The 53,382-nt window shown below is 67.7% G+C and carries 49 protein-coding genes, 1 pseudogene and 1 riboswitch; of the genes and pseudogenes, 18 read left to right on the forward strand and 32 right to left on the reverse strand.

Features of this window, described 5'->3' with window-relative positions:
* Both ACOMG5_RS12305 and ACOMG5_RS12310 read right to left on the reverse strand, forming a co-directional pair.
* Positions 1-309: MFS transporter (locus tag ACOMG5_RS12305; RefSeq protein ID WP_420344099.1), on the reverse strand; the 309-nt coding region annotated here is incomplete at its 3' end.
* A gap of 70 nt (positions 310-379) precedes the next feature.
* Positions 380-1,042 carry an HAD-IA family hydrolase gene (locus ACOMG5_RS12310; protein ID WP_420344100.1) on the reverse strand — a complete coding sequence of 221 codons (663 nt, stop codon included), beginning with the start codon at positions 1,040-1,042 and terminating at the stop codon, positions 380-382.
* A 105-nt stretch (positions 1,043-1,147) separates the two neighbouring features.
* Here ACOMG5_RS12310 and glmU point away from each other — a divergent pair, with 105 nt between their 5' ends.
* From glmU to ACOMG5_RS12325, 3 genes are all read left to right on the forward strand, one after another.
* Positions 1,148-2,479, forward strand: coding sequence for a bifunctional UDP-N-acetylglucosamine diphosphorylase/glucosamine-1-phosphate N-acetyltransferase GlmU (gene glmU / locus ACOMG5_RS12315; protein WP_420344101.1), 1,332 nt, complete (start codon positions 1,148-1,150; stop codon positions 2,477-2,479).
* Positions 2,480-4,294, forward strand: a complete 1,815-nt coding sequence (gene glmS / locus ACOMG5_RS12320) for a glutamine--fructose-6-phosphate transaminase (isomerizing) (RefSeq protein WP_420344102.1) — start codon at positions 2,480-2,482, stop codon at positions 4,292-4,294. It abuts the gene before it with no gap.
* Positions 4,295-5,709: 1,415 nt separating this feature from the next.
* Positions 5,710-7,026 (forward strand): anaerobic C4-dicarboxylate transporter family protein, encoded by a 1,317-nt coding sequence (locus tag ACOMG5_RS12325; RefSeq protein ID WP_420344103.1) that lies wholly within the window; start codon positions 5,710-5,712, stop codon positions 7,024-7,026.
* A gap of 10 nt (positions 7,027-7,036) precedes the next feature.
* Here the strand turns inward: ACOMG5_RS12325 and ACOMG5_RS12330 are convergent, their stop codons facing one another.
* Complete coding sequence (locus ACOMG5_RS12330) at positions 7,037-8,359, reverse strand: glutamine synthetase family protein (RefSeq protein WP_420344104.1); 1,323 nt, start codon at positions 8,357-8,359, stop codon at positions 7,037-7,039.
* Positions 8,359-9,579 (reverse strand): allantoate amidohydrolase, encoded by a 1,221-nt coding sequence (locus tag ACOMG5_RS12335; RefSeq protein ID WP_420344105.1) that lies wholly within the window; start codon positions 9,577-9,579, stop codon positions 8,359-8,361. Before ACOMG5_RS12335 ends, ACOMG5_RS12330 begins: the two co-directional genes overlap by 1 nt.
* A 385-nt stretch (positions 9,580-9,964) precedes the next feature.
* Between ACOMG5_RS12335 and ACOMG5_RS12340 the strand changes: the two are divergent.
* Positions 9,965-10,051: pseudogene (locus ACOMG5_RS12340) on the forward strand (DeoR/GlpR transcriptional regulator); the annotation flags it as partial.
* 103 nt (positions 10,052-10,154) lie between these two features.
* Entirely contained in the window at positions 10,155-10,559 is a 405-nt protein-coding gene (locus ACOMG5_RS12345; protein WP_420344106.1) for a hypothetical protein, read from the forward strand.
* A gap of 126 nt (positions 10,560-10,685) precedes the next feature.
* Here ACOMG5_RS12345 and ACOMG5_RS12350 read toward each other — a convergent pair whose 3' ends face one another.
* Complete coding sequence (locus ACOMG5_RS12350) at positions 10,686-11,105, reverse strand: MarR family winged helix-turn-helix transcriptional regulator (RefSeq protein ID WP_420344107.1); 420 nt, start codon at positions 11,103-11,105, stop codon at positions 10,686-10,688.
* Positions 11,106-11,251: 146 nt separating this feature from the next.
* Positions 11,252-12,292: a substrate-binding domain-containing protein gene (locus ACOMG5_RS12355; protein ID WP_420344108.1), complete on the reverse strand. Its 1,041-nt coding sequence runs from the start codon at positions 12,290-12,292 to the stop codon at positions 11,252-11,254.
* A gap of 202 nt (positions 12,293-12,494) precedes the next feature.
* On the opposite strand from ACOMG5_RS12355, the gene ACOMG5_RS12360 reads away from it, so the two are divergent.
* Both ACOMG5_RS12360 and ACOMG5_RS12365 read left to right on the forward strand, forming a co-directional pair.
* Positions 12,495-13,946, forward strand: a complete 1,452-nt coding sequence (locus ACOMG5_RS12360) for an amidase (protein ID WP_420344109.1) — start codon at positions 12,495-12,497, stop codon at positions 13,944-13,946.
* Between the two features lie 3 nt (positions 13,947-13,949).
* Entirely contained in the window at positions 13,950-14,636 is a 687-nt protein-coding gene (locus ACOMG5_RS12365) for a cysteine hydrolase family protein (protein WP_420344110.1), read from the forward strand.
* Here ACOMG5_RS12365 and ACOMG5_RS12370 read toward each other — a convergent pair.
* The 12 genes from ACOMG5_RS12370 to ACOMG5_RS12425 all read right to left on the reverse strand — a co-directional run bounded on the left by ACOMG5_RS12370 (position 14,629) and on the right by ACOMG5_RS12425 (position 25,841).
* Positions 14,629-15,408, reverse strand: a complete 780-nt coding sequence (locus ACOMG5_RS12370) for an urease accessory protein UreD (RefSeq protein ID WP_420344111.1) — start codon at positions 15,406-15,408, stop codon at positions 14,629-14,631. The two genes, ACOMG5_RS12365 and ACOMG5_RS12370, sit on opposite strands and share 8 nt — an antisense overlap.
* Positions 15,405-16,010 carry an urease accessory protein UreG gene (gene ureG, locus ACOMG5_RS12375; protein ID WP_420344112.1) on the reverse strand — a complete coding sequence of 202 codons (606 nt, stop codon included), beginning with the start codon at positions 16,008-16,010 and terminating at the stop codon, positions 15,405-15,407. Before ureG ends, ACOMG5_RS12370 begins: the two co-directional genes overlap by 4 nt.
* The gene (ureC, locus tag ACOMG5_RS12380) at positions 16,007-17,710 is read right to left on the reverse strand and encodes an urease subunit alpha (protein ID WP_420344113.1); all 1,704 of its coding nucleotides are present in this window, start codon (positions 17,708-17,710) and stop codon (positions 16,007-16,009) included. Before ureC ends, ureG begins: the two co-directional genes overlap by 4 nt.
* A complete protein-coding gene (gene ureB, locus ACOMG5_RS12385) occupies positions 17,707-18,381 on the reverse strand; it encodes an urease subunit beta (protein ID WP_420344114.1) in 675 nt (224 codons plus the stop codon). Before ureB ends, ureC begins: the two co-directional genes overlap by 4 nt.
* Before the next feature lie 11 nt (positions 18,382-18,392).
* Positions 18,393-19,052: an urease accessory protein UreF gene (locus ACOMG5_RS12390; protein WP_420344115.1), complete on the reverse strand. Its 660-nt coding sequence runs from the start codon at positions 19,050-19,052 to the stop codon at positions 18,393-18,395.
* Entirely contained in the window at positions 19,049-19,507 is a 459-nt protein-coding gene (locus ACOMG5_RS12395; protein WP_420344116.1) for an urease accessory protein UreE, read from the reverse strand. The genes ACOMG5_RS12390 and ACOMG5_RS12395 overlap by 4 nt, the downstream gene beginning before the upstream one ends.
* Before the next feature lie 49 nt (positions 19,508-19,556).
* A complete protein-coding gene (locus ACOMG5_RS12400) occupies positions 19,557-21,071 on the reverse strand; it encodes an amidase (protein WP_420344117.1) in 1,515 nt (504 codons plus the stop codon).
* A gap of 179 nt (positions 21,072-21,250) precedes the next feature.
* On the reverse strand, positions 21,251-21,964 hold the full coding sequence (locus ACOMG5_RS12405; protein WP_420344118.1) for an ABC transporter ATP-binding protein: 714 nt from the start codon (positions 21,962-21,964) through the stop codon (positions 21,251-21,253).
* A complete protein-coding gene (locus ACOMG5_RS12410; protein WP_420344119.1) occupies positions 21,948-22,685 on the reverse strand; it encodes an ATP-binding cassette domain-containing protein in 738 nt (245 codons plus the stop codon). The genes ACOMG5_RS12405 and ACOMG5_RS12410 overlap by 17 nt, the downstream gene beginning before the upstream one ends.
* Positions 22,678-23,706 (reverse strand): ABC transporter permease subunit, encoded by a 1,029-nt coding sequence (locus tag ACOMG5_RS12415; RefSeq protein WP_420344120.1) that lies wholly within the window; start codon positions 23,704-23,706, stop codon positions 22,678-22,680. The genes ACOMG5_RS12410 and ACOMG5_RS12415 overlap by 8 nt, the downstream gene beginning before the upstream one ends.
* A gap of 12 nt (positions 23,707-23,718) precedes the next feature.
* Positions 23,719-24,585, reverse strand: coding sequence for a branched-chain amino acid ABC transporter permease (locus tag ACOMG5_RS12420; protein WP_420344121.1), 867 nt, complete (start codon positions 24,583-24,585; stop codon positions 23,719-23,721).
* A 20-nt stretch (positions 24,586-24,605) separates the two neighbouring features.
* Positions 24,606-25,841 carry a transporter substrate-binding protein gene (locus tag ACOMG5_RS12425; protein WP_420344122.1) on the reverse strand — a complete coding sequence of 412 codons (1,236 nt, stop codon included), beginning with the start codon at positions 25,839-25,841 and terminating at the stop codon, positions 24,606-24,608.
* 324 nt (positions 25,842-26,165) lie between these two features.
* Between ACOMG5_RS12425 and ACOMG5_RS12430 the strand changes: the two genes are divergently transcribed.
* The 3 genes from ACOMG5_RS12430 to ACOMG5_RS12440 all read left to right on the forward strand — a co-directional run bounded on the left by ACOMG5_RS12430 (position 26,166) and on the right by ACOMG5_RS12440 (position 29,768).
* Positions 26,166-27,893, forward strand: a complete 1,728-nt coding sequence (locus ACOMG5_RS12430; protein ID WP_420344123.1) for a nitrilase-related carbon-nitrogen hydrolase — start codon at positions 26,166-26,168, stop codon at positions 27,891-27,893.
* A 63-nt stretch (positions 27,894-27,956) separates the two neighbouring features.
* Positions 27,957-28,754 (forward strand): 23S rRNA (adenine(2030)-N(6))-methyltransferase RlmJ, encoded by a 798-nt coding sequence (gene rlmJ / locus ACOMG5_RS12435; RefSeq protein ID WP_420344124.1) that lies wholly within the window; start codon positions 27,957-27,959, stop codon positions 28,752-28,754.
* A 108-nt stretch (positions 28,755-28,862) separates the two neighbouring features.
* A riboswitch (cobalamin riboswitch) is annotated at positions 28,863-29,061 on the forward strand.
* Positions 29,062-29,090: 29 nt separating this feature from the next.
* On the forward strand, positions 29,091-29,768 hold the full coding sequence (locus tag ACOMG5_RS12440) for an energy-coupling factor ABC transporter permease (protein WP_420344125.1): 678 nt from the start codon (positions 29,091-29,093) through the stop codon (positions 29,766-29,768).
* Between the two features lie 88 nt (positions 29,769-29,856).
* Here the strand turns inward: ACOMG5_RS12440 and ACOMG5_RS12445 are convergent, their stop codons facing one another.
* From ACOMG5_RS12445 to ACOMG5_RS12470, 6 genes are all read right to left on the reverse strand, one after another.
* Entirely contained in the window at positions 29,857-30,882 is a 1,026-nt protein-coding gene (locus ACOMG5_RS12445; protein ID WP_420344126.1) for an ABC transporter ATP-binding protein, read from the reverse strand.
* Positions 30,879-31,880 (reverse strand): oligopeptide/dipeptide ABC transporter ATP-binding protein, encoded by a 1,002-nt coding sequence (locus ACOMG5_RS12450; RefSeq protein WP_420344127.1) that lies wholly within the window; start codon positions 31,878-31,880, stop codon positions 30,879-30,881. Before ACOMG5_RS12450 ends, ACOMG5_RS12445 begins: the two co-directional genes overlap by 4 nt.
* A gap of 1 nt (position 31,881) precedes the next feature.
* The gene (locus ACOMG5_RS12455; protein ID WP_420344128.1) at positions 31,882-32,766 is read right to left on the reverse strand and encodes an ABC transporter permease subunit; all 885 of its coding nucleotides are present in this window, start codon (positions 32,764-32,766) and stop codon (positions 31,882-31,884) included.
* A gap of 43 nt (positions 32,767-32,809) precedes the next feature.
* Positions 32,810-33,733 (reverse strand): oligopeptide ABC transporter permease OppB, encoded by a 924-nt coding sequence (gene oppB, locus ACOMG5_RS12460; protein WP_420344129.1) that lies wholly within the window; start codon positions 33,731-33,733, stop codon positions 32,810-32,812.
* 51 nt (positions 33,734-33,784) lie between these two features.
* Positions 33,785-35,386 (reverse strand): peptide ABC transporter substrate-binding protein, encoded by a 1,602-nt coding sequence (locus ACOMG5_RS12465; protein WP_420344130.1) that lies wholly within the window; start codon positions 35,384-35,386, stop codon positions 33,785-33,787.
* Positions 35,387-35,531: 145 nt separating this feature from the next.
* Positions 35,532-36,461 carry a helix-turn-helix domain-containing protein gene (locus ACOMG5_RS12470; protein ID WP_420344131.1) on the reverse strand — a complete coding sequence of 310 codons (930 nt, stop codon included), beginning with the start codon at positions 36,459-36,461 and terminating at the stop codon, positions 35,532-35,534.
* A 171-nt stretch (positions 36,462-36,632) separates the two neighbouring features.
* On the opposite strand from ACOMG5_RS12470, the gene ACOMG5_RS12475 reads away from it, so the two are divergent.
* From ACOMG5_RS12475 to ACOMG5_RS12500, 6 genes are read left to right on the forward strand one after another with little or no spacing between them, the layout of a single operon-like run.
* Positions 36,633-37,772 carry an amine dehydrogenase large subunit gene (locus ACOMG5_RS12475; RefSeq protein ID WP_420344132.1) on the forward strand — a complete coding sequence of 380 codons (1,140 nt, stop codon included), beginning with the start codon at positions 36,633-36,635 and terminating at the stop codon, positions 37,770-37,772.
* Positions 37,772-38,311 (forward strand): MauE/DoxX family redox-associated membrane protein, encoded by a 540-nt coding sequence (locus ACOMG5_RS12480; protein ID WP_420344133.1) that lies wholly within the window; start codon positions 37,772-37,774, stop codon positions 38,309-38,311. Before ACOMG5_RS12475 ends, ACOMG5_RS12480 begins: the two co-directional genes overlap by 1 nt.
* 10 nt (positions 38,312-38,321) lie before the next feature.
* Positions 38,322-38,915: a redoxin domain-containing protein gene (locus ACOMG5_RS12485; protein ID WP_420344134.1), complete on the forward strand. Its 594-nt coding sequence runs from the start codon at positions 38,322-38,324 to the stop codon at positions 38,913-38,915.
* A 15-nt stretch (positions 38,916-38,930) separates the two neighbouring features.
* A complete protein-coding gene (locus ACOMG5_RS12490; protein ID WP_420344135.1) occupies positions 38,931-39,440 on the forward strand; it encodes a methylamine dehydrogenase light chain in 510 nt (169 codons plus the stop codon).
* The gene (locus tag ACOMG5_RS12495; RefSeq protein WP_420344136.1) at positions 39,433-39,873 is read left to right on the forward strand and encodes a c-type cytochrome; all 441 of its coding nucleotides are present in this window, start codon (positions 39,433-39,435) and stop codon (positions 39,871-39,873) included. Before ACOMG5_RS12490 ends, ACOMG5_RS12495 begins: the two co-directional genes overlap by 8 nt.
* Positions 39,870-40,301: a c-type cytochrome gene (locus ACOMG5_RS12500; protein ID WP_420344137.1), complete on the forward strand. Its 432-nt coding sequence runs from the start codon at positions 39,870-39,872 to the stop codon at positions 40,299-40,301. The genes ACOMG5_RS12495 and ACOMG5_RS12500 overlap by 4 nt, the downstream gene beginning before the upstream one ends.
* Before the next feature lie 38 nt (positions 40,302-40,339).
* Here ACOMG5_RS12500 and ACOMG5_RS12505 read toward each other — a convergent pair whose 3' ends face one another.
* From ACOMG5_RS12505 to ACOMG5_RS12540, 8 genes are all read right to left on the reverse strand, one after another.
* Positions 40,340-44,335 (reverse strand): molybdopterin-dependent oxidoreductase, encoded by a 3,996-nt coding sequence (locus ACOMG5_RS12505; protein WP_420344138.1) that lies wholly within the window; start codon positions 44,333-44,335, stop codon positions 40,340-40,342.
* The gene (gene cobA, locus ACOMG5_RS12510; protein ID WP_420344139.1) at positions 44,332-45,093 is read right to left on the reverse strand and encodes a uroporphyrinogen-III C-methyltransferase; all 762 of its coding nucleotides are present in this window, start codon (positions 45,091-45,093) and stop codon (positions 44,332-44,334) included. The genes ACOMG5_RS12505 and cobA overlap by 4 nt, the downstream gene beginning before the upstream one ends.
* A 17-nt stretch (positions 45,094-45,110) precedes the next feature.
* Positions 45,111-45,446 carry a nitrite reductase small subunit NirD gene (gene nirD / locus ACOMG5_RS12515; protein ID WP_420344140.1) on the reverse strand — a complete coding sequence of 112 codons (336 nt, stop codon included), beginning with the start codon at positions 45,444-45,446 and terminating at the stop codon, positions 45,111-45,113.
* Positions 45,443-47,872, reverse strand: a complete 2,430-nt coding sequence (gene nirB, locus ACOMG5_RS12520; RefSeq protein ID WP_420344141.1) for a nitrite reductase large subunit NirB — start codon at positions 47,870-47,872, stop codon at positions 45,443-45,445. Before nirB ends, nirD begins: the two co-directional genes overlap by 4 nt.
* Before the next feature lie 4 nt (positions 47,873-47,876).
* A complete protein-coding gene (locus tag ACOMG5_RS12525; RefSeq protein ID WP_420344142.1) occupies positions 47,877-48,671 on the reverse strand; it encodes an ABC transporter ATP-binding protein in 795 nt (264 codons plus the stop codon).
* A gap of 11 nt (positions 48,672-48,682) precedes the next feature.
* Complete coding sequence (gene ntrB / locus ACOMG5_RS12530) at positions 48,683-49,585, reverse strand: nitrate ABC transporter permease (protein ID WP_420344143.1); 903 nt, start codon at positions 49,583-49,585, stop codon at positions 48,683-48,685.
* A gap of 11 nt (positions 49,586-49,596) precedes the next feature.
* On the reverse strand, positions 49,597-50,934 hold the full coding sequence (locus tag ACOMG5_RS12535) for a CmpA/NrtA family ABC transporter substrate-binding protein (RefSeq protein ID WP_420344144.1): 1,338 nt from the start codon (positions 50,932-50,934) through the stop codon (positions 49,597-49,599).
* Positions 50,935-51,038: 104 nt separating this feature from the next.
* Positions 51,039-51,350, reverse strand: coding sequence for a hypothetical protein (locus ACOMG5_RS12540; RefSeq protein WP_420344145.1), 312 nt, complete (start codon positions 51,348-51,350; stop codon positions 51,039-51,041).
* Between the two features lie 83 nt (positions 51,351-51,433).
* On the opposite strand from ACOMG5_RS12540, the gene ACOMG5_RS12545 reads away from it, so the two are divergent.
* Both ACOMG5_RS12545 and ACOMG5_RS12550 read left to right on the forward strand, forming a co-directional pair.
* Positions 51,434-52,021 (forward strand): ANTAR domain-containing response regulator, encoded by a 588-nt coding sequence (locus ACOMG5_RS12545; RefSeq protein WP_420344146.1) that lies wholly within the window; start codon positions 51,434-51,436, stop codon positions 52,019-52,021.
* Between the two features lie 22 nt (positions 52,022-52,043).
* The gene (locus ACOMG5_RS12550) at positions 52,044-53,276 is read left to right on the forward strand and encodes a CmpA/NrtA family ABC transporter substrate-binding protein (protein ID WP_420344147.1); all 1,233 of its coding nucleotides are present in this window, start codon (positions 52,044-52,046) and stop codon (positions 53,274-53,276) included.
* Positions 53,277-53,382 lie beyond the last annotated feature (106 nt).

Below are 53,382 nucleotides of genomic sequence, written 5' to 3' on the forward strand. Positions count from 1 at the left end.
ATAGGAGGAGCCGCAGACGCCGGCGATGATCCGGCCCACGAACAGCCAGGCGAGCGTGGGCGCCAGCGCATGCAGGACGTAATCCAGCCCGAGCCCGCCGATGGCGAGGAGAAGCAGCGGCCGCCGCCCGACCCGGTCCGACAGCGCGCCCATGAACGGCGCGCAGAGAAACTGCGCCAGGCTGAAGGCCGCGAAGAGCCAGCCGCCATAGCGCGCCGCATCGTCCAGCCCGACATGGCCCACGCTCTCGATCAGGCGCGGCATCACAGGCAGGATCAGCCCGACACCGGCGATATCGATGAAAACCACCAGAAGCGCAAAAATGATGGCGCGACGCGACTGCGGCGCGGGGGACGAAACGGAAGACATGGAAAACCCGTCAGACTGGAAGCAAGCGTTCGGCTAACTCTGGCAAGTCCGCGTAATAATCGAGCAACGCTTCCGGTTCAAGCCGCGCAATCGCCTGCCCCTCGGGCCCGAAGGTGACGAGGACGGAAGCGACACCGGCGGCGCGCGCAGTCTCGCGGTCGGTCGCGGTATCTCCAATCAGGATCGCGCGCGCGGCGTCGCCCCCGGCCCCGGCAACCGCGGCGCGGAACGGCGCCGGATCCGGCTTGCGCACGGGCAGCGTATCGGCGCCGATCAACGCATCGAACATCTCCATCAGCCCGAGCGCCTCCACCAGGCGCCGCGCATGCCATTCCGGCTTGTTCGTGCAGATCGCGGTGCGGAAGCCCGCCGCGCGCAGTGCCTCCACCGCCGGGACCGCCCCCGGATAGGGCCGCGAATGGCGGGCGATATCCTGCGCGTAATGATCGAGCAGCGGCCGGTAATCCGCATCGGCCAGCGCTTCGGGCAGCCCCGCCCGGCCATAGCCCAGCCGCAGCATCGCGCGCCCGCCATGGAAGGCCGTCGGCGCATCGGCCTGCGGGTCCAGCTGATCCGCGAGCCCGCGCGCGCGGAAGCAGGCATTCGCCGCCGCGATCAGATCGGCCGACGTATCGACCAGCGTGCCATCCAGATCGAAGACCACCGTGCGCATTTCCGTTCCCTTCGTAACACCGCGAAAGATAGTGTGATGGACGCAGGCTTGCGGCCAGATACGGCATCGGTAAAACGGCTGGGAGCAGAAGAAAAGGCATTCCCAATGGCCATTGCGCTGATCGTCCTTGCTGCGGGTCAAGGCACCCGCATGAACTCCGACCTGCCGAAGGTGCTGCACCGGCTCGGGGCGGCGCCGCTGGTGGCCCATGCGCTGGCCGCCGGGCGCGCGCTGGAGCCCGAGATCGTGATCGTCGTCGCGGGCCATGGCGCCGAGCAGGTGACGAAGGCGGTGCGCCAGATCGACCCGGAGGTGCAGGTGGTGCTGCAGGCCGAGCAGCTGGGCACGGGGCACGCGGTCGCGCAGGCGCTGCCCGCGCTCGAAGGCTTCGAGGGGCGCGCGATCGTGCTCTATGGCGATACGCCCTTCATCCGCCCCGAAACGCTGGAGCTGCTGGCGCAAAGCCCGGCGGATGTGACGGTGCTGGGCTTCGAGGCGGCGGATCCGGGCCGCTACGGGCGGCTGATCACCCATGGCGCGGCGCTGGAGCGGATTGTCGAATACAAGGATGCATCGGATGAAGAGCGCGCCATATCGCTTTGTAATTCCGGCGTTATATGCTGCGATGCCGGGGTTCTGACGGAGCTCGTCACCGGACTTGGCAATGACAACGCCGCGGGCGAATATTATCTGACCGATATCGTTGCCGCCGCCCGCGCGCAGGGCCTTGCCGCGGCTGTGGTAACCTGCCCCGAGGCGGAGACCCTGGGCATCAACACCCGCGCCGAGCTTGCGCGCGCCGAGACCCTGTTCCAGGCCCGGATGCGCGCTGAGGCGCAGGAAAACGGCGTCACCATGACCGATCCGGCGACGGTGTATTTCGCGCTCGATACCTATCTCGGGCGCGATGTGAGCCTTGGGCCGAATGTGGTCTTTGGCCCCGGGGTCACGGTGGAATCGGGCGCCAGAATCGAGGCTTTCTGCCATCTGGAAGGCTGCCATATCTCGCGCGGCGCGACGGTAGGCCCCTTTGCCCGGCTGCGCCCCGGCGCGGAGCTGGCCGAGGATGTGCATGTCGGCAATTTCGTCGAAGTGAAGAATTCGATCCTGGGTGAGGGCGTGAAGGTCGGACATCTGACCTATCTCGGCGATGCCGATGTGGGCGAAGGCACGAATATCGGCGCCGGAACCGTGACCTGCAATTATGACGGCGTGTTCAAGCACCGCACCACGATCGGCGCCAATGCCTTCATCGGCTCGGATACGATGCTGGTCGCGCCGGTCACGGTGGGCGACGGGGCGCTGACGGGCTCAGGCTCCACCATCACCGAGGACGTGCCTGCGGGGGCGATTGCGCTCGGGCGCGCCCGGCAGGTGATAAAGCCCGGAATGGCTGCCAAACTGTTTCAGATGTTGCGCGCGAAGAAAGGCCGATAAATGTGTGGGATCATTGGAATTCTTGGCCACCACGAGGTCGCGCCGATCTTGGTCGAAAGCCTGAAGCGGCTGGAATATCGCGGCTATGACTCGGCCGGGATCGCGACGGTGAACCAGGGCCGGCTGGAGCGGCGCCGCGCCGTCGGCAAGCTTGCGAACCTCTCCGACCTGCTCGTGCACGAGCCTCTGCCCGGCAAGGCGGGCATCGGCCATACCCGCTGGGCGACCCATGGCGCGGCCACGGTGGGCAATGCCCATCCGCATATGTCGGGCCATGTCGCGGTGGTACACAACGGCATCATCGAGAATTTCCGCGAGCTGCGCGAAGAGCTGGCCGCGGCCGGGCTGCTGGCGGAAACCCAGACCGATACCGAGACCGTGGCCCTGCTGACCCGGATGTACATGGACCGCGGCCTGGCCCCGCGCGAGGCCGCCGTGGCCACGCTGAAGAAGCTGGAGGGCGCCTTCGCGCTGCTGTGGATCTTCGAGGGTGAGGACGACCTGATGATCGCCGCGCGGCGCGGCTCGCCCCTGGCCATCGGCCATGGCACCGGCGAAATGTATGTGGGCTCGGATGCGATCGCGCTGGCGCCACTGACCGACCGGATCGTCTATCTCGAGGAGGGCGACTATGCCTTCGTGACGCGCGCGGGCGTGGAGATCCACGATGCCGATGGCCGCCGGGCGAACCGGGCCGAGGCGCGGATCGACCTGGGCGCCACGCGGGTGGAAAAGGCGGGCTACAAGCATTTCATGGCCAAGGAGATCGCCGAGCAGCCGGTGGTGCTGGGCGACGCGCTGGCCCATTACCTGCCGGGCGACCGCATCAACCTGCCCGAGGGGCTGGATTTTGCCGGGCTGGAGCGGCTGACGCTGGTGGCCTGCGGCACCGCCTTCTATGCCTGTTCGGTGGCCAAATACTGGTTCGAGCAGATTGCGGGCCTGCCCTGCGAGATCGACGTGGCCTCTGAGTTCCGCTACCGCGAGCCGCCGCTGCCCGCCAACAGCTATGCGCTGTTCGTCAGCCAGTCGGGCGAGACCGCCGATACGCTGGCCGCGCTGCGCTATTGCCAGGAGAAGGTCGCCAAGACCGTCGCGGTGGTGAATGTGGCGACCTCCTCGATCGCGCGGGAGAGCGATGTGGCCCTGCCGATCCTGGCCGGGATCGAGGTGGGCGTGGCCTCGACCAAGGCCTTCACCTGCCAGCTGCTGGTGCTGGCGGTGCTGGCGCTGAAGGCGGGCGTGGATCGCGGGCGGCTCTCGCCCGAGGATCTGGCTGGCCATGTAGCGGCGCTGCGCGCGCTGCCCGGGCTGATGAATGCGGCGATTTCCGCCTCCGGCCCGGTGGCGAAGCTCGCCGAGCGGCTGGCCGAAGCGCAGGATATCCTGTTCCTCGGCCGCGGGCCGATGTACCCTCTGGCGCTGGAAGGCGCGTTGAAGCTTAAAGAAATCAGCTATATACACGCCGAAGGTTATGCATCAGGTGAACTGAAGCACGGGCCGATCGCGCTGATAGATCGTTCGGTGCCGGTGATCGTCCTCGCACCGCATGACCGGCTGTTCGACAAGACCGTCTCGAACATGCAGGAGGTGATGGCGCGCCACGGAAAGGTGCTGCTGATTTCCGATGCGAAGGGGCTGGCGGTCGCCTCCGAAGGGGTGTGGGAGGCGCTGAGGATGCCCGAAGTCGCCGAGCCCTTCGCGCCGATCCTCTATGCGATCCCGGCGCAACTCCTCGCCTATCATACGGCGATCGCGAAAGGGACGGATGTGGACCAGCCGCGCAACCTCGCGAAATCGGTGACGGTGGAATAGCGCGCAGGCCTGCGGCTGGTTCGCGACAAAGGCGTCGATAAGGTTGCTGCTGCCGGGCCTCCTGCCCGGCGGCACGGCCTCATCGACGCCACACGCCGTGAGCTTCGGGCCCAGGCGGGAAAGATTGACCTATCCTGACGGATACCGCTTCGGGAAAGGCTGTTTTCCGTTCCATTTCTGGCGCTCCGGGCGCTCTGGAACCCGATCGGACCAGCGCCAACGGAGCGTCGTGCTCTGAAAATATCGGATTCGTATTGATTGCTTGCGCAAGCATGACACCGCACAACGACGCCCCGGAGGCGCAGGCACTCGGATGATCGGGCGTCAGCACATGCATCCGTCAATCGATGTCAGCCTCTGCCTCTGAGAGCCTGCGGAACGTGCTCCGAAACGCGCGGATGGCAGAAAGCGCCAGCGATTTTTACAGGCCACGCCCTGGCCCGGCTCCGGACGATACCGGCGTCGGCGAAAGCCAGCACGGTCCGGCGGCGGGTAGTGGCTTTGCAGGGCTGCGGCCCAATCGGGGACCGACACCGAACCGGTGATACGCCCGGTTTTTTCCTGCCGAATCCAACGGGTTTGGAGGTGGCATGCGACCGGCCCGCCCTGCCAGCACACCGGCATCCAGATCTACAGCCCGGTCCCGATGATGCGCCCGGACAGATCACTCCGGGCGCATCATGGTCTTGTCCAAGTCACCGGCCATTCGCGCCAGCCCGGCATTGATCACGGAGCGCAAAGATCGCTCCGGCCGGACATCCATTCCCGCATGGCAGTATCGGAGCTTGCCATAGCGGACGCGAGCCCGGGCCTCTGCGGACGTTGTCAGCGCTCGCGCTCCGCACCGTTTCGCCCCGGCAAGGTCTCGGGTGGCGACACATCTTCCCGCGAGCCCTCAGGCGCAGTCGCCCCTGCGCCACCCGCGTATCGCTCGAAAGGCCTCCGCAATGCCCGATACCAGAAAAGCGGAACGGCCTCGCACATCCGTGCGTGCGCGTTCGGATGCGTATTTCCCTTTAGCCCTCTGGGAACGCGCAGTGGGCCCCACCTGCCCGGGGCCTGCGCGCGGCGCGCCCACCCCAGACCACCTTCCTGCGCGCGCCTGTGCAGGGTACTCAGCGGCTGCATCCGCCCCGTCCGGAGGCGCACGAAGCCCCTCCACAGATCCTTCATCCGCAGCGGCCCGCTGCCAGCGGCAAAGCTGCCCGGCAGGCCCCACAGGCGCGCTCCTCCAGAAAGGCGAGCAGCTTCGCCCCTGAGCACGGGAAACGGGCACTGTGCCGGAAGCCCGCCCCGCCATCCGCCGCAGCGGGGCCTTCGCCCTTGTCGCATGCCTGCGATCGGGGCATGTTTTCCCGGCCTTTTACCGCACCGATTTCGACCGCCCGCCCGTTCGCCTCCGGAGTTTCCGCCTGATGATCCTCGCCGTACAGGCAGCCATCTTCCTCGCAGTCATCGCTGTCGGCGTTCATTTCAAGGGGGTCTCCATCGGCCTGTTCGGCGGCCTTGGCGTCCTGGTTTTCGTGCTCGCATTCGGCCTCGCCCCGGGCCCCGCGCCGGTATCGGCGATGCTGATCATCCTCACCGTGGTAACGGCGGGCGGCGCGATGCAGCTCGCGGGCGGGCTCGATTTCATGGTATCCCTCAGCGAGCGGCTGATCCGCCGCTCACCCTCCCGGGTAACCTATATCGCCCCGCTGGCGACCTATGTTCTCTGCGCCGGCGCGGGCACCGGCAATGTGTTCTGCTCGCTGCTGCCGGTCATCTACGAGGTGTCCTATACTGCGGGTGTCCGCCCCGAACGGCCGCTCGCGCTCTCGGCGACAGCGGGCCAGCTCGCGCTGGTCGCAAGCCCGGTTTCTGCGGCCACCATCGCCATGGTCGGGCTGCTCGCGCCATGGGGCTTCACGCTGGGCAATATTCTCACGATCGTGGTGCCCGCCTCGGTCCTGGCCATCCTCGTCGGCGCCTTCATCACCAACCGCCTGGGCCGGGAGCTGGAGGACGATCCGGAGTTCCGGCGGCGTTGCGCGGCCGGCGCCATCGCCCCGCAGCCCCTCGTCCGCATCGCGCCGCCCCCGCACCCGGCCGGGAAGCGCTCGGCGCTGATCTTCACTCTGGGGCTCGCGGTGATCATGTTCTCGGGCTTCACCGGCATCAAACCCGCCGTCACCCTCCGTGGCAACCCCGTCGCACTGGATATGGCGCAGTTCATCCAGATGGTCATGCTCGCGACCGCAGCCCTAATCGTGGCGCTGTGCAAGGTCCGCGCGGCGGATATCCCGCGAAGCCCGCTGTTCTGTCTCGGGCTCTCGGCGATCGTCACCCTGTTCGGCGTGGCCTGGATGGCGAGCACGCTGCTCAGCGCGCATGCAGATCTCCTCGCCGCGGCCTTCGACGGCTCCATCCACGACCGCGCGCTGATCCTCGGCGCGGCGCTCTTCGCCGTGGCCGCCGTGACCGCAAGCCAGTCCAGCGCCACGCTGTCGATCATTCCGCTGGGCCTCGCCGTGGGGATCCCGCCCGCCATTCTGGTTGCGCTCTGGCCTGCGGTGATCGGAGTGTTCTTCCTGCCGGTGAACGGCGCGCAATTCGCCTCGGTGGAGATCGACAAGACCGGCACCACCCGCCTCGGCGCCTTCATCATCAACCACTCTTTCCTGCCGCCGGTGCTGATCTGCACCGCCGTCTCCGTCGGCGCGGGACTTCTGATCGCGGTGCTCCTGTTCTGAAGGCCCGCGCCTAGCCCAGCTCCAGATAGCGGCGCAGTTCCCAGGGCGTCACCTCGCGCAGATAATCCGCCGCCTCGAACCGCCGCGAGCGCACGAAATGATCGACGAATACATCGCCGAACAGGGCGCGGGCGGTGTCGCTCGCCTCAAGCCTGTCCGCCGCCGCGATCAGGTCGCGCGGGAAGCCGAGCCCGGGCGGCGGCGCCAGGTCATAGGCGCAATCGGTGGTCTCGGGCGGCGGCTCGGCCGCGGTCTCCACGCCCCAGAGCCCGGCCGCGAGGCACAGCGCCATCGTCGCATGCGGGTTGGTATCGGCCGAGGGCACCCGGAATTCGAGCCGCGTCGCCTGCGGGTCATCGTTGATGATGCGCACCGCGCAGGTCCGGTTCTGCACGCCCCAGCTCGCCCAGGTCGGCGCCCAGGCACCGGGCACCATGCGCTTGTAGGCATTCACGGTATGCGCCGTGAGCACCACCATCTCGGGCATGAGCGCAATGAGCCCGCCCAGAAAATGCGGCGCCGTCTGCGACAGGCCCTGCGGCGCAGACGGGTCTGCAAACACCGGCGCGCCCTGGCGGTCGCGCAGCGAAATGTGGAAATGCCCCGATTGCCCCGAAAGCTCCGGATCGAGCTTCGACATGAACACCGCCGTCAGCGCGTTGCGGGCGAAATAGGCCTTGGCGAAATTACGAAACAGCGCCGCATCATCCGCCGCCCGCATCCCTTCGGCCACCGCCAGCGGCGCCTCGAAGCAGCCCGGGCCGAGCTCGCTGTGCAGGCTGTCGAGCCCGATCCCGAGCGTGGCCATCACCGCGCGCAGCCCGTCGAACAGGGCGCCATGCTGGGCTGCGGATTTCAGCGAATAGGTCCGGTTCGCCTTCGCGAAATGCTCGAGGTTACGCCAGTCCTTCGCGCGCAGGCTGTCCGCGGTCTCCTGCAGCAGGAAGAATTCGAATTCGAAAGCGGCATGCACCGCAAAGCCCATGTCGGCGGCGCGCCCGAGCTGCCTGCGCAGCTGGTTCCGGGGCGAATGAGCGCCGAACGCGCCGGTGAAATCCGCGATGCAGACCCCCGCCCCCGGCCCGAACGGCCATTGCCGCAGGGTCTCGGTATCGATGCTGGCGGGGCGGTCGATATAGGTCCTGTGGTCGTCCCAGGTGCGCTCGGCGCTGTCCCAGGCGTGGATCACGTCGCAAAAGCTGTACCCGGCCTTGGCCAGCTTCGCGGCCTTCGCCGCCGGGACCAGCTTGTGGCAGAAGATACCATCGAGATCGAAGATCCCGAGATGGACCTCCTGCATCCCGGCCTCGGAGAGGGCTGCGGCGAAATCCATCACGCCGCCTCCATCGCAAACCGGCGCAGAACCCCGCGCAGGACAGCAGCGCCGTTCAGCAAGTCCTCGGGCAGGGTCAGCTCGGCCTCATTGTGGCTCAGCCCGTCCACGCTCGGCACGAAAATCAGCGTGCTCGGCACCAGCGCCTGCAGCGCCAGCGCATCATGGCCGGTAATCGTGCGCATCGCGGTCGCGGGCAAACCAAGCGCTTGCGCGACCTCCAGCGTCACCGCGACGCCCTCCGGATCGAGCGCCGTGCCCGCGCGCGCCTCATCGCCCAAGACCTCCTGACCGATGCCCAACGCCGCCACCCCGGGCCCGATCGCGGCCAGAAACCGCGCCCCCACCGCATCCGCCACCGCCAGATCGGGGTTGCGGATCTCGAACCAGACGGTCACGCGGGAGGCGACCACATTCGGGCTGTCAGGCTCGGCCACGATCTTCGCCGCGGACCAGTGCAGCAGCACCTCCGCCGCCTCCGCCTCCAGCAGCCGGTGGAACTCGGTAATCGCCCAGGCCGCCGCCCGCAGCGCATCGCGCCGCCGCCCCATCGGCGTGGGCCCGGTATGCGCGGGCACCCCGGTGAAGCACAGGGTGATCTTGCGCGCGGCCCAGGAGGTGGTGACCGCCCCGATCCGCAAGCCCTTGTCCTCCAGCTCCGCGCCCTGCTCGACATGCAGCTCCAGATAGCGCAGCGGCCGCAGCGGGAAGGGCTCTGCGCCACGAAACCCGATATCCTCCAGACAAGCGCCGAGGCTGCGGCCCATGCGGTCCGCGAGGCCGAGCGCGAAATCGGGCGTGTATTTCCCGGTATAGACGGAGCTTCCGGTCAGGCTCGGCTGAAAGCAGGCGCCCTCCTCGTTGGTCCAGTTGACCACCGTAAGATTGTGCCGCAGCCCCCCCTCCGCCGCCAGCGCCGCCGCCGCATCGAGCCCCGCGAGCACGCCATAGGCGCCGTCGAACCGCCCGCCCGTCGGCTGGCTGTCGAGATGTGATCCGACAAGTACCGTCGTGTCCGCGGCGGGCGCCGTGGCGAAGGTGGCGAACATATTCCCGACCGGGTCGACATGCACCACAGCCCCGCGCTGCTCCGCCTCCTGCGCGAACAGGCGTCGCGCGGCGCCATCTTCGGCGCTGCCGGTCAGCCGCCGCACCCCGCCGCCCGGGCTTCCGCCGATGCCGGCAAAACGGTCGATCATATCCAGCAAAGCATCCGGCATCGGGCAGTCCTTCTGTAGCTCGGCAGGAGCTTAGCCACCCGGGGAGACAGGCACAGAGGGCAGATGCCGCAAGGCAAGAATTGGTGGATCACGAAGCAAGAGCCGCGCCGGGGCCGAAGCGCGCGGCTGCGCAGGGCCGGCCGCGGCAGCCTTCTCCCGTGCTCCGCCGGGGAAATGCCGGTCGCCCAGGCGGACATCACGAAGATGCATAAAAATCCATCGTCACGCCACAGCTTCAGAACCGTCGTTATTGCATTATTGAATATTTTACTATCAATATAGTATGTAACAATCCGAACTTCCGGATGCTGCGCTCAATGAGATCGACTTGGCGATACCCTAGCCCGACCCGCCCCTCCGCAGCAGGCTCCTGCGCCAGGACCACATCCTCGCCGCGCTCAATGAGACGCCTGCGCTACGCGCCTCCGAGCTCTCCCTGATTCTCGGCGTTTCGCACGAAACCATCCGCCGCGACCTAATCGAGCTCGACCGCAGGGGCCTTCTGCGCCGAACCCACGGCGGCGCCGCCCGCCCGTTCCGCAAGAAAGCCCCTCTCGCCGAGCGCCAGAAAATGCATGTGGCGGCGCGACCGCATCGCCGCGCTCATGGCCAGCCGGATCGCCCGCAATGAGGTGGTGATGATCGGCAGCGGCGCCACCGCCTGGCACACAGCCCGCCACATTGCCGCCACCTGCAGCGCCATCACCGCGATCACGAACGACCATACCCTCGCGGCGGCACTGTGCGAGAACAGTGCTATACAGATGATCTGCCTCGGCGGCCGCCCGCTCCCGGCTGAGCGCTATGTCTATCGTCCCCAGACGCTGGTGGAGCTGGGCAGCTATCGCGCCAATTGGGCTAGCATCGGCGCGAGCGGGATTGATGCCGCGGGCGCGCATGACATCGACGATCAGGCCGCCGGCGCCCACCGCGCAATGATCCGGCAGCCAGACCAGACTGCCTTGCTGGTCGATCACTAGAAGTGCGGCAGCCCCGCGCTCGCGCGGATCGCGCCCTGGGTGGAGATCGACGTCCTGATCAGCGACGCAGAGCCACCTGCCGCCATCGCGACCGCGCTGGCGGCTGCGCAGGAAGGCTGAGCGCGTTCAGCCCCCGAGTTCGGACAGGATCCGGCGCATCTGCTGCAACTGATCGCCGCTGAACGTCTCGGCAATGTGCTTTTCATGATCGCCCGACACCTCATGCAGCTGCCGGCACATGGCGACGCCCGCGCCCGCAAGCGCGACCCGCACCTTGCGGCGGTCCTTCTCATCGGGCACCCGGAACACGAGGTTCTCCCGCACCATCCGGTCAATGATCTTGGTCAGCGTGGCCGGTTCGACCAGAACCCGCTCGGCCAGATGCCCCATCGCCATCGGGCCATCCTGCTCCAGCGACTTCAACACACGGAATTGCTCGACCGCGATGCCGCCGGGCTGCAGCCGCTTCGCCAGATCTTCCTCGATCAGCCGGTTGGCGCGCGCAATGAGATAGCCAAGCTGCTCGGTAAACTTCTGATCCGCCATGACAATATCCGTGACATATCCGTATTACACGTTACGATAGTAGCAGTTTCAAAAAGGTAAAGCCACGGCAATCGAAAAGTCCTGAAAAACTGTGCCCCTGCATCAACAGGGGCAGGCATATCCTCCCGCCAGATCCTCGCCCGCGCTCAGGCGATGAAGGTATCGCGCACCTGAAACTGCACGCCATCCGCCTCGGCCAGACGGACCCGCGCATCGGCATCGCTGCGCCCGATCAGGCGGTAGGCGCTGTCGCGCGGCAGCCGGGCGCGTAAGAACCGCGCCATCAGATGCCCGTCCACGCGCCCGATCTGGCGCGCCAAAGCCGCCACCAGATAGATCGCATCGTAGCAATTCACGGCATTCGCGGTCATGCCGGGCCGGTCGCCGGAAAAGCAGCTTTCGTATTTCTCGGCCAGCGCGTCGCGGCCAAGGCCGCGGCTGCTATCGAAATAGGCCTGCGCGGCGAACAGGTTTTCGGAATATTCCTCAGACACCCCGAGCAGCTGGGTTTCATCGAAAGCCAGGTTCAGCCGCATCGTGCGGCGGCTCAGCCCGGCTTCGGCAAAGGCGCGGTTGAAGCAGACCGAATCCTCCCCCAGCATCGCCACCACCACCACATCCGGCCGCGTACGCTCGATCCTCTGCAGCGTCTCGGTATAGTCGCGCAGCCCGAACGGCAGGAAGGCCTCGCCCATCAGATCGCCACCGATCATCCGGATCGCATTCTCCGTGGTGCCATGGGCCACGCGCGGCCAGATGTAATTGTTGCCCACGAAGAAGAAGCGCCGCGCCCTGCGGTGGGTGCACATCCACTCGAGGCTTGGGATCAGCACCTCGCCATCGGTGATGCCGAGGGTGGCGGTGCCGGGGCCGCAAAAGCCGCCTTCGTAATGCGGGGTATAGATATAGGGCGCCAGCCCGCCGATCCCGCGCCGCACCGCCGGGCGCAGATCGCTCGATTGCAGGCCGATCACCGCATCCACATTCTCGTCGATCGCGAGGCGCTGCGCCGCATGGAAGGCGCTCCGCGCAGTCTCGCCGGAATCCACATGGACGATCTCGATCTCGCGGCCAAGCACCCCGCCACCGGCATTCAGCTCCGCCGCGGCAAGGATCGCCCCGCCCTGGCACCCGAGTGTCCAGAGCCCCGCCAGCCCGTCATGTGAGAGGATCAACCCGATTTTCATGGACCAAACTTTGCAAAAGTTGGGAACCCTCGCAAATCCTGTGCAGGTTCCCTACCGCTCCACAATTCAAATGCACATTCTTTGATCAGCTTTATCGGGCCAAAGACACAAATTCACCGTCCCTTACGTTCGGATCGTTATTTTATTGTCTGTTTCTTTTGTTTCCTTTTCTATTACCGTCAAGGAAACAAACGAGGATGCCATGAACGCGCCGACCAAACCCGTGAACCTGTCCACGCGAGCGCTCCCGGATCTGTCTTTGCTGGAAATCAGCGCCGTCATCGCGCGTGGCGCCGCGACGCCGCTGGAGGTGACGGAGGCGGTGCTCGCACGGGTCGATGCGCTCGATCCGAAGCTCTCGGCCTATATCGCGGTCTCGCGCGCGCATGCGCTCGAAGCCGCGGAAACCGCGACCCGGGAGCGCGCGCAGGGGCTGGACCGCGGCCCGCTGCATGGCGTCCCGCTCGCGCTGAAGGATCTGTGCGAGACCGATTTCGCCCCGACATCGGCCGGGCTCGCGCTGCTGCGCGGCCATGAGACCGGGCGCAACGCCACCGTCACCGCGCGCCTGCAGCAGGCCGGCGCGGTGATCCTCGGCAAGCTCGGCATGACCGAGGGCGCCTATTCGGGCCATCACCCCGATATGCCGGTGCCGAAGAACCCCTGGAACCCGGCCTGCTGGGCTGGCTCGTCCTCCTCGGGCTCGGGGGTTTCGGTGGCGGCGGGGCTGTGCTTCGGCGCGACGGGATCGGATACCGGCGGCTCGATCCGGTTCCCCTCCGCCAGCTGCGGTATCACCGGCATGAAGGGCACCTGGGGCCGGGTCAGCCGCCATGGCGTCTTCGCGCTCGCAGACAGCCTCGATCACGTCGGGCCGATGGCGCGCACCGCGGCGGATTGCGCTGCGATGCTCACGGCGATGGCGGGTGCGGATCCGGCCGATCCGACCGCGCTGACCGCGCCGGTGCCCGATTACCTCGCGGCCTGCGCCGGGCCCATCCGCGGCGTCCGGATCGGGCTGGACCGGGCAGCCGTGCTCGAGGCCGCCGCGCCCGAGACCGCCGCCGTCCTTTCCGATGCGCTCAGTGCTCTGGAGGCGCTCGGCGCGGAAATCGTGCCCATCGCCTTCCCCTGGCCGGGCGACTCCACCGAGCAATGGTCGGTGCTCTGCGCCATCGAAGTGGCGCTGGCCCATGCCGGGCGCTTCCCCGAACAGCGCGCGGGCTATGGGCCGCAGCTGACCTCGCTTCTCGATTTCGGCCTTGGCCTCGGCGCGAAGGATGTGGGCGCCGCGCTGCAATGGCGGCTGGTTTACAACGGGATGGTCGCGCGGGCGATGGCGGGGGTGGATATGGTGATCCTGCCGGTCACCGCAGCCCCCCTGCCGGAGATCGACAATCCTTACGGCGCCCCCTCCGCCGGCCCCTCGAACGAGAACCTCGGCGATCTGCTGAAATTCACGGCACCCGCCGATTTCACCGGCTATCCCGCGCTGACCCTGCCCGGCGGCTTCGATGGCCGCGGCGCGCCGATCGGCTTCCAGCTGATGGGCAAGGCGCTCTCGGAGCCGCTGCTTTTCCAGGTGGGCGCCGCCTTCCAGCGCATGACCGACTGGCACACCCGTCGCCCCGACCTCGCGCCCTTCCAGAGCTGAGCGATGCACCGGATCGACATCACCGCCGAGATCCGCGCCCGCGCCGCACACCGGCGCGGCGCACGGAGCTTCCTGAGCCGCCTGGACCCTGCGACCACCGCGCATGTGGTGATCGACCTGCAGAACGGCTTCCTGCGCGAGGGCGCGCTGCTGGAGGTCCCGCAGGCCCGCGCCGTGGTGCCCGCGGTCAATGCCATTTCGGCCGCGCTGCGGGCGGCGGGCGGAAAGGTCGCGTTCACCCGCTTCGCCTGGCTGCCCGGAGACCCATTGGCCTGGCGGCTGTTCTACGAGCGGTTTCTGGACCCGGCCGAAGCGGAGGAGCAGCAGCGCGTGTTCGCGCCCGGCGCGGCAGACCTGCAGCTCTGGCCGGAGCTCGACGTGGCCGAAGCGGATTTCATCACTGACAAGACCCGCTACAGCGCCTTTACCGAGGGCACTTCGGAGCTGCCGCGCTGGCTGCGCGAGCACGGGATCCGCACGCTGATCATCACCGGCACGCTCAGCAACTGCTGCTGCGAATCCACCGCGCGCGACGCGATGCAATATGGCTATGAGGTGATCTATGTGGCCGATGCCAATGCCACGCTCAGCGACGCCGAGCACAATGCGACGCTGGTGAACATGCTGACCCTGTTCGCCGATGTGGCTTCCGCGGAGGAGGTGATCGCGGCGCTCGGCAGAGCTAGCTGAGCCGCGCGCGCAGCGCATGGAAGGCGCGGTCGAGCGCGCCGCCGCTCGCGGCCGCGATCCGCACCATGGTGCCCGCGCCGCCGCGCAGCGCCCCCACCGCCGCATGGCAGCCGGGCAGATCGAGCGCCCCCTCCGGCAGCCCCGCCCCGCCAATCACCAGCGCAGAGCCGAAGGCCACCGGCGCCCCCGGCAGCGCGCGCAGGCGCAGAAGCTCGGCCTCGGACACCGCCTGCCGGTCCTGCAGCAGCACCCGGCCCTCCGGATCGCTCACCCGCAGCGCGCTCTGCCACAGCCCGCCCATATCGGGCGCATCGGGCCGCTGCCGGCAGAAGCCGTCGAACAGCACGGCCCGCCCCCCGAGCTCCAGGCACAGCTCGATGCGTTGCTCCATGCGGGCGCCCGGCATCAGCACCACCGGATCGGGCACATGGCGCAGCAACGCCCCCGCCGCCACCCGCAGCCGCCAATCGGCCCGCCCGGCACGGGGCGCGCGCGCATCGGCATGCACAAGAAGCGCGCCCGCGCTGATCAGATCCACCTGCGCGCCGGGCAAAAGCTCGATCCGGTGGCGCCAGTGATCGCCGGGCAGCAGCGCCGCCCCCGCGCATTGCGGCAGCACCGTCAGCGGCCCGAGCACGCCCGCCCGCCGGTAGCCGCGCGGCAAGGACCACGGCCACTCCACATGGCGCGACACGATCGCCGTGCCGCCATCGGGCGCGATCCCGAAGCCGAGCGCCACCTGCGGGCGCTCGGGCACTGCTGCGCGCGTCATTTGAACAGGACCTCGCGGCGCAGATGGGCCACCACGTCGGCCACGCCCTGCCCGGTGCGGCACACCGTCGGCAGCACCGGCGCGCCGCCCCGCACCCGCTCCGCCTCCTGCAGCATCACCGGGAAATCCACCCCCACATAGGGCGCGAGATCCACCTTGTTGATCACCAGAAGGTTCGATTGCAAGATCCCCGGCCCCTTCTTGCGCGGGATGTCGTCGCCCCCCGCCACGTCGATCACGAACATCCAGAAATCCACCAGATCGGGCGAGAAGGTGGAGGCCAGGTTATCCCCGCCCGATTCCAGCAAGATGAGATCGAGCCCCGGATAATCCGCCTCCAGCCGGTCCGCCGCGGCCATGTTGAGCGTCGGGTCTTCGCGGATCACTGTATGCGGGCAGGCCCCGGCCTGCACCGCGCGCACCCGGTCGGGCGGCAGCTGCCCGCCCCGGCGCAGCCGCTCGGCGTCCTCGTCCGTCACCAGATCGTTGGTGATCACCGCAGTGTCGATGCCCTGACGCGCAAGCTCGCCCAGCATCGCCTCGATCAGCGCCGTCTTGCCCGAACCCACCGGCCCGCCGATCCCTACCCGTGCCGCCGTCATCGCAGGAAATACCTCCGCGCGAGAGGAACATTGTCGGCCGGCTCCACCACCAGGGGCACGCCGTCCGCCGTGGCCGCGAAGGTCTGCGGATCCACCTGCACATCGGGCAGCGCCGCGTTGCGCAGCATGTCGCGCTTACTGAGGGCGCGCACCGAGCGGATCTGCACGAAAGCCTTCTGAACGCCGAGCTTCGCATGGGTGCCCGCCTCGATCGCGAGCCGCGACACGAAGGTCACGCCCAGGCGATGCTTCGCCGCCCCGAGCGCGCCCCACATCGGCCGGTGCACCAGCGGCTGCGCGCCCGCGAAGCTGCCGTTGCCATCGCCCATCGTCGCCCAGACGATGGTGCCGCCCTTGATCACCAGATCGGGCTTCGCGCCGAAAAAGGCGAAGGGCCAGAGCACGATATCGGCCATCTTGCCCGGCGCGATGGTGCCCACCTCATGGTCGATCCCGGCGGCGATGGCCGGGTTGATCGTGTATTTCGCGATATAGCGCAGGATCCGCTCATTGTCGGCGCGCGCGGTCTTTTCCTCGGGCAGCCGGCCCACGCGGTCCTTCATCACCGAAGCCAGCTGCCAGCATTTGGCCACGTTCTCCGCCAGCCGCCCCATGCCCTGGGTATCGGTGGCGAAGATCGAGATCGCGCCCATGTCGTGCAAGATGTCCTCGGCCGCCATGGATTGCGGCCGGATCCGCGCCTCGGCGAAGGCCACATCCTCCAGCAGATCGAAGCTCATCATATGCGCGAGCATCGTCATCGGCACCCCTTCCTCCAGCGCAGAGCGCGTGAACGGGTTGGTGGGGTTCGTGGAGGAGGGCAGCACATTGGCAAAGCCGTTCACCGCGAGGATATCGGGCGCATGGCCTCCGCCCGCGCCCTCGGTGTGATACATATGGATGGTGCGGCCCGCGATCGCGGCCATGGTATCCTGATAGAAGCCGAATTCGTTGATCGTGTCGGTATGCAGATGCACCGAGAAATCGGCCCGGTCCGCCGCGCTCAGCGATCCGTCCAGCACCGCCGGAGAGGCGCCGAAATCCTCGTGGATCTTCACCCCGAGCGCCCCGCCCGAGACGCTCTCGGCCACCGCCTCCGGGTCCGAGCAGCCGCGCCCGAGGAAGCCGAAATTCAGCGGGTATTCATCCGCGGCCTGGATCAGCCGCCCGAGCGTGTTCGGCCCCGAGCAGCTCACATCGAAATTCGGCCCCGGCGACATCCCGATCATCGTCGTCGTACCGCCCGCCAGCGCATGCCAGGATTGCTGGGGCGAGAGGAAATGCGCATGCGCCTCGATCGCGCCCGCGGTGACGAAATGATTGTCTCCATGGACCACGGTGGTATTGGGCCCGGTCACCAGATCCGGGTCCACCCCCTCCATGATATCGGGGTTGCCCGCCTTGCCGATGCCCACGATCCGGCCATCGCGGATGCCGATGTCACCCTTCACGATGCCAAGCTCCGCGTCGATGATCACCGCATTCTGGATCACCATGTCGAGCGCGCCCGCCGCCGCCGTTCCGGTGGTGCGGAAGCCCTCGCCATCGCGCATCACCTTGCCTGCGCCGGTGGTCAGCTCGTCGCCGTAATGGGTGTGGTCGGCCTCGATCTCCGCCAGGAGGGAGGTATCGCCCAGGCGCACCATGTCGCCCGCCGTCGGCCCATAAAGCCGCGCATATTCCGCCCGCGTGAGCTTCATTCCAGATACCCCTTCTCCCGCGCCCGCGCCATTGCCGCCGGCAGCCCCCCCGCGACCGGCCCTTCGGTGAGGCCCGCAAAGCCATGCACCACCCGCAGCCCGCCATAGGGCACCAGCGTGACCTCCTTCTCGATCCCCGGATCGAAGCGTTCGCCGCCGCCCGAAGGCCGGTCCAGCCGCATGCCGAAGGCCGCCTCGCGGTCGAATTTCAGCGCCCGGTTCACCTCGAAGAAATGCGCATGGCTGCGCACCTGGATGGTGCGGTCGCCGCTGTTGAGCACGGTGATCACCCGCCGTTCGCGCCCGGCATTCAGCTCGATCTCGCCCTCCGCCGGGATCACCTCGCCCGGGCGGATTTCGCCCGCGGCGGGCTGGATCGGATCGAAGACGGTGACGAGCTTCGTCCCCTCCGTCATCGACACTTCGACCGAGAAGGTGTTGAGCAGGCTGGCAACGCCCGGCTCCACCTGCTCGGTGCGCAGCACGCTCGCCGCATGGCTGACGATATCGGCATGGCTGTAGCCCAGCCGCGCCACGGTGAGCAGCTCATCGGCCAGAAGCGCCACCGCCTCCGGATGCGAGAGCCGGATGCCGAGGCGCAGATAGCGCCGCGCCAGCTCGGCCGCGGTGAAAATCGTGAGCCGTTCGGCTTCGGTCGGCGTCAGATGCATGGGATCCTCCCTCAGTTGACGAAGAGCCGCCCCGCCCGGGGCCGCATCAGGGCGATATCGGAGAGGGGCGCGAAGCCCGCGGGCAGCGCATCCGGCTCCGGCACCTGAACCAGCTCGGCGATCTCGGGGGCGAGGGCCGCAAGGTCGCGCTGCATGGCAATCGCGCCCACGGCCCCGAGCCGCACCGCAACCGAATAGGCCCCGCGCGCCATGCCGAAGCCCGAGGCCGCGAGCGCCGAAGGCAGATCGAGCCCCGCCACCGCCAGCAGATGCCCATGCACCACCGCAAAATGGCCGGTGCCATCGGCCTCTGCCGCAACAGCCCCCGGATCGAGCGCGATCCGCAGCGCCCGCGCCGAAGCAAAAAGCGCGGCCCCCGCCTGAACCGAGTCCTGCCGCGCGCGCTCTACCGGCATCAGCGTGTCCACCTCTGCAAACCAGCCCCGCAGCGCCGCGCCGCGCAGACGGAAGCCGCCCGCGAATGCGATCCGCTCGGCGCGGAACCAGCGGCCATGCAGCTCCGCGCGGACCCAGTCCCTGAGGCCATGCGGATCGGCCCGGCCTTCGGCCAGCGCCCCCTCCAGCCCCCAGGAGAAGGCGAAAACGCCGCTTGGAAAGCCACTGTCGGCGAATTGCAGCGCGCGCAGGACCGCGAGCGGGTCCGCGCTCATGGCGGATCCTCTATGGTGAAGCGCGCAAGCCCCGCCAGATCGCGCAGCCGCTCTCGGTAGCGCGCCTCGGGCCCATCCAGCACCACATCCATCCAGCCCGGGCCAAACACCACCTTCCAGTGCAGGTTGCCGCACCAGTGCCCGAGCCGCAGCGCATCCGCCACGGTTGCGGGCACGAGCCGCATCCGCGCGCCGCCGTCGATCCGCGCCACGATGGCCAGCCCGTCGCGGCAATAAAGCACCGATCCATCCATCAGCATCTGGTCGCGCGGCAGCGCGATCGCGCAATCGCGGCCGCGATCGGTGGCGATGCGGAAGCGCTTGCGCGCGGCCTCCGCCTCCGGGATCGAGACCTGCTCCAGCCCGCCCAGATGCTCGAGCGCATGCAGCCGGTCGTGCCAGTCGGCATCCTTCGCGTGCCCAAGCACACGCTCGAGCATCAATGGCCCGTCCATCCATCTTCTCCCTCCAGGCCCGCCCCGGCCGGAGCCGGGGCGAAGGCGCTCAGAACTGTTTCCAGTCGCCCGATTTCTCGAAGGCATCGCCCAGCGTGTAGAGCGTGCTTTCGTCCCACATCTTGCCCACCAGCATCATCCCCACCGGCAGGCCATCGACGAGGCCGCAGGGCACCGAGAGCGCCGGATGGTGGGAGATGTCGAAGGGCGCGGTGTTCTGCAGGATCTCGAAGCCGCGCTGGATGATCAGCTCGCGCGAGGCATCCGGCCCCGGCAGCGGGGTCGCGAGCTTCGGCACGGTGGGCATCAGCAGCGCATCGTAATCGGCCAGGACCGCATCATAGGCCGCGCGGAGCGTCGCGGTCAGGTTGAAGGCCTTGCCATAGTAGCGCTTGCCGTACTGGTCGTCGGCGAACTGGGCAAACAGCATGCCGAGCTTCAGCGTCTCCGAGAGCTCATCCGCCCGCTCGCGCCAGCCGCGGTGGAAATCCATGAAGCTGGTGACATAGAGATCGGGCCGCGACGTGCCGTAGCCATCGCCGAGCATCATCGTCTGTGTCAGGCCCTGCAGCCCGATCGGGGTCCAGATCGCCGGGCCGTCGAGGTGGATCGGGATCGACACCTCTTCCACCGTCACGCCGAGATCGGCGAGCCGCTTTGCCGCCTCGCGCACCTTGGCATCCACTTCCGGCTCGGATTCCGGATGGCCGAAGCCCTCCTTCAGGATCGCGACCTTCATCCCCTTCACCGGCTTGCCGAGCGCCTCCGTATAGGCGGAGACCTTCACGTCGATCTGGCGGCTGTCATAGCCATCGGGGCCGGCCAGAACCTCCAGCATCAGCGCATTGTCGGCCACCGTGGCGGTGATCGGCCCGGCATGGTCGATGGTGATCTCGATCGGCACCACGCCGGTATAGGGCACGAGGCCGTGGGTGGGTTTCATCCCCACCGTGCCGCAGAAGGCCGAGGGCATCCGGATCGAGCCGCCCTGATCGCCGCCGATGGCCATATCCACCTCGCCCTTGGCGACCAGCGCCGCCGAGCCCGAAGAGGAGCCGCCGGCCGAGCGCGTCGGATCATGCGGGTTGCACACCGGGCCGAGCGCCGAGGTATGGCTGCCGCAGGACATGCAGAAGCACTCGCAATGCGCCTTGCCGAGGATCGTCGCCCCCGCATCCAGAAGTCGCGTGACCAGCGTCGCATCCACGTTCGGAATGTAGCCCTCGAGGGTGGAGGAGCCGTTCATCATCGGCACGCCCGCGAGCATCACATTGTCCTTCAGCGCGACGGTGCGGCCCTTCAGCTTGCCCTCCGGCGCGCCCTGAACGGTGGATTTCACATACCAGGCGTTCAGCGGGTTGTCGGCCAGCGGCGGCTGCACGCCCGGGGTGCGGGGGTATTTCACCTCGGGCAGCGGGTCGATCATCCGGTCGACCTTGTTATAGGCCGCGACATAGCCCGCCATCAGCCCCTTGAAAGAGGCGATATCCGCCTCGGAGAGGCTCATGCCCAGGCGTTCGGCCACGTCGGCCAGCTGGGCGTCATTGGGAAGCTTGACTGCCATGATAGGCTCCTTTGCTTGCGCGGCCGCGCCGCGCGGTTTTCGTGCGCAGGCAGGCCTGCGCTGGCTGTCTTGCGCGGGGGAGGCCCCGCGCGGGGGGTGTCCGGGAATGGCGCGGGCCATGCGGGGACGGTCCCTGCCGCAGGCGCGGCAGGGGAAGGCGGTTCGCCGGTTATCCGGGTTCAGGCGGTGAAGCCCATGAAAGCACTGACCGAGCGCGAGTCGGTCAGCTCCGCGCGCGGGATCTCCTTTTCCAGGACCCCGTTGGAAATCGCATAGACCCGCTTCGACAGGCCCGCGATGAATTCCAGGTTCTGCTCCACCAGCACGATGGTGATGTCGATCTTCTGCGTCAGCGCGGCCAGCGTTTCGGAGATCTCGTCGATGATCGAGGGCTGGATCCCCTCCGTCGGCTCATCGAGCAGCATCAGCTTCGGCCGCCGGCACAGGCAGCGCGCGAGCGCAAGGAGCTGCTGCTCGCCCCCCGAGAGCGCCCCGCCGCGCCGGTCGAGCAGGCGCTTCAGCCGCGGGAACAGCTCCAGCATCTCCTCCACCGTCTGCGAGACCACGGCCGCACTGCCCGGAATGCCGACCTGCAGGTTCTCCTCCACGCTCAGGTTCGGGAAGATCTGCCGCCCCTGCGGCACCAGCCCGATCCCCATCCGCGCCCGCGCATTCACCGAAGCGCCGAGGATCGACTGCCCCTCGAAGCGGATATCGCCGCCGGTGACCTTCACATAGCCCATGATCGCGCGCATCAGCGTGGTCTTGCCCATGCCGTTGTGGCCGAGCACCCCCACCACCTCGCCGCGCGCCGCGTGCATGTCGACCCGGTGCAGCGCGGGCACCAGCCCATAGGCCGCCGACAGGCCCGATACCTCAAGCAGATGCGACATTGGCCTGTTTCCCCAGATAGATTTCCTGAACCTCGCGGTCGGCCATGATCTCGTCGATCATCGCCTCGCGGAAGATCGCGCCGCGGTTGAACACGGTGACGAATTTCGCGATCTGCCGGATGAAGACCATGTCGTGCTCGACCACGATCACCGCGGCCGAGCGCGCCGATTCCAGAACCAGCCGCGCCAGCCGGTCGCGCTCTTCGCCGGTCATGCCCGCGGCGGGCTCGTCGAGCAGGATCAGCGCGGGCTCCGCCGCCAGCACCATCGCAAGCTCCACCAGCTGGCGCTGACCATGCGAAAGATAGCCCACCTCGCGCTTCGCCAGATGGGTGATGCCACAGCGCTCCAGCGTCCGTTCGGCGAGCTCCTTCGCCTTGCCCGCCATATGCTTGCGCCGCGACGAGAGCCGGACATTCTCATAGACCGAGATCCCGTCGAACACATTCGGGACCTGGGTCTTGATGCCGATGCCGAGGTTGACGATGTCGTGGGTGTTCCAGCCCGTCATCTCCTGGCCCTTGAAGGTCACGCTGCCCGCGGTGGGGGTCAGCTGCCCGGTGAGGCATTTGAAGAAGGTCGATTTTCCCGCCCCGTTCGGCCCGAGCAGGCAGCGCAGTTCGCCATCCTTCAGGTTGAAATCCACCTTGTCGACCGCGGTGACGCCGCCGAACTGCATCGTCAGGCCCCGGGTCTCGAGGATATTGCTCCACTCATTCATCGGCCTTGCCTCCGGTCTTCTTCTGGCGGCGCAGCGTCCAGGCATCCACGATCAGCTTCTTCAGCGTCGGCACGATCCCCTTGGGCAGGAGCAGCACCAGCACCATCATGATCGCGCCCAGCACCGCGAGGCTGTTCAAAAGCTCCATCGTGCCCAGCTGCAGCGTGAGCCATTGCAGCATGATCACCCCGATGATCGGGCCGACCAGCGTGCCCACCCCGCCCGCCATCACCCAGACCAGCGCCTTGGCCGACATTTCCATGCTGAAGGCGTTCGGGTCGATGAAGGCCTGATACGTCGCCCACATCGCCCCGGCGAGCCCGGCAATGCCCGAGCCGATCGCGAAGACGATCAGCTTGTGGCGGCGCACGTCATAGCCCAGCAGCGCGGCGCGGGTCTCGTTCTCGCGGATGCCAACGGAGACCCGGCCGAAATCCGAGGCGATGAGAAACCGCAGCCCGATATAGACGAGGATCAGGAAGGCCATGAACACCTGGAACATCTGCACCGGGTCCAGCACCGCATCGGGCTCCCCGGGAATGTTGATGCCCGGGATCGAGGGGATGCCGTTGAAGCCGCCAAGACGCGCGGCGCCAATGGCATATTCGGGCCCTGCGGTATGGTTCGCAAGCTTCCAGAACAACAGCGTGACCACCATCGTCACCACGCCGAGATACACGTCCGAGAGCCTGCCGTAGAAGATGAAGTAACCAAGCGCCGCGCCGAACAGCGTCGGGATCACGAAAGACAGGATCAGCGGGATCGTGGTCTCGCCCATGTTGATCGAGGCCACCGCGAAAGTATAGGCGCCGAGGCCGAAGAAGGCCGCCTGGCCGAAGCTCAGGATACCCCCGAAGCCCCAGATATAGCCCAGCGACAGCGCAAAGACGGCCAGCACCACATATTGGGTGATCTGCATGATGGTGAACATGTCGAGCAGCACCGGCAGCACCAGCATCGCGGCGATGCCGATCGCGACCATGACGTAGAAGCCGGGATCCCGGAACACAGACTTTTCCATCTGTGGGTCTCCTCAGAGAGAACGTTTGAAGATGCGGCCGGTGATGCCCTGCGGCAGCAGCCGCAGCAGCACGAGCGCGGCCACCAGAAGGGCTGCGTCGCCATAGACCGGGCCGGTCAGGAAGGTCATGCCCTGGCTGATCGTGCCCAGCAGCGCGGCCGAAGACAGCGTGCCCGCGATGACCGAGGCGCCGCCGGTGATGACGGTGATGAAGCTCTGGCCCACCAGATTCATGCCCATGGTCGGGACCACGCCCGTCACCGGGGCAAGGAGCCCGCCCGCAAGCCCGGTGATGGCCGAGCCGATGCCGAAGGTCGTCATATAGACCCAGCGGGTGCGGATGCCGAGCGCCTCGGCCATATCGGCGTTCTGCATCGTGGCCCGCGCGATCAGCCCGGCCTTGGTGAATTTCAGCACGCACCAGATCGCCACCAGCACCAGCACCGCAAAGCCGATCAGCACGAAATTGTAGATGGGCATCTGATAGGCGCCAATCTTCATGCCGCCGAAGGGCGTGGACACCCCCTGCACGGTATTGCCAAAGACCATGGTGACGCCGCCCATCATCAGCATCGACAGCCCCCATGTGGCCAGGAGGCTGTCGAGTATGCGTCCGTAGAGCCACTGGATTACCAGCCGCTCCACGATGATGCCGAAGATCCCCACCACGAGGGGGGCGAGGACGAGAATGGCGACCCATTCGTTGACGCCGGCATGTGTGGAGGTCACGACGGTATAGCCGCCGAGCATCAGGAATTCGCCATGGGCGAAGTTGATGATCCGCATCATGCCGAAGATGATCGCGAGCCCCGATGCGAGCAGGACGAGCCAGGCAACCGCCCGGACCATCTCCAGCGCAACGACGAGGGTGTAGTCCATATCCGTCCTCCGGCCTCAGATCACAGGCTGATCTCGTAGTGCTTGTTGGCCTTCGGATCCTTGATCAGGTCGCAGACCATCTGGGTGTCCTCGGGCTGCGAATCCGGGAAGGATTCCTTGATCTGGAACACCTGGTCCTTGCATTCGGCGATATAGACGTCGCGGATCGCGTGCTGCGTCTTCGGGTCGATCTTCACCTTGCCCGCGGGCATCTCGTAGACCTTGCCCGAGGTCAGCACCTCCAGCAGCGGGTCGCGCTTCGTGGAGCCCGCATCGCGCACGGCATCGGCCCACATCATGATGCCCTCGTAGGTCACCTCGGAGATTTCCGACATCACCCATTTCTTGTCCGGATAGGCAGCGGCGACCTTTTCGAGGAAGGTCTTGTTGACCGGGTTGTCGATCTGCTCGAAATAGCCGAAGCACGAGATCAGCCCGTCGCTTTCCGCAGCCGTCAGGATCACCTGGTCGCTGCCGCCCGCGCCGAAAACGGTCGAGACGATCGGGATCTGCCCCTTCATGCCCGCAGCGGCCCATTGCCGGTAGAAGCCCAGATGCGAAGTGCCGACCATGGCCGAGAGCACGAAATCGGGCTTCGCGCCCTGAATCTTGGAGATCGTCGGGCCGAACTGCGCCACGTCGAGCGGGAAGAATTCGGTCGCGATCACCTCGCCGCCGTTTTCCTCCACATAGCGCTTCACCCAGGCTGCGGTGATATGGCCGTAGTTGTAATCCGCCGCGACCGTATAGACCTTCTTGCCGAACAGGTTCATCGCATAGGGGATGACGCGCTTCACCGTCTGGGCCGGGGTGGTGCCAAGCGTGATCTCGTTGCGGTCACACACGCCGCCTTCGTATTGCGTGTTGTAGAAGTAGAAGGTGTTGTAGCGGTGGAAGATCGGGCGGATGGTTTCGCGGCTGGCCGAGGTGATCCCGCCCATCACGACGTCGACCTTGTCCTTCAGCGCAAGCTGCGTGGCATATTGCGAATAGAGCGACATGTTCGATTGCGGGTCGTAGACCACCGCCTCGACCGGCTTGCCGAGCAGGCCGCCATTGTCGTTGATGTCCTTGATCGCGAGCTGCAGCACCTGGTTCATCGGCACCCCGACCGAGTCGAGCGCGCCCGAAAGGTCGTGCAGGCAGCCGACCTTGATCGTCTCGCCGGCAGCGCGCGCGATCAGCGGCGCCGACAGCGTCGCCGCAGCAGCGGCACCCGTGGTGTAGAGGAATTTGCGTCTGCTGAGCGTGGTCATTCCGAGTGCCCTTGGTGATTTGGATTGGCACGATCAAAGGCAATTTGCTTGAATTCGCAAATATCGAAATAACGCTATTGGAGGATATTTGTTTTTCGATTATTTTTTACGCGATATTTTCACCCGCACGATGATTTTGCGCGCGTCATTCGGGCCAAAATGCGCCTTTTTGGCCTGCCATCCGCGGATTTCAGCCGGGGTGCGCCCCGGCTGCCGCAGATGCAATCGCCGCATGGCCAGCCCCACCCCCTTGCTTCGAGATATTTTCCGTTTCAATATTCACGAAATCGGCGTTCGCGCGCCACCCCGTCACGGAGCCCCGCCATGCCCACCCCCGCCCCCTTCAAAGCCGCCGCCATCCAGTTCGAACCGGTGATGTTCGCCAAGGAGCGCAACGTCACCAGGCTCCTCGATCTGTGCCGGGAGGCGGCGCAGGGCGGCGCGCGGCTGATCGTGACGCCGGAGATGGGCACCACCGGCTATTGCTGGTACGACCGCGCCGAAGTCGCGCCCGAAGTCGAGACGATCCCGGGCCCGACCACCGCCCGGTTCGCGGACATCGCCGCGGCGCACGATTGCTACATCGTCGTCGGGCTGCCCGAGGTCGATCCGGCGACCGGGCTCTATTACAACAGCGCCGCCCTGATCGGGCCCGAGGGTGTGGTGGGCGTGCACCGCAAATCGCATCCCTATATCTCCGAGCCGAAATGGGCGGCCTCGGGCGATGTCGCGCATCAGGTCTTCGACACGAAAATCGGCCGCATCGCGCTGCTCATCTGCATGGACCTGCATTTCTTCGAAACCGTGCGGCTCGAGACCCTGGGCGGCGCCGATGTCATCTGCCACATCTCGAACTGGCTCGCGGAGCGCACCCCGGCGCCCTACTGGATCACCCGCGCCTGGGAGAACGGCTGCTATGTGATCGAGGCGAACCGCTGGGGGCTGGAGCGCACGGTGCAGTTTTCGGGCGGCAGCTGCATCATCGCCCCCGATGGCAGCGTGGACGCCCAGACCGATGGCGGCGATGCCATCGTCACCGGCACCATCGACCCGGCCCGGACGCGTGCGCGCATGGTGCTGGGCGAGCCCGTGTTCGAGCTGCGCCGCCCCGCCCTCTACAAGACGCTGATGACCAACAGCTTCACCTGGAATCCGCTGGATTATTTCCGCCTCTATGGGCGCCAGCCGCTGCCCGCGGGGCGTGCCTCCACGCTTGCGGTGGCGCAATTCGCGCCCGCGGCGGATCCGGCCGCGAATCTCGCCACCGTCGCCCGCCTCGCGGCGGAGGCTGCGGGCGCGGGTGCGGCGCTCCTCGTGCTGCCGGAGCTGGCGCTCAATGGCCCCGAGACCGCCGAAGCCCTGGACGGCCCCCTGATCGACCGCTTCACCCGGATCGCGATGCGTCACCGGCTGCATATCGTCGCAGGCTTCGCCGAGACGGATGGCGCGCGGCGGTACAATTCCGTTGTCCTGTCCGGGCCGGAGGGGCGGGTGGGCAGCTACCGCAAGATCCACCTCGCGCAGGCGGATCGCGCCTGGGCCAGCGCGGGCGACAGCTGGCGCCATTTCGACCTGCCCTTCGGGCGGCTCGGGCTGATCACCGGCACCGATGCGCTCCCGCCCGAGAGCATCCGGGTGCTGGCGCTTGCGGGCTGCGATATCGTCGCCTGCCCCGCGGCCCTGCCTCCGGGCTTCACCGGCGCTCATGCCGGCACCGCCATTCCGCACAACGCCCCGATCCCGACCGGCGCCGATCCGTTCCACTGGCATGCCTTCCGCGCCCGCAGCGGCGAGAACAACCTGCACCTGGCCTTCGCGAACCGGATGGAGGCCGGGAACCCGGGCCTGAGCGGCATCTTCGGCGCCGACACCTTCGCCTTCCCGCGCCATGAAAGCGCGGTGCTGGAGGAAGAAGGCATGGCGCTGCTGCGCATCGACCTGACCAACGCCGATACGCCCTATCCCTCCAATGTGGTGCGCCGCAAGGACCTGATCACCATGCGGCTGCCGCATCACTACACGCCGCTGATCATGGAGCGCACGCAGGGCTGAGCGGCCCGCGGGGGCTTGCGCAGCCGCCCCGCGCCGGGCAATGAGGGGCGGCGGAGGTGCGTGATGCTGTCCTATCAACACATCTACCATGCGGGGAACCTGGCGGACGTGCACAAGCACGCCCTGCTTGCGGTCATGCTCGATTACATGACCCGCAAGGACAAGCCGATGAGCTATCTGGAGACGCATTCCGGCCGCGGGCTCTACGCGCTCGATGCGCCGGAGGCGGTCAAGACCGGCGAGGCGGGCGCCGGCATCCGCCGGATCGAGAAGCTCGGCTGGTTCGCGCCCGATCACCCCTATGCGCAGGCGCTGGCGGCGGTGCGCGCGACCCACGGCGCCATGGCCTATCCGGGCTCCCCGCTGATCGCCACGAGCCTGCTGCGCCCGATCGACGGGATCCAGCTGTGCGAGCTGCATCCGCGCGAGTTCGAGGCCCTGCGCGCGGCGATGGCCCCTTTCGGCGGCGTGCTGCACCCCAAGGACGGGCTCGCCATGGCGCTGGCCCTCGCCCCGCCCGCGCCACGCCGCGGCCTGATGCTGATCGACCCGTCCTGGGAGGTCAAATCGGATTACGAGACGATCCCGAAGCTCATCGGCCAGGTTGCCCGCAAATGGAACGTGGGCGTGATCGCGCTCTGGTATCCGGTCCTGGCGCCCTCGGTCGCCATTGCCCCCGCGCAGGCCGCGATGGTGCGCGCCCTCACCGCGGCGCATCCGGAGGCGCTCCTGTCCGAAGTCCGCTTCCCGCCCGCCCGCGAAGGCCACGGCATGATCGGCTCCGGCATGTTCGTGCTGAACCCGCCCTGGGGCCTCGAAGGCGAAGCGCAGCGCCTGCAGCGCCTGTTCGCCACGCTGTAGCGCGGGGGGTGCCCAGAGGGGGCGCGCCCCCTCTGGCGGGGGGCGCGGGGGGCTGGCCCCCCGCTTCCGCCCCGATCACAGCATAGTGACGCGCGCGCCGCCGTGGCGCACCCTAGCGCCGTGCCTGGTGCCGGGATCTTCCCGGCATGGGAACAGGACGGGCCCTGCCCGAATCCGACCGCCCCCGCGACTGTGAGCGGCGAGCCGACCCGACAAAGCCACTGCGACTGCCCCCGGGCCGTCGCGGGAAGGCCGGGAAGGCTGCGACCCGCGAGTCAGGAGACCGACCAGCACCTCATCTCAACCGCCGTCGGGAGTGACGGTCTGGAGGACCCAATGCATATCGAACCCGGCCTCGTCATGGGGCCCAAAATTCTTCTGAGCATCGCCACAGCCGGTACGGCGGGCCTGTTCACCGCGCGCCTCGCCCTGCAGGCGCTGCGCGAACAGGGGCTGGCCTCGCTCGCCCTGCGCAGCGTGATCGCCACCGCCTGCGTCTTCAGCTTCTTCGAAATCCTGCCGCATCACCCGGTCGGGGTGTCCGAAGTCCACCTGATCCTCGGATCGACCCTGTTTTTGCTGTTCGGTGCGGCGCCCGCCGCCATCGGCCTCGCCGCGGGGCTGCTGATCCAGGGGCTGTTCTTCGCGCCCTTCGACCTGCCGCAATACGGCATGAACGTGTCCACGCTGCTGTTCCCGCTCTTCGGGCTGCGCGCGCTCGCGGGCCGGATCATCGCCCCCGGCACCGCCTATGTGGACCTCAAATACAGTCAGGCCCTCGCCCTCTCCACCGCCTATCAGGGCGGCGTGGTGCTCTGGGTGGCGTTCTGGGCGCTCTATGGCGCGGGCGTCACCTCTGACAACCTGCACGCCATCGTGACCTTCGGCGGCGCCTATATGCTGGTCGTCCTGATCGAACCGCTGGCCGATCTCGCCGTCCTTGCCGCAGCCAAGACGCTGCATGGCGCGAAGGCCTCGGGCCTGTTCACCCGCCGCCTGCACCACCCGGCCTGAGCCCGGCACAGGCACGCTCCGGCCCCGCGGGGCCGGACCTTCCCCAGATCAGCGGGACCCAGATCAGCGGGCCCCGGACCAGCAGGCCCTAGGCCGCAGGCTCCTGCCGCGCCCGGGCGATTTCCTCCGCGCTGAGCGGCCCCGGGAAATGACAGGCGACCTGATGCTGCGCAGCCGAGAGCACAGGCACCTCCGCCGCACAGCGCGCCTGCGCCCGCGGGCAGCGCGTGCGGAACACGCAGCCCGAAGGCGGCGCCAGCGGCGAGGGCAGATCGCCGTTCAGCGGCACCACCACCTTCTCCGCCTCAAACGCCGGATCCGGCACCGGCACCGCCGAGAGCAGCGCCTGCGTATAGGGATGCTGCGGCCGGGCATAAAGCTCCGCCGAAGCGGCGATCTCCATCACCTTGCCCAGATACAGCACCATCACCCGGTCGCTGATATGCTTCACCACGCTCAGGTCATGGGCGATGAACACGAGCGCGAGGCCCAGCTCCCGCTGCAACCGGATCAGCAGGTTGATCACCTGCGCCTGGATCGACACATCCAGCGCCGACACCGGCTCATCGCAGATGATCAGCCGCGGCTCCACGATCAGCGCCCGCGCGATGCCAATGCGCTGGCACTGCCCGCCCGAGAATTCATGCGGGTAGCGGTTGATCTGATTGGGTAGCAGGCCCACGCGCTCCATCATCTGCTGCACCCGCGCCTTCACCTCGGCGCCCGAAAGCCCCTTGCGATGCGTGACCAGCGGCTCGGCGATGATCTGGCCCACGGTCATGCGCGGATCGAGACTCGCCAGCGGGTCCTGAAACACCATCTGGATATCGGCGCGGTAGCGCATCATCTGCCGCGGGCTCAGCCCGAGCAGATCCACCCCGTCCTCCCAGACCGCCCGGCCCTGCCCCGGCGCGAGCCCGATCAGCGCCCGCGCCAGCGTGGATTTGCCGCAACCGGATTCACCCACCACCCCCAGCGTCTCGCCCGGCATCAGGGTGAAGCCCACCCCGCCCACCGCCTGCAGGGCGCGCGGCCGCGCCCAGGGCCAGGCCGATGCCGGCGGGATCCGGAAGGTCACGCGCAGGTCCTCGACCTGCAACAGGGGCTTTGTCATCGCATCGGCTCCTCTGCGCGGGTGCGCTGCGCCAGCACATCGGCCACCGGCGCGAAGCAGGCGCGGCTGCGCTCCGGCGCGAACTCCTCCAGCGCCGGGTGCCGCTCCGTGCAGCCGTCGCGCAGATAGGGGCAGCGCGGCGCGAAGGCGCAGCCGGGCGGGCGGCGGTTCATGTTGGGCGGCGCGCCCGGAATCGCGCGCAGCTCCTCCTCGTGCTGGTCCACCCGCGGAATGGCGGCGAGCAGGCCCTGCGTATAGGGATGCGTCGGCCCCGCAAACAGCGGCCCGACCGGCCCCGTCTCGCGCACGCGCCCGGCATACATCACCGCCACCCGCTCGCAGGCGCCGGCCACCACGCCCAGATCATGGGTGATCAGGATCATCGCCATGCCGAAATCGCGCTGCAGATCGGAAAGCAGCTGCATGATCTGCGCCTGCACGGTGACATCGAGCGCCGTCGTCGGCTCATCGGCGATCAGCAGCTTCGGATGGCACATCAGCGCCATCGCGATCATCACCCGCTGCCGCATGCCGCCCGAAAATTCATGCGGATAGAGCCGCACCCGCGCCGCCGCATCGGGAATGTGCACCGCATCGAGCATGCGCACCGCCTCCGCCACCGCCGCCCGCTTCGAGATCCCGCGGTGCAGCGTCAGCACCTCCGCCATCTGCTCCGAGACCCGCATGTAGGGATTAAGAGAGGTCATCGGATCCTGAAAGATCATCGCGATCTCCTCGGCCCGGATCCGGTTCAGCAGCTTTGGCGGGGCGTTCAGGATCTCCTGCCCCTCAAAAAGCACGCTGCCCTGGGCGCGGCCATTGCGCGCCAGAAGGCCCATCACCGCGAAGCTGAGCTGCGATTTGCCGCTGCCGGATTCGCCCACGATGCCCAGCGTCTCGCCGGCCGCGACGCAGAGCGAGACATCGTTCACCGCCTGCACCGCGCCGTCATTCGTCTCGAAGCGGACCGAAAGGCCCCGGATCTCCAGAAGGGCCATCTCAGCGCTCCTTCGGATCGAGCGCGTCACGCAGCCCGTCGCCCACGAAGAAGAAGCCGAACAGAGTCACCACGAAGAAGCCCAGCGGGAACATCAGCTGCCACAGCGTGCCATAGCCCATCGTACCCGAGCCCTCGGAGATCAGCGCGCCCCAGGAAGTCAGCGGCTCCTGCACGCCGAGGCCGAGGAAGCTGATGAAGCTCTCGGTCAAGATCATCAGCGGCACCAGAAGGGTGGCATAGACCGCCACCACGCCAAGCAGATTGGGCACGATATGGCGCAGCACGATGCGCCAGCCGGGCACGCCGATGGCGCGGGCGGCCTCGATGAATTCGCGGTTCTTCAGGCTCAGCGTCTGGCCGCGCACGATCCGCGACATGTCGAGCCAGGAAATCAGCCCGATCCCGAAGAACAGCATCGCGATCGAGCGCCCGAACATGACCAGCAGCAGGATCAGCACGAACATGTAGGGCACCGACATCAGGATATCGACCGCGCGCATCATCAGCTGATCGGTGCGCCCGCCCACATAGCCCGCCGTCGCGCCATAGAGCGTGCCCACCAGCACCGCGATGGCGGCGCCGATGACCCCCACCATGAGCGAGATCTGCGTGCCCTGCACCGTGCGCGCAAACAGGTCGCGCCCGAGATCATCGGTGCCGAAATAATGCCCGCTGGCCAGCGAGGGCCCGCCGAGCTCCGCCACCTGCCCCATCACCGCGAAGTCGAGGTCCTGGTTGTTCCAGGCGGCGAGATGGCTGCCGAAGAGCACGAAGGCGGTGACGAGGACGAGGATCGCCAGCCCCGCCATCGCCGCGCGGTTGCGCAGGAAGCGGCGCCGGGCATCGGCCCAGGGGCTGCGCCCGCGGACCTCCTCGCTGGCCATTCGCGCGGCGAGGCTGTGCATTTTCTGTTGATCGATCACCATGTCAGTACCGGATTTTCGGGTCGATCCAGGCGTAGAGGATATCCACGACCAGATTGAACAAAACAGTCAGCGCCCCCACCAGGATCGTCACCCCCATCATCACCGCGTAATCGCGGTTCAGCGCGCTGTCGACGAAAGCCTTGCCGATGCCGCCGGTGGAAAAATAGATGTCGATCACCACCGATCCGGTGATCATGGAGACGAAGACCGGGCCGAGATAGCTGATCACCGGCAGCGCCGCGGGCTTCAGCGCATGGCGTAGGATCACCCGGTATTCCGGCAGCCCCTTCGCCCGCGCGGTGCGGATATGGTTGGAGCCCAGCACCTCCAGCATGGAGGAGCGCATGATCCGCGCGATGGAGGCCATGTAGCTCGTGGCCAGCGCGATCACCGGCATCACCCAGAAGCCCGGATCGGAGAAGCTCCACCCGCCGCCGGGCAGCCAGCGCAGCGACAGCGTGAACAGCAAGACGAGGATCGGCGCCATCACGAAATTGGGCAGCACCTGCGCGCCGATGGAGATGCCCACGGCCAGATAGTCGATCCAGCTGTTGTGCCAGATCGCCGCCACCACCCCGAGCGCGCCGCCCACCCCCACCGCCAGCGCAAAGGCCAGCAGGCCGTAGGTCAGCGTCACCGGGAAGCCCGCGGCGATCAGCTGGTTCACCGACAGATCGGGGTAAACGAAGCTCGGCCCGAAATCGAAATGCACGACCACATTCCAGATATAGCCCAGGACCTGCCGCCACAGCGGCTGATCGAGGCCATATTTGGCGTTCAGGTTGGCCAGCACCTGCGGCGGCAGGGCGCGCTCCTGCGTGAAGGGCCCGCCCGGGGCCATATGCATCAGCAGGAAAGACAGAACGATCAGCAGCAACAGCGTGGGCACGGCCACGGCCAGGCGCCGCAGGACATAGGCAAACATCGGCGGTCTCCCTTCCGGTGGCGGCGCCGGAAAGCCCGGCGCCGCGGAGGCTCATTTCTCGATGCGGTAGATGTCCTTGGCGAACCAGGTGTTGAGCACGTTCTCGGTGGCGATGCCCTTCACCGTGGGGTTGATCATGTCGACCTTGGCATAGTGATAGATGAAGGCCGAGGGCACCTCGCGGGCGAGGATCTCCTCAGCCTGCTTGTACAGCGGCGCCGGGTCGGGGGCGGTCTTGGCCTCGTTCAGCAGGCGGTCGAAGTCGGCGTTGGACCATTTGCCGCTGTTGTAGCCATCGGTGCGGAACCAGTCGAGGAAGGTCGAGGGCTCGTTATAGTCGCCGCACCAGGCATAGCGGGCAATGTCGAAGTCCTGGTTCTGCAGCCGGTCGGTATGCACCTTCCATTCCACGTTGTTCAGCGTCACCTCGATGCCCAGCGGGCGCCAGAACTGCTGCACGGCGACGGCAATCTTCTTGTGGGCATCGTCGGTGTTGTACTGGATCGAGAGCTTCAGCGGCTTGTCCGGCCCATAGCCCGCCTCTTTCAGCAGCTCCTTCGCCCGCGCGGTCATCTCGGGCTGCGCCATCGTCGCGAGCTCGGTCTTGGGCGCATCGAAGCCCTCAATGGCCCAATGGGTCCAGGTCGTGGCGGGCCGCTGGCCGCCCTGCAGGATGTTGTCCACGATCACCTGGCGGTTGATCGCCAGCGACAGCGCCTCGCGCACGCGCTGGTCCTTCAGCGCCGCCGGCCCCTTCTCCGACAGGTTGTAGATATAGGCATAGGAGCAGGCATAGGGCAGCGAGACCGCCTGATCGGGATATTGCTGCTTCAGCCGCGGATATTGCCCGGAGGGGATCTGCACCCGGTCGAGCTCGCCCGCCATGTAGCGCGTGAGCGCCACGTTGTTGTCGTTCACCGTCACCCCGCGCAGGTCTTGCAGGAGCACGTTGTCCGCGTCCCAATAGGTCGGGCTCTTCTTCATCACGATTTCCACGCCGAGATTGTGGCTCACCAGCGTGAAGGCGCCGTTGCCCACGAGCTTGCCCGGCTGGGTCCAGTCGTCGCCATATTGCGCGATCACCTTGCGCGGCACCGGATAGGTGGTCGCATGCGAAAGCGTCTTGATGAAATAGGGCGTGGGCGTGGTGAGCACCACCTGCAGGGTCTTGTCATCGAGCGCGGTGATGCCGAGCTCCTCGGGCTTCTTCTCGCCCTTCACGATCGGGGTCGCGTTCGCCACGTTCATCAGCTCGATGAACCAGGCGTATTCGGAGGCCGTCTCCGGGTTCACCACCCGCTGCCAGGCATAGACGAAATCCCCCGCGACGACCGGCGTGCCATCCGACCATTTCGCATCGCGCAGCTTGAAGGTATAGGTCAGCTTGTCGTCGCTGACGGTGTAGCTCTCGGCCACGCCCGGGATCATCGCGCCCTTCGCATCCTCGTTCATCAGCCCCTCGAACAGCGAGCGCAGCACGTCCGAGCCCTCGACATCGGTGTTCTTCGCCGGATCGACCGATTTGATCGCATCGAGCAGCCAGAAGCTGTAGCTCTGGGTCGCGGCGAGCTTCTCGCCCTCGGCCGGATGCGCGGCAAGCGCGGGCAGAGCCAGCGCGGCGACCAGGGCGGTGCTGAGGAAAAGCTTGGTCATGAGGATCTCCCGTTGTACTCGTTTCGGCGTCAAAGCGCCCATGAGACCGAGCATATCCGGCGGCATCCGTCCGTAAACCCGATTGCGGGGGGGCCTGCGCGGCCAAATGCCGATGACGTGGCGGCACCCGCCGCCCCGGCAGCCCTCAGCCGCGCCGGGCCGCGCGCAGCGTTTCGGAGGGCAACTCGTTGAAAAACCAGCGGTAATGCGCGGAGAACCGGCCCCAATGGGTGAAGCCGTGATGCAGCGCCACCTCGGAGACCCGCGCGCCCCTGTCTCCTGCGCGGATCAGCGTGCTGCGCACCAGATTGAGCCGCCGTACAAGAAGCAGGCGCTCCAGAGTCATGTCGAGCTCGGCGCGGCAGACCGCGCGCAGCTCCGCCAGCCCATGGCCCGTGCCCTGCGCCGCATCCGCGCCGCTCACCAGGTCGATCGGCGCGCCGCGCAGCCAGGCGAGCAGGTCGCGGACCATCTGGCGGGCGCGCGGCGGGCGCGCACAGGACCAGCCCGGCGTCTCCAGCCAGGACAAGAGCTGATCTTGCAGGATCTTGGGCGCGAGCCGCACGAATTCCGCATCCTCGCGATAGAACGCCCCCGCCGCCGGATCGAGCAGCCGCTCGAACCAGTCCGCCATCGCCCCGGTCGCGAGGCGCGGCACATGGTCGAACCCGGCCCAGACATCGGGCAGCGGCACCTGCCCACCCAACGATTCCTCGGGGATCGTGGCGATCAGGATCACCTCGTTCGGCTCGAACACGAAGGGCCTTTGCGCGCGTGCGCGGCTCAGCCCGGCTTCCATGACGGCCCCGCGCGCATGGCTGCGGCGGAAATAGACCGCGACGCGGTCCTCCGGATCGGCGAAATGGTTCTCGGTGCGCAGCGTGACCGTCTCGCGGTAGAGCGCCAGCCCGGGCATTTCCAGCCGGATCACCGCGCCCTCGAAACGCCCCTCTTGCAGCTGCGCATAACTCTGCTCCCAGCCGGGCATGGCCACGGCCTGCTCATCCACCGAATGGCACGCGCGGAAATCATAGCAGCCGAGCTGCCCCGCAGGAGGTTGGGTCGCAGTGCGCATGGCCTGATCATTTCCCTCAACCATGCGCAAAGCGCAAGCCATGCCCGATGATCGCAGCCATTGTCCACAAAATGCACAAAATTTGATCATGAATTTGTGTCCGCACCGGATAGACCCGGCGGTCACCTTCCCGTTACCCTAGCCGCACCGATCCGCAGGAGGCATAGAAGAATGCGAAAAATCGTAGCGACCGGGGCGGCCTTTCTGGCCCTGACCTCCCCCATCCTGGCCCAGGAGGCAAAGCCCATCGAGCCCGAGACCCTCGGCGTCGAAAAAGCGATCAAGCCCGGCCCGAACGTGTTCACCCTCGATCAGAGCTGGGACGGCTCGAGCAAGATCAACGTGCTCGGCGCCGACGACCTCTCGATCAAGGGCAACATCGGCGTCGGCCTGATCGGCCAGATGGTGCTGAGCGCCGACGGCTCCAGGCTTTATACCAGCTCGGTCTATGCCAAGCGCATCACCTACGGGCCGCAGGAAGCCATCGTCCATGAATGGGACGTGGCCACGCTGAGCCCGCTGCGCGAGTTCAACGTCTCCGAAAAGATGGCGATGGTGGAGCCGCAGCCGGTGATGCTGGCGCTGGCCGATGCCGAAAAGTACCTGCTGGTGCAGGATGCGACGCCCGCCACCTCGATCAACGTGATCGACCTGGCCAAGGGCGCGCCGATCGCCGAAATCCCGACGCCCGGCTGCTGGGGCGCGATCCCGACCACCGGCACCAGCTTCCTCACCGTCTGTGGCGACGGTTCGATGAAGACCTTCAGCTTCGCCGCCGACGGCAGCTTCGGTGCGCCGAAATCCGGCGCGGGCATTTTCGATGCCGATGCGGATGCGCTGTTCACCAACCCCGCACGGGTGGGCGACGATTTCTACTTCGCCTCGTTCAAGGGCAACCTCTACCATGTGACCGTGAAGGACGGCGTCCCCGCGCTCGCCGACAAGTTCTCGCTGGTGACGGGCTCCGAGGGCTGGGCGCCGGGCGGCTCCGAAGTGATCACCTATCACGCAGGAACCGGCATCGCCTTCGTGCTGATGCATTCGGGCGCCGCGGAAGGCAGCCACAAGAACGCCGCCGAGGAGATCTGGGCGGTGGATCTGAAGACGAAAGAGGTGCTGTACCGTTCTGTGGCCCATCACGAGAACTCGCTCACCGTGAGCAAATCCTCCCCGCCGGTGCTGTTCGGCACCACCGAGGAAGGCGAGCTCAACCGCTACGAGGTCCATCCCGAGGCCCGCTCCGCCGCCAAATTCGCGGGGTCGATCGAGGAAATGGGCACCTTCCTGGGCCTGGTGCTGACGAGCCAGTGATGGACATGCTGCGGCTGATATCGGGGATGCTGACCGTCTTCCTGGCGGTGCTGCTGCTGCGTGCCGCCTGGCACAAGGCGCAGAGCTTCCTGGAGACGACGGGCTTCGTGGCCGATTACGGGCTGGTGCCGCCGGGGCGCGAAGCGCTGGTCACGCGGGCGCTGATCGGGCTCGAGGCGCTGGCGGTGGCGCTGCTGGTGCTGCCGGCCACGCGCGTAGCGGGGGCGCTGCTCGCGGCGGCGCTGCTCGCGGGATATGGTGCAGCGATGGCGCTGGCGCTGCGGGCGGGCAAGACCCGGATCGATTGCGGCTGCGGTGGCACGCCGCAGTTCGTCTCGGGCCTGACGATCGGGCGCAACGCGGTCCTGGCTGCGCTGGCGCTCTGGCTCGCGGCTTTGCCCGCGGGCCCGATGGGGGGGGCGATGGCGGCACTGGTGACGGTGCTGGCCGGGCTCACCCTCTGGGCGATCTACGGCACAGTCGAGAAGCTGCTCGCCAATTTCGGCCATATCCTCGCGGTTGGTCCGCGGCGGTCCTGAGGAGAACACGATGGAACTGATGACCTTTGCCCTCGGAGCCCTCTGGGTGCTGGTCCTCGTGCTGACGGCGGCGGTCTTTGCGCTGGCGCGGCAGGTGGGCGTGCTGCTGGAGCGGGTGCAGCCGGTGGGCGCGATGATCTCGGACAACGGGCCCGATATCGGCGCGAAGGCGCCGCAGCTCACCCTGCCGAACCTGAACGGCGGGCCGATCGCGCTGGCCGCTCCGGGGCGCAGCCGGGTGGTGTTCTTCCTGTCCACCACCTGCCCGATCTGCAAGGCGCTGATCCCGGCGCTGCGCGATGTGGTGCGCGCCGAGGGCGACTGGCTCGACGTGATCCTGGCCTCGGACGGCAAGCCCGCCCCGCACCAGGAGATGATCGCGCGCGAGAAGCTCACGGACTTCCCCTACACGCTCTCCTCCGAGCTCGGGATGACCTTCAAGGTCGCGAAACTTCCCTTTGCCGTCCTGATCGACGGCACGGGTACGATCAAGGCGAAGGGGCTGGTGAACAACCGTGAACAGCTCGAAAGCCTCTTCAACGCCGCCGAACTCGGGCGCCCCTCGGTGCAGAGCACGATGCTCGCCGATGGCCAGCCCGCCTGACCCAAGGAGACAGTCATGATCGACAAACTGTTCAAGATCCTCGACCGCCAGATCGAGGCCGGCGCACGCCGCACCGCCCGCACCAATGGTCGCCGCAGCTTCCTCGCCAAGGCGGGAACCCTGCTCGCGGGCGTGGCGATCTCGCCGGTGCTGCCCTTCGACCGCCGCGCCCGCGCCGCCGAAGCCGCCGACGAATGCAGCTACTGGCGCCATTGCGCGCTCGATGGCAACCTGTGCTCGACCTCGGGCGGCTCGCTGACCACCTGCCCGCCCGGCTCCTCGGCCTCCGCGGTGAGCTGGGTCGGCACCTGCTCGAACCCCGAGGATGGCAAGGACTACCTCGTCAGCTACAACGACTGCTGCGGCAAGCCCTCGGTCTCGGGCTCGACCTTCTGCTACACCTCGAAGGGCGAGCGCCCCGGCTACCGCATGGGCCTGTACAACGACATCAACTGGTGCATGGCCAACGAGAACAAGGGCTATCACTGCACGGTCTCCGTCGTCGTGGGGCTGGCCGATGAATAAGGTCCTCGGGGCTGCCGCAGTGGCGGCCCTCGGCATTGCCCTGCCGGTGGCGGGGCATGCCGACGGGGCGGCACTGTTCGAACAGAACTGCACCGCCTGCCATGCGGCGGGCGGGGTCGGCACGCCGGGCTTGGCGCCGCCGCTGGTGAGCCACAATTTCTGGGCAAAGCTCGGCGACAAGGCGCCGCAGTATATCTCGGGCGTGATCGCGGCCGGGCTCACCGGCAAGATCAACGCGGGCGGCATGGATTACATCGGCCTCGCCATGCCCGCGCAGGAGCAGCTTTCGGACGCGGAGGCCGCCGAAGTCGCGACCTATGTGCTCCAGAGCTTCGGCCAGGTGCAGCAAAGCGTGACCGAGGAGCAGGTGAAGACCGCCCGCGCCACGCCGCCCGCCCATGCCGATCTGCGCAAGATGCGGAAGGGCGAGTGATGCGCACCCTCCTGCTCGCCTGCGCCCTCTTCGGCCTGCCCTTCGCGGCGCAGGCCGAGCGCGGCGCGCGCGAGAACTACGTCCTGCGCTGCGCCGGATGCCACGGCATGGAGGGCAAGGGCAGCGAGACCGGCGGCATCCCGACCTTCATCGGCTCGGTCTCCACGCTCGCGAATGACGACGAGGGGCGCACCTACATGATGCATGTCCCCGGGGTGATCTCGGCCAGCCTTTCGGATGTCGAGATCGCGAAGGTGATGAATTATATCGTCGATGTCTGGGGCGGCGCGCCCGCCCCGGCCTTCACCGCCGAGGAAGTCACCCGCCGCCGCGCGGTGCCGGTGGCCGATGTGGTGCGCTATCGCCGCGCCCTCGTCGAACGGCTGGAGCGCGAGGGCAAGACCGTCGCCCCCTATCCCTGGCCCTGACCAGAGCCCGGATCCGCCGCGCCTGCGGCGGGTCCGCCTCAGTATACGTCGCGCAGGTAGCGCTTTTCCTTCTGCATCCGCGCCACATATTCCGCCGCCGCCGCCTCCGACAGGCCGCCATGGCGCGCCGCGATCCGCTTCAGCGCCGCATCCACATCCTTCGCCATCCGCAGCGCATCGCCGCAGACATAGAGATGCGCGCCGCCCTCCAGCCAGCCCCACAGCGCCGCGCCCTGCTCTTCCATACGGTGCTGCACATAGATCTTCTGCGCCTGATCGCGCGAGAAGGCGAGGTCCAGCCGCGTCAGATGGCCATCCGCCTGCCAGGCCTCGATCTGGTCGCGGTAGTAGAAATCCGTGGCCGCCCGCTGCTCGCCGAAGAAGAGCCAGTTGCGGCCCCGCGCGCCGGTGGCGGCGCGGTCGTGCAGGAAGCCCATGAACGGCGCAATGCCGGTGCCCGGGCCGATCATGATCACGTCGCGCGCGCCCTCCTGCGGCGGGTGAAAATGCGCCGAAGCCTGGGCGAAGATCCGCGGCGTGCCCGCCCCGGCGCGGTCGGCAAGGAAGCCCGAGGCCACGCCCTTGCGCGCCCGGCCCTCGCAGTCGTAGCGCACCACCGAGACCGTCAGCTGCACCTCGCCCTCCTGCGCCCGCGGGCTCGAGGAGATCGAGTAGAGCCGCGGCTGCAACGGGCGCAGCAGCCCGGCCCAGTCCTGCGCGGCCATCCGCTGCGGCGCGGCATGGAGCACATCGGCGATCTGCCGCCCCCAGAGCCAGCGCTCCAGCTCCGCACCCCGCGCGGGATCAAGCAGCGGCGCGAACACCGCGCCCGGATCGCGCTCCGCCAGCGCGCGCAAGAGCTCCTTCGAGACCCGGGAAATGTCCAGATGGCGGGTCATCGCCTCCTGCAGCGGGAGCGTGCCCTGGCCCGCCAGCGTCACCGGCGCCTCGGGCGACAGCTCCAGCCGCGCGAAGATCTCCGCCACCAGATCAGGGCAGTTCTCCGGCCAGATCCCCAGGGCATCGCCCGCCTCATAGCGCAGCTCCGTCCCGGCGATATCGAAGCCGAACTGGCGCACCTCCTTGCCCGCGCCCGGCAGGCTCAGGAGCTGGTTGCGCTGCAGCCTTGTGGTGAGCGGCGTCTTGCGCCCGATCCCTGCGGCCACCGGCGGGGCAGAAACCGGCGCGGCGGCCCCGCCGCCAAGTGCTGCGACCACCGCCTCCAGCCAGGCGCCCGAGGTTTCCTCATGGTCCGGTTCGCAATCGGCCCGCGGCACCAGCGCCACGGCGCCCAGTTCGCTCAGCCGCGCCTCCAGCCGGCGGCCGAAGCCGCAGAACTGCTCGTAGCTCGAATCGCCGAAGGCCAGCACCGCATAGCGCAACCCCGAAAGCGCGGGCGCATCCCCTGAAAGCGCCGCCCAGAAGGCGGTGGCATTGTCGGGCGCATCGCCATCGCCGAAAGTGCTCGCCACGAAGAGCGCCCGCCCCGCCTGCGCCAGATCGCCCGGCGTGGCATCGGCCATCGCCAAAAGCCGCACCGCCCATCCCTCGGCCTCCAGCCGCGCGCCCGCCGCCTGCGCCACCGCCTCCGCCGTGCCCGTCTGCGAGGCCCAGAGCACCAGAACCGTGCCCCGCCCCGGCGTGGGCATAGCCGCGGGCAGCGGCACGCGCGCATAAAGCCCGGCCAGAAGCCCGCTCACATAGGCCCGCGTTTCCGGCCGGAACGGTGCATCTTCCGGCACATAGGGCACGCCCGCAGGCCCGGTTTCGGGGCTGCGCAGCGCATTGGCGAAGCCCGCGAGCCAGGCCATTTCCGTCTGGCTGAAGCTCGGCGCGAAGCCGCCCGGGATCTCCAGCAGCCGCACGAAGGCCTCCACCGGCGCCTCCGGTGCGCCCGTGGCCTGCACGGCGGCGCGCGCAGCCTCCGCCGGCCCCGAAACCCGCTGCAGCGCCACCGCCGCGATCTTGAATTCCGGCTGGCGCGAAACCGGGTCCACCGCATCCGATGTCAGCGCATTCACCGCCAGATCCTCCCCGAACATGTCGCTCCAGTGGAAGGGCGCGAAGCAGTTCCCGGGCCGGACCCGATCCGTGACCTCGGCCGGAAGCACCGCCCGGCCGCGGCGCGAGCGGATCTCCACCCGATCGCGCGGGCCGATGCCCAGGGCTTCGGCATCCTCCGGGTGGATCTCCACGAAGGGGCCGGGGTTCAGCTTGTTCAGCGTGGGCACGCGGCCGGTTTTCGTCATCGTGTGCCACTGGTGCTGCTGGCGCCCGGTGTTCAACACCATCGGGAATTCGGCATCGGGCATTTCGGCCGGGTCCAGATGCGGGCGCGGATGGAACACCGCCCGGCCCGAGGGCGTGGCGAAGGCGATGCCCTCGGGCCCCAGGTAGCGGATCGGGTTGCGCGCCGGGCCTTCGGGCGCCACCGGCCATTGCACCGGGCCGCCCTGCAGCCGCGCATGGCTCGCGCCGCGGATGTCGTAGCCGGTCTTGGGGTTGTAAAAGCGGCGGATCTCGTCGAAGACCTCGGCCGCCGATGCATAGCTGAAGGCCGCGCCATAGCCCATCGCGCGCGCCACCTCGGCAATGATCTGCCAGTCGGGCAGCGCCTCGCCGGGCGGCTCCACCGCTTTCGGGCAGAGCGTCATGTTGCGCTCGGAGCTGACCATCACCCCGTCGGCCTCCGCCCAGAGCGCGCCCGGCAGGAGCAGATCGGCATGGCGGGTGGTCTCGGTGTCGCGGTAGGCGTCCTGACAGATCACCAGCTCCGCCGCCTCCAGCCCCGCAATCACCGCGCCCCGGTTCGCGACCGAGGCGACCGGATTGGTGCAGATGATCCAGCAGGCCTTGATCCGGCCCGCGGCCATCTCGTCGAACATCGCGATCGTGCCCGCGCCGCTTTCTGCGCGCAGCCGCCCCGGCGGCAGGCCCCAGATCTCCTCCACCCGCGCGCGGTCCTCCGGCCTATCCGCGCCGCGCTGCCCGGGCAGGCCCGGCCCCATATAGCCCATCTCGCGCCCGCCCATGGCATTGGGCTGCCCGGTGAGCGAAAACGGCCCCGCACCGGGGCGGCAGATCGCCCCCGTCGCCAGATGCAGGTTGCAGATCGCATTGGTGTTCCAGGTGCCATGGGTGGACTGGTTCAGCCCCATCGTCCACAGGCTCATCCAGTCCCCGGCTGCGCCGATCATCTGCGCCGCGCGGATGAGATCGGCCTCGGGAATATCGGTGATCGCCGAGACCTTGGCGGGGGTGTAGGCCGCCAGGAAATCGGGCATCGCGGCCCAGCCCTCGGTATGGGCCGCGATGAAGGCGGGGTCCGTGTGCCCGGCCTGATGCAGCAGGTACAAAAGCCCGTTCAGCAGCGCCAGATCCGTGCCCGGCCGGATCCGCAGGTACAGATCGGCCTTCTCCGCCGTGGCATTGCGGCGCGGATCCACCACGATCAGCTTCGCCCCGGCCTTCACCCGCTCCATCATCCGCAGAAACAGGATCGGGTGGCAGTCGGCCATATTGGCGCCGATCACGAAGAACAGGTTGCTCTGCGCGAAATCGTCATACGATCCCGGCGGGCCATCGGAGCCGAGCGAGAGCTTGTAGCCCGCCCCGGCGCTGGCCATGCACAGGCGCGAATTGCTCTCGATATGGCGGGTGCCGATGAACCCCTTCGCGAGCTTGTTGGCCAGGTATTGCGCCTCCAGCGACATCTGCCCGGAGACATAGAGGCTCACCGCATCCGGCCCGTCGCGCTCGATGATCGCGCGCAGGCCCGCCGCCGTCCGGGCGATCGCCTCCGCCATCGGCAGCGTGCTCTCCCCCTCCGGCCCGCGCAGGATCGCCTGCTCCGCCCGGCCCGGCGCGGAAGCCGGGATATGGCAGGAATTGCCCTTGGTGCAGAGCCGCCCCGCATTCGCCGGATGCGCCTTGTCGCCCTGCACCTTAGTAATCTTGCCGTTTTCCACCTGCAGCACGACGCCGCAGCCGACGCCGCAATAGGGGCACTGGCTGCGGACCTCGCGCGCGCTCATCCGGCGCACCGGAGCCGGGCCGCGGCGCGTTTGGGGCGGCGCAGCAGCAAGATCGCCGGGGCCACGACGCCCTGCGTCTCGGCGCCGAGGCGGCCGAGCACGGTGCGGATCACCTGCTCGCGGCCGGTGGAGGCGGCGCAGACGATCTCCACCTCGCAATCGGCCTCGACCCCGGAGGCGAGCATCTGCTCGCGGATCTCCGCGAGCCGACCCACCGCCATATAGAGCGCCACCGTGCAACCCGCCCGCGCAAGCGCCCCCCAATCCGGGTCGTCATCTCCGGGGCGGCACATGCCCGTCGCCACCACCAGCGCATCGGTTTCGCCGCGCTCGGTCAGCGGGCGGCCCAGCGCCGCCGCCGCCGCCGAAGCCGCGGTGATACCCGGCACGATCTCCACCGCGACGCCCGCGGCTCGCGCCGCCGCCAGCTCCTCGGCCGCACGGCCGAAGATCGACGGATCGCCCGATTTGAGCCGCACCACGCGCCTGCCCGCGCGGGCGGCCGCCGTGATCAGCGCACAGATCCGCTCCTGCGGCCAGGCATGGCGCCCGACCTCCTTGCCCACATAGATCCGCTCCGCCTCCGGCCGGGCATGGGCCAGCACCGCCGGATCCACCAGCCGGTCATAGCAGATCAGATCCGCGGCCCGGATCCGCTCCAGCGCCCGCAGCGTGAGCAGGTCGGCCGCACCAGGGCCCGCGCCGACAAGCGCGATCGAGCCGCGCGGATCGCGCAGCGGGGTCGGTTCGGTGGTCATGGGGCACCTCTTCGGGGTCAGGCCACGGCCGCGCGGCCGAGCTGCCGCGCGTCCAGGAGGATCCGTCCGTCCTCGACGAGCACCCGGTAGGTGCGCACGGCGCCTTCGTCTGCGCCCTGCGCCGCCCCGGAGTTCATGTCGAACACCCAGTTGTGCAGCGGGCAGGTCACCCGGTCGCCGTGCACGATGCCCTCGGAGAGCGGCCCGCCCTTGTGCGGGCAGCGGTCGTCCAGCGCGAAGACCCGGTCGTCGGCGGTGCGGAACACCGCCACGCAGCCCTGCGCGGTTTTCACCACCCGCGCGCCCTGGCGCGGAATGTCCTTGAGCCTGCCGATATCGATGAAGCTGGTCATTCTGCGGCCTCCAGGGAAAGGTCGATGAGCGGCGCCCATTTCGCGCGCTCCTCGGGGCGGGCATGCTCGGCCCAGGGATCCTTGCGATAGACGGATTGGCTGATCTCGAACCGCTCGACCAGCGCGCGGCGGGTCTGCGCATCGAGAACCTGTTCCTTCACCCAGTCGAGCCCGACCTTCGCCACCCATTTGTAGGGGCGGTCCAGGTATTTCGCATTCTCGCGATAGAGCTGCACGAAGGCCGCGATGACCTCCACCGCTTCGTCCTCTCCGGGCACGGTGACGAGATGCTCGGTCTCCTTCAGCTCCATCCCGGCGGCACCGGCCACGGAGATGGTGTAGCCGCTGTCCACGCAGACAACGCCCACATCCTTGCAGGTCGCCTCCGCGCAGTTGCGCGGGCAGCCGGAAACGCCGAGCTTCACCTTGTGCGGCGTCCACGACCCCCAGAGCAGCTTTTCGAGCCGGATCCCGAGGCCGGTCGAATCCTGCGTGCCGAAGCGGCAGAATTCGGAGCCGACACACGTCTTGACCGTCCGCAGCCCCTTGGAATAGGCATGCCCCGAGACCAGCCCCGCCGCATTCAGATCGGCCCACATCGCGGGCAGGTCTTCCTTGCGCACGCCCAGCAGGTCGATCCGCTGGCCGCCCGTGACCTTGACCATCGGCACGTCGTATTTCTCGGCCGCATCGGCAATGGCGCGCAGCTCGGCCGGCGTCGTTACCCCGCCCCACATCCGCGGCACGACGGAATAGGTGCCGTCCTTCTGGATATTGGCATGGTTGCGCTCGTTCACGAACCGGCTCTGGCGGTCGTCGCGGTATTCCAGCGGCCATTCCGCCAGCAGGTAGTAGTTCAGCGCCGGGCGACAGGAATGGCAACCGCCGGAGCTTTTCCAGCCCAGCTCCTGCTGCACCGCCGGGATCGACTTCAGAGCCATGGACTTGATCAGCCGGCGCACGTCCTCATGCGTGTGATCGGTGCATTTGCACATCGGCTGCGCCGCGGGTTTGGCGAATTCGTCGCCCAGCGTCAGCGCCAGCAGCTGCTCCACCAGCCCGGTGCAGGTGCCGCAGGAAGCGGAGGCCTTGCAGGTGCCGCGCACCGCATCGAGCGTATGCGCGCCGCCCTTGATCGTGTTCACGATCGTGCCCTTGCACACCCCGTTGCAGCCGCAGATCTCGGCCGTGTCCGCCATCGCCGCCACCGCCGCCAGCGGATCGGCCGAAGCCGCCCCCGCCGCCGGGCCGAAGATCAGCGTCTCGCGCAGATCGGTGATGTCGGTCCCGTCCTTGATGTGGTTGAAGAACCAGGTGCCATCGGCGGTATCGCCATACATCACCGCGCCCACCAGCCGCGGCCCTTCCAGCACCAGCCGCTTGTAGATGCCCCGGCCCGGATCGCGGAACACGATATCCTCGCGCCCCGGCGCCTCGGCGAAATCGCCCGCCGAGAACAGGTTGACCCCGGTCACCTTCAGCTTCGTCGCCGTCTGCACCGGGCGGAAGGCCGCGGCCTCCGCCATCAGCGTCGCCGCGAGCACCTTGGCCTGGTCGTAGAGGGGGGCGACCAGACCGAAGAGCCGCCCGTCATGCTCCACGCATTCGCCGAGCGCGAGAATATCGGCGTCCGAGGTGACCATGGCGTCATCCACCACGAGGCCACGGTTCACGGTGAGCCCGGCCTCGCGGGCGAGCCGCGTCTCCGGGCGGATGCCCACCGCCATCACCACCAGATCGGCGTCATAGACGGTGCCGTCCTCGAGCTCCACGCCGGTGACCCGGTCCGTGCCCAGGATCGCCTTGGTGGCGCCCTTGCAATGCACGCGGATGCCGCGGCGCTCCAGGTCCTTCTGCAGCAGGTAGCCCGCCGCCGGATCCAGCTGCCGCTCCATCAGATGGCCCATCAGGTGGATGACGGTCACCTCCATCCCGAGGATCGCGAGCCCGGCCGCCGCCTCCAGCCCCAGCAGGCCGCCGCCGATCACCACCGCGCGCCCGCCACGGGCGGCGGCTGCGGTCATCGCATTGGTATCGTCGAGATCGCGGAAGGAGATCACCCCGGGCAGGTCCTTGCCCGGTACCGGAATGATGAAGGGCGCGGAGCCGGTGGCGATCACCAGCTTGTCGTAGGGCGTTTCGCCCAGGGGCGAGACCACGACCTTGCGGGCGGGGTCGATCGCGCTCACAGGCGCGCCGAAGCAGGTGGCGATGCCACGCTCGGCGTACCAGGCGTCGTCATGGGTGACGATCTCCTCGTAGCGCTTCTCCCCCGAGAGTACCGGCGAGAGCATTAGCCGGTTGTAGTTGCCGCGGGGTTCGGCGTTGAAGAGCGTGATGTCCCAGGCGCCGGGCGCCGCTTCGGTCAGGTATTCCAGCGCGCGGCCCGAAGCCATGCCCGCGCCGATGATGACGAGCTTTGCCATATGCCTACTCCGCCGCTTCGACGAATTGATGCCGTTCGTAAAGGAAGCGCAGCACCGCGCCGCGCGCCGCCAGATAGGCCGGGTCATTGGCCAGCGCGAGCCGGTCGCGCGGGCGGGCCAGCGGCACATGCAGCACCTCGCCCACCGTGGCCGAAGGGCCGTTCGTCATCATCACGATCCGGTCGGCGAGCAGGACGGCCTCGTCGACGTCATGGGTGATCATGATCATGGTATTGCCGAGGCGGGCATGGATCTGCATCACCGCATCTTGCAGATGCGCCCGGGTCAGCGCGTCCAGCGCACCGAAGGGCTCATCCAGCAGCAGGATCTTCGGCTCCATCGCCAGCGCCCGGGCGATGCCCACGCGCTGCTTCATCCCGCCCGAGACTTCGCCCGGGCGCTTGTCCGCGGCATGGGTCATCTGCACCAGATTGAGGTTGTGCATGATCCAGTCGTGGCGCTCCGCGGCGCTCTTCTTGCGGCCGAACACCTTGTTCACCGCGAGCTTCACGTTGTCATACACGGTCAGCCAGGGCAGCAACGAATGGTTCTGGAACACCACGGCCCGGTCCGGGCCCGGGGCGCGGACTTCGGCGCCCTCCAGCGTGATCCCGCCGGAGCTCACCGGGGTCAGCCCGGCCACCAGGTTCAGCAGCGTGGATTTGCCGCAGCCCGAATGGCCGATGACCGAGACGAATTCGCCCTTGCCGATGCGCAGGTTCACGTCGCGCAGGACCTCGGCCACCCGGCCATTGCCTTCAAAGCGCTTCGCCACATTGTCGATCTTCAGATAGCTCATGACTGGTCTCCTCAGGCTGCGGTGCCGCGCGACACGACCCGGCCGATCCAGGCGACCACACGGTCGAGGACGAAGCCGACAAGGCCGATGTAGACGAGGGCGACGATGATGTCGGACAGGTGCGAGGAATTCCACGCATCCCAGATGAAGAAGCCGATGCCCACGCCGCCGGTCAGCATTTCCGCGGCGACGATGGCGAGCCAGGCAAGGCCGATGCCGATGCGCAGGCCCGAGAAGATATAGGGCGCGGCGGCGGGCACCATGATGCGCACGAAGAATTCGGCCTGGTTCAGCCGCAGCACGGCGGCGACGTTGCGGTAATCTTGCGGGATCGCCCGGACCCCGGCCGCGGTATTGATCAGGATCGGCCAGATCGCGGTGATGAAGATCACGAACACCGCCGAGGGGCCGCTTTCCATGAAGGCCGCGAGCGAGATCGGCAGCCAGGCCAGCGGCGGCACGGTGCGCAGCACCTGGAAGATCGGGTCGAGGCCGCGCATCAGCCAGTCGGACTGACCGATCGCAGCACCCATCAGGACCCCCGCCACCGCGGCGAGGCCGAAGCCATAGAACACGCGCTCGAGCGAGGTGAGCACGCGCAGCCCGAGGCCGATGTCCTGCGGGCCGTTCACATAGAACGGATGCAGGATCAGCTCGGAGGAATCGGACCAGACCTGCGCGGGGGTGGGCAGACCCGACCCCTCGCCGGAAAAGGCGACCTGCCAGATCATCAGCAGCGCAGCCAGTATCACCAGCGGCGGCACCACCTGGCGCAGCACGAAGCGGCCGAAGCGCGCGAGCCGGTCATTGGCGCGGCGCGCGGCCGGCAGGACCGAAACGCTGGCCTTGGGCTTTTCCGGAGTGGCGGCCTGCACCGCTCCGGTCTCGGGGGCTTTCATCGGGGAAACGGTCATATCGGGCTTCCTCACGCCAGAGCCTTGATGGAAAGGCTGTCCAGATAGGCCTGCGGGTTCGCAGGGTCGAAGGTCTTGCCGTCAAAGAAGGTTTCGGTGCCGCGGCTGTCGCCGAAGCCCGCAGTGTCGAGGCCGAGGCCCTTGGCGGCCTCCAGCCACAGGTCGGAGCGGTTGGTCTTGTCGACGAGGGCCTTCGCATCGAGATCCGCGCCGAAGACACCCCAGCGTTTGTTCTCGGTGATGAACCAGCTGTCGAGGCTCTTCCAGGGATAGGAGGTCTCGCCCTTCTCGCCCCAGAACCGCATCAGATAGGGCGTGCCCTTCTCCTCGCGGCCGTTGCCGTAGTTGATGTCGCCCTTGATCCGCCCGACGATGTCGTTGACCGGGACGTTGTACCACTGGCGCGACGAGACGATCTTCGCCATCTCGTCCTTGTTCTCCATCTTCTCGCACCACATCTGCGCCTCCATCACCGCGCTCATCAGCGCGACGGCGGCCTTCGGATGCGCATCGACCCAGTCGGCGCGCATGCCGAGCACCTTCTCCGGGTGCCGCATCCAGATTTCAGAGGTGGTGGTGGCGGTGAACCCGATCTTCTGGTGCACCAGCTGCTCGTTCCAGGGCTCGCCCACGCAGAACGCATCCATGTTGCCGACCTTCATGTTCGCCACCATCTGCGGCGGCGGCACCACGATCAGGTTGACGTCCTTGTTCGGGTCGATGCCGTTCGCAGCCAGCCAGTAGCGGATCCACAGGTCGTGGGTGCCGCCCGGGAAGGTCATCGCGACGGTGGCCGGGGTGCCGGCGGCCTTCTTCTGCGCGAAGGCCTCGCGCAGCCCGCCCGTCTTCAGCCCGACGCCGAGGTCCTTGTAGGCGTTCGACACCGAAATGCCCTGGCAGTTCTCGTTCAGGTTCAGCAGGGCATACATCGGCAGCGGAACGTTGTTCTGCATCACCTTGCCGGTGGAATAGAGATGCACGTTCGGGCGCAGCAGGTGCGCGCCGTCGATGCCGCCGCCCTGCGAGCCGAGCGCCATGTTGTCGCGGGTCGCGCCCCAGCTGGCCTGCTTCTCGACGCTCACATCGGGCATGCCGTATTTCTCGAACAGGCCCTTTTCCTTGGCGACGATCAGCGGCGCGGAATCGGTCAGCGCGATATAGCCGAGGCGCGCGCCGGTGACTTCGGGCGTGGCAGGCGCGGCCCAGGCGCCGCCGGGCAGCAGGCTGCGCGCGGCCGCCACCGTGGCCAGCAGGCCCGCGCCGGATTTCAGCAGGGCGCGGCGGTTCATGAGGCCAGCGTCCAGAGTGGCGGCGTTCGCGGTGGCGGTTTTGGTGATGCGGGTGGTCATGGCTTGAAAATCCTCTGCGGACGACCGGCCGAACTCCGGGCCGTGTCTGATGTCTGGGAAACGGATATGCTGCGAGAGCCGATGACCCGCGAAGGATCAAAACGTTACGCAGCCACATTGCCTGGAAGTGTCCGCATCGTCGCGAACAGAGTAGAATCAGCACGCCTTTGCACCGATTTCATGATGAATGTGCCGATAGCCCCCCAGTCTTGCGAGAAATTTCGCAGCCCGAGGGCGCAAAAACGGTTCCCGTTAACGTCAAGCTGAAAAAGCAAAAGGCATTTTCCGCCCATCGCCCACGGTTTGTGCGAAATGTAAAAAGAACGACCCCAGAGCACCCGCCCGCGCGCCGGGAAACAGTTGATCGCAAAGGCCAAGTTGGCGTGGACATCGCCCGATTCAGGCGTCATGGTCATCCGGAAAGCGCCCGGCAGGCGCCGCCCTTTCCTGTGCATGAACACCTTGATGACCAGCCCTATGCTACTCCGGGAGCCAGATCATGTCGCAGGCTGATCTGTCGATCCTGATCATCGACGAAAACGTCATCCGCGCCTCGATCATCGAGGAGGGGCTGCGCGAGGCCGGGCACTTGCGGGTGACCGTGATCCACGAGGTGCGCGGCGTTGCCCGTATCATCGAGGCGCAGCAGCCCGATGTGATCTTCATCGATATCGAGAACCCGAACCGCGACATGATGGAGCATCTGTTCCAGCTCACGCGCACCGTGAGCCGGCCGATCGCCATGTTCGTCGACCGCTCCGACAGCGCCTCGATCGAGGCGGCGGTGGAGGCGGGCGTTTCGGCCTATATCGTCGACGGGCTGAAGAAGGAGCGGGTGAAGCCGATCCTCGATATGGCGGTGAGCCGGTTCAAGGCCTTCAGCCGGCTGCAGCGCGAGCTTGCGGAGGCGCGCAGCGCGCTCGAGGAGCGCAAGGTGATCGAGCGCGCCAAGGGCCTGATCATGCGCGCGCGCAACATGACCGAGGAAGAGGCCTTCGCGCTGCTGCGCCAGACCGCGATGAACGAGAATGTCAAATTGTCCGAGGTTGCGCAGAGCGTCGTGACCGCGGCCGGATTGCTGATGTGAGCCGGGGACAGGAGGGCCGCGCATGAGTGACACCGAACCGAAGGCCGCCCCGGCCGCGATCCGCAGCGAGGGCCCGCGGGCGCTGCGGGCTGGGTTCATCCCGCTGGTCGATGCCTCGGTGCTGATCGCGGCGGCGGAGCTCGGCTTCGCCGGGCGCGAGGGGCTCTCGCTCGCGCTGATCCGCGATGTATCCTGGGCCAATGTGCGCGACCGGCTGGCGTTCCGCCAGTTCGACATCGCCCACATGCTCTCGCCGATGCCGGTGGCCGCGACGCTGGGCCTCGGCTCGAACCCCTCCCCCACGATCACGCCCTTCGCGCTCGGCCGCGGCGGCAATGCGATCACGCTCTCGGCCCGGCTCTTCGAGCGGATGCAGGCGGTGGCCGGGGTCGCGGATCTCGCCTCCGCGCTCGAAAATGCGCGGGCGCTGGCGCAGGTCCTGGCGCAGATGCGCGCGGCGGGCGAGGCCCCGCCGACCTTCGGCGTCACCTATCCGTTCTCCTCGCACAACTACGAGTTCCGCTACTGGCTGGCGGCGGGCGGCATCGACCCGGACCGCGACGTGCGGCTGGTGGTGGTACCGCCGCCCCTTACCTCGGATGCGCTGGCGGCCGGAGAGATCGACGGCTTCTGCGTCGGCGCGCCGTGGAACATGGTCGCCTCCGAGCTGGGCGTCGGGCGGATCGTCGCGGCCAAGCAGGACATCTGGCCCGACGCACCCGAAAAGGTGATCGGCCTGCGCCCGGACTGGGCGGCGGAGCACCCCGAGACCGTATCGCGGCTGATCGTGGCACTGGACGCGGCCGCGCGCTGGTGCGACCAGCCGGAGAACCACGACGCGCTGGCCGATCTGCTGGCGCAGCCGCGGCTCCTGGGCGCGCCGATGCCGATCATCCGCCATGTGCTCTCGGGCGAATTCTGCCTGGATGCGAAGGGCAACCGCCGGGTGCTGCCGGATTATTTCGTGTTTCACCGCGCGCAGGCGAATTACCCGGATCCGGATCTGGCGCGGTGGATCTACAGCCAGATGATCCGCTGGGGCCAGGCCGGATACAGCCCGGAGCAGGCAGCGGCCGCGGCGGCCTCGTCGCGCCCGGATCTCTATTGCGAAGCACTCGGGATTGCGCCCCCTGCCCCGCGCGGCGAAGCGATGGGGCCGTTCATCGACGGGCTCTGCTTCGATCCGCGCGACATTCCGGGATATGTGGAGGCCTTCGGCGTCCGCAGCCTGCGCGCCAGCGGCGGCGATGATTGATCCCTTGGCGGTCTTTGTCTGAGCCCCCCGGAGCTTGTGTCTGACGGGTGTGTTTTTGCGTTCAGCGGCTGAGCTGCGGACGGCTTCGGTGGCGGGTGGGGGTTGT

The organism is Paenirhodobacter sp., assembly GCF_041916475.1.
Taxonomy (GTDB): Bacteria; Pseudomonadota; Alphaproteobacteria; order Rhodobacterales; family Rhodobacteraceae; genus Rhodobacter.

Bases quoted from the DNA above. Each gene is read 5' to 3' on its own strand.
- ACOMG5_RS12310 (WP_420344100.1), bottom strand. From the start codon at position 1,042: ATGCGCACGGTGGTCTTCGATCTGGATGGCACGCTGGTCGATACGTCG.
- glmU (WP_420344101.1), top strand. From the start codon at position 1,148: ATGGCCATTGCGCTGATCGTCCTTGCTGCGGGTCAAGGCACCCGCATG.
- glmS (WP_420344102.1), top strand. From the start codon at position 2,480: ATGTGTGGGATCATTGGAATTCTTGGCCACCACGAGGTCGCGCCGATC.
- ACOMG5_RS12325 (WP_420344103.1), top strand. From the start codon at position 5,710: ATGATCCTCGCCGTACAGGCAGCCATCTTCCTCGCAGTCATCGCTGTC.
- ACOMG5_RS12330 (WP_420344104.1), bottom strand. From the start codon at position 8,359: ATGGATTTCGCCGCAGCCCTCTCCGAGGCCGGGATGCAGGAGGTCCAT.
- ACOMG5_RS12335 (WP_420344105.1), bottom strand. From the start codon at position 9,579: ATGCCGGATGCTTTGCTGGATATGATCGACCGTTTTGCCGGCATCGGC.
- ACOMG5_RS12345 (WP_420344106.1), top strand. From the start codon at position 10,155: ATGTGGCGGCGCGACCGCATCGCCGCGCTCATGGCCAGCCGGATCGCC.
- ACOMG5_RS12350 (WP_420344107.1), bottom strand. From the start codon at position 11,105: ATGGCGGATCAGAAGTTTACCGAGCAGCTTGGCTATCTCATTGCGCGC.
- ACOMG5_RS12355 (WP_420344108.1), bottom strand. From the start codon at position 12,292: ATGAAAATCGGGTTGATCCTCTCACATGACGGGCTGGCGGGGCTCTGG.
- ACOMG5_RS12360 (WP_420344109.1), top strand. From the start codon at position 12,495: ATGAACGCGCCGACCAAACCCGTGAACCTGTCCACGCGAGCGCTCCCG.
- ACOMG5_RS12365 (WP_420344110.1), top strand. From the start codon at position 13,950: ATGCACCGGATCGACATCACCGCCGAGATCCGCGCCCGCGCCGCACAC.
- ACOMG5_RS12370 (WP_420344111.1), bottom strand. From the start codon at position 15,408: ATGACGCGCGCAGCAGTGCCCGAGCGCCCGCAGGTGGCGCTCGGCTTC.
- ureG (WP_420344112.1), bottom strand. From the start codon at position 16,010: ATGACGGCGGCACGGGTAGGGATCGGCGGGCCGGTGGGTTCGGGCAAG.
- ureC (WP_420344113.1), bottom strand. From the start codon at position 17,710: ATGAAGCTCACGCGGGCGGAATATGCGCGGCTTTATGGGCCGACGGCG.
- ureB (WP_420344114.1), bottom strand. From the start codon at position 18,381: ATGCATCTGACGCCGACCGAAGCCGAACGGCTCACGATTTTCACCGCG.
- ACOMG5_RS12390 (WP_420344115.1), bottom strand. From the start codon at position 19,052: ATGAGCGCGGACCCGCTCGCGGTCCTGCGCGCGCTGCAATTCGCCGAC.
- ACOMG5_RS12395 (WP_420344116.1), bottom strand. From the start codon at position 19,507: ATGGACGGGCCATTGATGCTCGAGCGTGTGCTTGGGCACGCGAAGGAT.
- ACOMG5_RS12400 (WP_420344117.1), bottom strand. From the start codon at position 21,071: ATGGCAGTCAAGCTTCCCAATGACGCCCAGCTGGCCGACGTGGCCGAA.
- ACOMG5_RS12405 (WP_420344118.1), bottom strand. From the start codon at position 21,964: ATGTCGCATCTGCTTGAGGTATCGGGCCTGTCGGCGGCCTATGGGCTG.
- ACOMG5_RS12410 (WP_420344119.1), bottom strand. From the start codon at position 22,685: ATGAATGAGTGGAGCAATATCCTCGAGACCCGGGGCCTGACGATGCAG.
- ACOMG5_RS12415 (WP_420344120.1), bottom strand. From the start codon at position 23,706: ATGGAAAAGTCTGTGTTCCGGGATCCCGGCTTCTACGTCATGGTCGCG.
- ACOMG5_RS12420 (WP_420344121.1), bottom strand. From the start codon at position 24,585: ATGGACTACACCCTCGTCGTTGCGCTGGAGATGGTCCGGGCGGTTGCC.
- ACOMG5_RS12425 (WP_420344122.1), bottom strand. From the start codon at position 25,841: ATGACCACGCTCAGCAGACGCAAATTCCTCTACACCACGGGTGCCGCT.
- ACOMG5_RS12430 (WP_420344123.1), top strand. From the start codon at position 26,166: ATGCCCACCCCCGCCCCCTTCAAAGCCGCCGCCATCCAGTTCGAACCG.
- rlmJ (WP_420344124.1), top strand. From the start codon at position 27,957: ATGCTGTCCTATCAACACATCTACCATGCGGGGAACCTGGCGGACGTG.
- ACOMG5_RS12440 (WP_420344125.1), top strand. From the start codon at position 29,091: ATGCATATCGAACCCGGCCTCGTCATGGGGCCCAAAATTCTTCTGAGC.
- ACOMG5_RS12445 (WP_420344126.1), bottom strand. From the start codon at position 30,882: ATGACAAAGCCCCTGTTGCAGGTCGAGGACCTGCGCGTGACCTTCCGG.
- ACOMG5_RS12450 (WP_420344127.1), bottom strand. From the start codon at position 31,880: ATGGCCCTTCTGGAGATCCGGGGCCTTTCGGTCCGCTTCGAGACGAAT.
- ACOMG5_RS12455 (WP_420344128.1), bottom strand. From the start codon at position 32,766: ATGGCCAGCGAGGAGGTCCGCGGGCGCAGCCCCTGGGCCGATGCCCGG.
- oppB (WP_420344129.1), bottom strand. From the start codon at position 33,733: ATGTTTGCCTATGTCCTGCGGCGCCTGGCCGTGGCCGTGCCCACGCTG.
- ACOMG5_RS12465 (WP_420344130.1), bottom strand. From the start codon at position 35,386: ATGACCAAGCTTTTCCTCAGCACCGCCCTGGTCGCCGCGCTGGCTCTG.
- ACOMG5_RS12470 (WP_420344131.1), bottom strand. From the start codon at position 36,461: ATGCGCACTGCGACCCAACCTCCTGCGGGGCAGCTCGGCTGCTATGAT.
- ACOMG5_RS12475 (WP_420344132.1), top strand. From the start codon at position 36,633: ATGCGAAAAATCGTAGCGACCGGGGCGGCCTTTCTGGCCCTGACCTCC.
- ACOMG5_RS12480 (WP_420344133.1), top strand. From the start codon at position 37,772: ATGGACATGCTGCGGCTGATATCGGGGATGCTGACCGTCTTCCTGGCG.
- ACOMG5_RS12485 (WP_420344134.1), top strand. From the start codon at position 38,322: ATGGAACTGATGACCTTTGCCCTCGGAGCCCTCTGGGTGCTGGTCCTC.
- ACOMG5_RS12490 (WP_420344135.1), top strand. From the start codon at position 38,931: ATGATCGACAAACTGTTCAAGATCCTCGACCGCCAGATCGAGGCCGGC.
- ACOMG5_RS12495 (WP_420344136.1), top strand. From the start codon at position 39,433: ATGAATAAGGTCCTCGGGGCTGCCGCAGTGGCGGCCCTCGGCATTGCC.
- ACOMG5_RS12505 (WP_420344138.1), bottom strand. From the start codon at position 44,335: ATGAGCGCGCGCGAGGTCCGCAGCCAGTGCCCCTATTGCGGCGTCGGC.
- cobA (WP_420344139.1), bottom strand. From the start codon at position 45,093: ATGACCACCGAACCGACCCCGCTGCGCGATCCGCGCGGCTCGATCGCG.
- nirD (WP_420344140.1), bottom strand. From the start codon at position 45,446: ATGACCAGCTTCATCGATATCGGCAGGCTCAAGGACATTCCGCGCCAG.
- nirB (WP_420344141.1), bottom strand. From the start codon at position 47,872: ATGGCAAAGCTCGTCATCATCGGCGCGGGCATGGCTTCGGGCCGCGCG.
- ACOMG5_RS12525 (WP_420344142.1), bottom strand. From the start codon at position 48,671: ATGAGCTATCTGAAGATCGACAATGTGGCGAAGCGCTTTGAAGGCAAT.
- ntrB (WP_420344143.1), bottom strand. From the start codon at position 49,585: ATGACCGTTTCCCCGATGAAAGCCCCCGAGACCGGAGCGGTGCAGGCC.
- ACOMG5_RS12535 (WP_420344144.1), bottom strand. From the start codon at position 50,934: ATGACCACCCGCATCACCAAAACCGCCACCGCGAACGCCGCCACTCTG.
- ACOMG5_RS12540 (WP_420344145.1), bottom strand. From the start codon at position 51,350: ATGACCATGACGCCTGAATCGGGCGATGTCCACGCCAACTTGGCCTTT.
- ACOMG5_RS12545 (WP_420344146.1), top strand. From the start codon at position 51,434: ATGTCGCAGGCTGATCTGTCGATCCTGATCATCGACGAAAACGTCATC.
- ACOMG5_RS12550 (WP_420344147.1), top strand. From the start codon at position 52,044: ATGAGTGACACCGAACCGAAGGCCGCCCCGGCCGCGATCCGCAGCGAG.